Raw genomic sequence first — 57,511 nt, 5'->3', positions numbered from 1 at the left:
CGAGGTGCCAGCATCGGCACCGCGTTGTTGGCCGTCATCAGCCCGTAATCCTGCGCCCACCGGTATGCGAGTGATCGCTTGTGCACCGTGACCACCGTGCCCTCACGGTCTCTTTCGATCAGGTTCTCGCGGACCAGAAGGTCGAGAACTCGTGAGCTCGTCGCGGCACCGACCTGTGACCTTGACGCCAGTGTCCGCACCCCGATGGGGACATGGTCGTCGAGCAGGAACCGGACGACCCGCCCCGCGCCCGGGCCTCGCAGGGAGCGCAGCCGCCGGTCCTTCGCGCTGGTGTAGGGATTCCTGTCGGCCCCTCTCCGCTCCACGAAGAGAGCGGGCCGATCCAGCTGCACACGGAGGTTGCCGGTGGCGTCGTACCAGCCCGTGTGAGCGTCTGCGAGCAGATCCCTGGTCCGCGGCGACAGGTAGGGGGCAACCACCATCCGTCCCTGACCACCGCCTTCTCCCTTGCCGTCGACCTGCTCATACCGTTCGAGCTGGTGGAGGGTCGCCGGCACATCACGAGGTTCGATGTTCGCCTTGGCCTCGACAAGGATCCGGCCGCGGCTCCCGTCCGGCCCTCGGAGCTCCAGCACCAGATCAGCTCCTTGATCGCCAAGGGCTGCGGGTCCGCGCAACACCTCCAACTCCCACCCGTGCGGAAGAACTGAACGGAGCTCCTGCGCTACCGCATGCAGGAGCTCTGTTCCGCGTGGAGGCTCGTTCCGCAGCACGCGGAACAGCCTACTATGCGGAACGCCAGGCTCTCCGCCCTATCTGAGCATCGTCTCCGCTGCTCCATCTGCGAGAGCAGCCCAAGCGGCGCCGACACAGCACCCACCAGCTACTGAAGCCCAAGGGCCCGCTACGGTTCTTCGGCGAGAACCTCTGTCAGCAAGTCGAAGCGCAGGGCTTCCTGGGGAATTCGTCGCCCTGTGACGAGCAGTCTGATCGCCGTACCGCGCATCGAGTCCGGTAGCCATCCAGCCAGCCTGCACGCCTCGGGCTCGGTCATCTTCGGGCCGCTGCGCGAAGGCTGCTCGGCGAGCAGCTCCCACAGGCGAACGGCAGGTCCGGACGGCACACCGGTGCTTGCGGTGATATCGCAGGCGGCGACGGCGATGGCGAGGCCCGCGGGATCAAGGTCCCCGAGATAGTCGAGGCGGGTCACGGTGAAGGGAAGGTCTCTGATCGACTTCAACGGTGCGGTGTTGCGGCCCTGAACCCAGGCGACCGCGATCCAGCGTGGTGTCGTCTGGTGGCGCAGGACGCGCAGGAGTGAGCGGAAGGTCGCGTGGTTCTCCACGCACACCACAGGGCCGGGATCGCCGATGCTCGACACTGCTGGCTCCCAGGTGAGGGGCGTGGCCAGCCGTTCGCATCGGAGAAGTTCAAAGGTCAGCCTGCCCGGGCCCCAGAGCATGGCCCCGCCCCTTGGTGGAGAGGAGTCGAAGGCCTTCTCATCTCCGATGAGTTCGTAGGCCCGTTCGGCCGCGGCGACAATGGGCGTCTTTCCACCATCGGTGCGCCGCAGCCAGTCATTCACCGCGATGAGGAGCCGCCGTTGTACGGGGGACAGCTTCAACGTGGCCGCCCATGCAGCCAGTTCCGGGCGCAGCGGTACGCCGATGGTGGCGAGTCCGTTCGACCGGGCCACCTGCGGCAGCACGATCGCCTTCGGCAGGATCGTCGCTCCGTGCCGGACGGTGGTGCGCGTCACCGACCAGTGCCCCTGCTCGTCTCCACGCCGCAGGGTGTCTTTCACCAGTTCTGGAACCATCGCGGGGTCGGTGTTGGGAACGAGGTTCCTGATCGCCCTCGCCACTTCCTGCACACTGCGCCGCCCTCCTCGGCCATCGGGGTCGAGGGCCTTGACGAGCGCATTCAGGTCCACGGCGCTCATTCGCCGAGCACCGCGTTCACGTCGCGTTGGATGAGCGTCAGGTCGACCAGCTCGCGGGTTCCGCCGTCAACGATCATCACCTTCTCGCCGGACGAGGGGCGGGAGCGCCGGGAGAGGGTGATCGTGCGGTCGAACATCGACAGCGCCCCCTTGTCCTTGGGGGCGGCGGTGAACAACAGCTGGAGACCGAGCTGGTCGGCCACCCGCCGCATGGTGCGCACGAACTGGTCGGCCGACGCCTGCCCGAACGGGTTGTCCAGCCACAGCCATCCCGTCGAGGTGGCGTCGCCGTAGGCCCGGACCCGGGTCATCGTCGCATACAGCAGCACCCCTGCGGTGACCCGCTGCCCGCCGGAGAAGTTCTTCAGCTCGCTGACGTCGACCCGGTCGAGCGACAGGTCGGTGTGCGGCTTGAGGATCCGCACCCGGAAGGGCGCGTCCACAAGCGCTCGCGTCGCCGCGAACAGCAGCGCCTGCGCGTCCGTCCTCCCCGCCCCGGGAGTCAGCAGATCATGAACGACGCGGCTGACCCGGTCGACGGCCACCGAGTCGTCATCGGGCACGCGTTCATGGTCGATCACCACGAACCGCTGCCGGGACCAGTCGCCGAGCCCTTCGGGAAGGCGCGACTGGTTCTGATAGGCGCGCAGCCGTTGGATGGCCGTCGCCGCCTGCACGTGCAGCATCATCGCGCAGGTCCGTACATTCTCATCATGTCGCTCCAGGTCGTCGCGCAGCGAGAGCACACGCTGTTCGAGCTGCTCCGCGACGCCCTCCGCCTCGGCGGCGATGCGCTCGTCGGCACGGAGACGAAGGATCAGCTCGGCGAGATGGGCATCGGCCTTCTCCTCGACCCGCCGGGCATGCGCACCGTTGGCCTGCGCGCGGACCGCGCTCACCGAGCCCTGCAGCTCACGCTCCGCCTCGGTGAGATCGTCGCTCGCCTGCCGCAGGCGCCGCGTCACCTCACCCGCGCGTTCGACCAGGCCATTGACGTTCTCGGCAGGGCGCCCGGTGAGGTGGGCGTCGGCCAGGTGGCGCAGGGCTTGAACGGCTGCTTTCACCAGCCCCATGTCACCATCTGCTCGCCGGACGACATCCTGCGCCCTGTTGGCGAGCTCTTCCTCCCTGCGCTGGGTGATCAGCAGTCCTCCGGCGAGCTCGTCGAGCTCGTTCGCCGCTCGGAGGGCGTCGTCCGGTTCTACGACCTGACTCGCCGACGGGTATCCCTCCACGTCCGGGGATGATTTATCGGAGCTTCGATCGTCGGCTTCACGTTGGAAAGCTCTCGCTGCCGCGGCGGCCTCGGCCTGCGCCCTTGCGTACCTCTCTCGAGCTTCCGCCTCGGCTTCGGCAGCGGTCTGGATGGACTGGTTCAGCGCCACCGGGTGGCGAGCACCGTCGCTGTCGGCGAACTCCTCGGCAAGCGCCCGCGCATCGGGGTCGAAGTTGAGGTCGGCCTCCAGATCAGCCAGTCTGCTCCGCGTTCGCTCAACCTCCTTTCGGACGTCTGGGTCTGTGGCCGCATGAGCCAGCGCATCCTCGATACTGCGCAACTGTGCACGAATGACCCCCTCCTCGCTGTCCGGCACAGGCCCATCTCGTTCTGGAGAGAGCTTGGCCTTGCGCAGGGCCTCGGCGGCGTCAGCCTCTTTTCTCCGAAGATCCTTGGCAAGCTCGGTGAGCGTCCGGAGGAGTTCTTCCTTCTGTTGCTTGGCCTCGTCCAGCCGGGTCAACTCGATCTTGGCATCGGCAAGGGCCCTGCGCAGGTCGGGCAGTTCAGAATGGGCTGCGGCCAGCACTCTGGCCGCAGAGATGACAGGAGCGAGCAGCCGGCGCTTGTCGCTTACCGTGTCGAGGGTTTGCTGGGCGCTATCGCGCTCCTCTTCAAGCCCTGTCTTACGGAGGATCAGCCCGTCCAACCGCGTTGCGGCCTCCTCCTGGTCCTTCTCGGCTTCCCGGACCCGACGCCAAGCTCCCTCGATCGCTTGGTCGATCTCCTTGCGCGGGTCGTCGGGGAAGTCCGCCCAGAATTGGCGGAGTGTCGCCAGCATGTTCTGTGCGTCGGTGGCCTGGCCAGAGGCGGTGTCGAGCCGCTGCGTCGCCTCGGCCAGCACTGCTCTCGCCTGCTCCACCATCACAGCCGCCGCGTCCCGGTCGAAGGCGCCCGCAGGCGGCAGCAGGACTCTCGCGCGGGTTCCATCGCCCTCGCTGTTCGACGGGCCATCGGTGCGGGCGGCTTGTTCATCGACGACCGCCCCGATCCAGACCGCGACATCGGCGCCGGCATCTTCCATAGAGCTCATGGCCTGCTCTGCGGCCCGGTCGAGCATGTCCGGGTGGGCCACCACCACTCCGGAGGCGATGTCCGGTCGGGCCCGTGCGAACAACTCGGCGGCCTCCGCGGTCATCGTGTCCGCGAGCCAGCGCCAGCCGGACCAGGCGGGAACCTCTGCGTCCTGACACCGCCGGACGATCTGCTCGACCAGCGCCGACGGAGGCAGCAGCCCGTCGGCGCCCACGCTGTCCAAGGTGCGCCGCGCGGCGGCGATCGCCTCTCGTGCTTCGGCGGCCTCCGCGTTGGCCCGGGCGGCTCGGTCGACAAAGGCGTCGGTGATGTGCGGACGGACCGCCCATACGTCGGTGGCCGGGTCGCCGATGACGTCCAGGAATCGATCGTCCCTTACGATCGCGTCAACGCGCCGGGCCAGCTCGTTCCGCCGCCGCTCGGCCGCCCTGGCATCGACCAGCGCGTCTTTCGCTCGCCTGTCGGCTGACTCGATCACCTCGCGCTCGGCTGTGATCAGTTGCTCGACGTTCTTCAGTGTCGCTGTGATGGCGTCCCGGTCGGCACGCGTCCTCGCCATGCGCTCGGCGAGTGTGGCGTCGAAGACCGCCGGGTCGGCTCCCTCGGGGAGCACGTTCGCGGCGACGGCCCCGGCGATCGTCTGCTCGGAGTCCGCGATCTGCTCGTGGACTCGTTCTTGTTGCGTCAGCGCGGTGGCGCGTGCGGCAACAGTCTTCCGGATGCGTTGCTCGACACCGCTGAGTTCCTCATGCTCTTGAGAGAGTCTCCGCTCGAACTCGGCGGCTTTCTCAGCCGCCTGATCGCGTCGATGGGTGAGCAGCCTGGCGAGATCTCGGCGATGTCTGGCCTCGGCTTCTCGCAATTCGGCGGTCTCCATCTCAGCCGAGTGGATCAACTCATTGAGCCCGGCAAGGCGTGCGGCACACTCCCTGGCTCCGACCACTTTGGTGACGAGTTGCCAGGCGGCCAACCTGCGCACGGTCTCATCCCGCGCGCGTTTCCGCTCGTCTGCAACCGCGGCCGCCGCCTGGGCGCGCAGCTCTGCCGCGCGTACCTGCATGCGAAGACGATGCGCCTGGGCACGCCGTAGCGTCGCCGTCACATCGCGACGTCGCTTGTCATGCTCGGCATGATGCCGCCGGGCCTCCTCCTGCTCGGTGGTGAGCCTGGCGATGGTCGCGTCGGCCTCGGCGACAATGGCGGCCCCGTCTGCTCGGGCGGCTGCCAGGGTTCGATGGCGGCCTTCCACCTGCTCGTGCTGAACGGCCATGTTCAGCAGAGGCTCGAGGAGCCGTTCCCAGAAGGCGAGCTCCTCCGTCCAGCGCGGTCGTGCGGCCGCGTTGGCCCGCAGGGCCTCGATCCCGCGCGCGATCTGTTCGACGGTGGCCGCAGGTGTGATCGCGCCGACGAGCCAGCGCACGAAGTCGTCGGAGTCGGTGAACCGCATGACCCTGTCGACACCGCCTTCGGAGGCGTTCATCATCGCCTGAAAGCGCACCTGTCCGAGGTCGATGCCGGCGGCCGTCAGCCACTCCTGCCACCTGGTCTGATGATCGGAGGGCCCATACGAAGGCAGGACTCCGCCCTCGGGAAGCACCTCGCGCAGAGCCACGATGAATTGGGGGCTCGTCGCCCACCGGCCGACCGGGGTGCGGAACGGCAGGTGGTCGATCGTCGGGCCATTCCCATCGGTCACCCAGCCGTAGAAGTTCCGCTCCAGCTTCGAGGGATTGTCCAGGTCCTGAGTGCCGCCGTCCAGCCAGTGGGCCACCATTCCTGTGACGACACGCTGAAGCTCGCCGTTCACCCGGCGGGTCGCCTGTTCGACGACGTGACAGACGTCGCCGGAACCCACGAGCTTGGCCAACGAGCGATCAGAGTCTCCGCGGATGAAATCACGAGGATGCGGTTGATAGAGCGCGAACCGCAGTGCCGTGATCGTCGATTTACCCGTCCCGTTGTCCGCCCACAGAGCGGCGTGGCCGGTCGGCTCGAAAGGATCGGACCAGTCGATGGTCAGACCTTCCATGCGCGACTCCGGATAGCCGGCCCCCGCCAGGTACGTCCGTTCCAGCCGCCACCCGCTCTGCATCACATATCCTCCGTCCCCGCCGCATCTGCAGGAGGTCGATGACGCACGAGCGTCTGCCAGACGAGCGGGCCACCACTCGCCGCCACATGAGCGCGGAACCGATCGGTGGATCGCCAGACCTTCAGGTCAGGCCGTGGCGGCGGTACGGTCCTGTCCTCTACCAGCAGACCCGACTCCGCCAGCATGACCAGGACGTCCTCGCACATACGCACGGTGCAGTCGCGTTTGAGGACCCCCGTCGGGGTGGTCGCCACCTGCTTGCGGTTGTGCACGTACTCTCGCCATGCCTCACCCAGTCGCTCGTCAAGTTCGGTTTCTCCGGCTTCGACGGCGGTGCCGTGCTCGCGGATGAGCCGGTCCACATCGATCGCCGTGACACGGCGGGTGCCCGGTTCCCGGACGGCACGGGCGTTCGGGTAACACCACGCCGCCACTGCGCCGAGCGCGACCCCGTAGACCTGACGATCGGCGACGCCTCGGATGCGCAGCCACCGGCCAGTGTCGGAGACGGCCAGCGGCGAGTCGGCCTCCGCCGTCAGCACGAGCCCGCTGGAGCGGTCGGCGGTCAGCACCCGGACGCCCAGCCCTTCGGCGAAGGCGTCGAAGGCGGACCGCAGATCCGGATCGGTGTGGTAGCGGTCGATCAGCATCCGATACGTGTCATGGCGGATCGGCGACGCCGAAGAGTCCAGCGCGTACCGCAACAGGAAGCCCACGTCGCGCGCGTCATCGCGGAAGGTCATGGCGATCACCTCTCCGGTGCACGAGCAGGTCGGGCAGATCCAGGTCGGGCAGGGACCTGCGGGTTCCGTCGTCCACCGCCCACCAGTCGTCACCGTCCCGGGGCCTGCCGTCGGGCCGCCACAGCATCATCGCTTCCAAGGCGAGCAGCAGCCTCAGCCGCAGCCGTGCGACCTCGGGCGAACCGGCCAGCGCCGCCAAGCCGCCGACCAGTTCAGAATCGGGGTGTGAGAACAAGGCGTCCACGTCGGCCATCAGCTCCGACAGCCGAGCCTTGGTCCCAGGGGTGACTTTTCGAGACCTGATCACATAGGCGGTGTCATGGAAACGCTCGGGGAATTGCTCATACAGCCCGTCCACTCCCGCGAGCGGCTCATCGCATATCGGCGCTCCCAGTTCCTCCACCACCGGCCTGCGCGGCGCAACGAACCGATCGGCCAAGCCAGCAACATCGAGCAACCGGCCCGCCAGTGGTGGTGACAAGTCGGCGCCCGGCGGCAGGGGAGCATCGCTGAGCACCGCAGACAGCACATCCCGAGTCGGGTCGACCGCACTGATCGGAAGGGCGGTGAACGCCTGGGCCGCCTGGGCGTTCCGCCAGCGTGGAGCCGCACCGATCACATCCGTCTGAAGCTCGGCCAGGGTCCTGACAGCCTCCCCCAGCCGAGACGTCGCCATGCTGAGCTGCCGCACGGCCGCTGGATCCTGCTCCTCGGAGGCGTCCGCCCGCAGCATCTCCAGATGACGCAGGAAGGAGCCGTCGATGCGTATCCGGCGCTCCAGATGAGCGGTCGCGGCCGCCAATTCAGGACGCAGGACGCTGACGTAGTCGACCCTGGTCACATCCCGCTCGGCCTCGCCCAGCATGCGCCGTACGTTCGCCGCGTAGGTGCGCGACAAGGTCACCGCGTCCTCCGCCGACTGGATCGCCGCGTCGAGACGCCCGCTCTCCGCCTGGGCGCGCATGACGGCGATCACCGCCTCATGCTCGTCCTCCAACGACCGGTTGGTGGCGATGAGCAGCAGCGCCACCGCGGTGTTGTCGACGTTGACCTGCAGCGACTCCCCATCCGCGGCGAGCGTTTCATACAGCACACGAACCTGCTGGGTGCGGGTCTTCCAGCCGTCGGCGGGATCGGCGTACTCGACGGCGAAGTACGGTGACGACTCATCGTGACGCAGCAGGTGATCCAGAACGTGCGCGGCGACGTGCCGGTGCTCTTCAACGGGGCGGTCCGGCGCCATGGCCCCCGCCGCCCGTGTCATCTCGGCCAGGACCACCGTGCGCGGTGTCCCGAGATTGCCGTCCAACCCCGACGAAACAGCGACCGCGTCCACAGTCAACTGGACCAGCGCGATCAGGTCGTAGGCCGCCCAGTCGACCCCGGACGGATTCCGAGCCCGGTACAGATGAAGATCGAAGATGGGGGACAGGTGAGCAAGCGCACGACGCCGCCTGGTGGCGGTGCGCATCAGCGACGGCGCACCCGTCCCGTCGCTCACCGCGCCGCCCCCGGCAAGGGAGGCCTGTGATCACACTTCACCACAAGTCAGACGGTACGCCGCCCCTCCGACATTTCGCTGTGAATTGCACAATCTTATAACGCTCAGGACAAGCCCATGGTCGTGACCAACCAGGTTGAACGCGCAGGGTCCGGCGGATCGTGATCTTGTTGGCTGCTGTCGTATGGGCGGATAGGTGATGTCGGCCCACACCTGCCGAGCTGACACCCGAGCCGTCCCAGATGTCGGGACTGCGTCAGATTCGGCGGACGGGTGACAACCTGATCTTGATGGTGCCGCCGCACCCATGCGCAGGCAGTTACACGAATCCCGGCGCCGCTGCCCGGCCTGCGGCCTTGGATGGGCGTGGTGTCTTTCCGCCGTATCCGGCCGCATCCCCGGTGGGGTCCACAATGATCGGCATGTGCGTTGCCGGTTGGAGGGTGCGGCCCAGAGCTTGGATCAGGGCAGCGGATCGTAGTTCAGGGAGAAGCTGCGTCTGATCCACGCTTGGACTGCCTCACGGTCGCTCCGGTCGGGCCGCTCGGGGCCCTCCGCCGCCTCCCGCCGCCGGGCGGCCCACGCCGAACGGTCATGGGCCTCGGTCAGGCGGCCCCCACGAAGATCAACTCATGCAGGTCGGCGTACTTCCAACCCGCTTGGAAACCCATATGGACGTAGAACCCGCTGTCGAAGTCACGTCCGATCAGCAGCCCGCCGGTGAACGGGACGGGGACGTCCAACCCGCTGTACTTCGGATTCGGATCAACGTAATCCGCGGACCCCGCGGATCCGTCGGGGAGGAGGTCGTGGACTTCCTCGGGATCCTCGGGCTCGTCGGGGAGGACGCCGAAGACCTCCGGCCGTTCGTCGTCCAGGCCCAGCCGCAGCCCGGTCAGTTTCAGTGCGCCGTCCACGATCGCGTATTCGGCCAGATACCCGCGCCAGCAAGCCGTCGAGATGGGCCGGACCCGGAGCCCGAGGGCGGTGGGATCGAAGAGGCCCGTGCCGTTGGCGCCGGCCAGAGCGTATGACTTGCCCTGGTAGGTCACTTCGTCGGGGATCTGCCCGGTCACGTCCTCAGCCTAACCAGGTTGAACGCGCCGGGCCTGGTCGTCACCAGGGTTCGATGGTCAGGCCGGTCTCGGTCAGGCAGCCGCCGCCCGCCTCCGTCCGTTCATGCCCCACCACCCTCACCACAAAACTGCATCTTTGAATGGAAAGGCCAATCCCGGTCATAACTGCCAACACAGGGTTACTGGAAGCACACAGGCTCTCCCGTCTGATGCCGAGCTGGCAGCCGTCCCTGGCTTCGACTCACACTGCGCTGGGTACAGGGATGGGGACGGCTCGTGTAACCTGGTGGTGAACACAATCCGCTTATCGGCTTCTCGCTCGTGGGTGAGCTGGGTCTTCGCAGGTCAGCACAGCGCTCAGGCGGTGTGACCTGAAAAGCGGAAGGTCGGCGGTTCGACCCCGCCCCTGCCCACCCCAATCCATCAGCTTGAAAACAGCGTCCGACCTGCGTGTATGCGGTCGGGCGCTGTCGTTGTGCTGTCCGGCTGTCACCGGGACGCGGCGGCTGGCCGTGCGGAATACGTGCTGAAGTCCGTCGATGCCAGTAGCGCAGGCCGAGCAGTTCGCCCCGCCGCAGAGCGAGGCAGAGCGCCAGAACGTAGGGAACGTGCAGCCGTTCGCACAGACAGCAGGTCCCGCCCTTGAGCGCACAGCAACGCGGGGCCTCATGGGAGGCGTCCCGGCCGTACCGGCGGCACTGGCGCCTCTCCCGTATACGGGTGATGGCCAGCCGCACGTCACGAGCGGTGAGCCTGCCGAGATGCTTCTTGCCCGGTTCCGGGATTAGATGGCGGCGAACCGCGCCTTGGCTGCGCTGCCACTATGATTGCGCGATGCTGCTCGCAGTGCGCTGGACTCGGCTGCTGATGGTGGTATCGGCGGCCGGCTTTACATGCGCGGCCTACGCAATCCGCGCCACGATGGACGGGCCCATCGAACAGTACTCGGGCGCCGCCTTGTCCGCGGCCATCGTCTACACGATAGTGATCTTCATATGGCCGCCGATCTCCCCACTGCCCGCCGGCAGCGCCGCGATCACATACTGCTGGTTCATCGAGTTCGCGCAGCTCACCCCCATACCCTCGGCACTCTCCCAACGCAGCTGGCTCGCGCGCCAGTTGCTGGGCGCCCAGTTCGACCTCATTGATGTCGCCTGGTACCCCGTCGGCGTCATCCCATTAGTCGCCGCGCACTGGTTCCTCCGCGCCCGCGCACGTTCCCGAACAGAACCGACGCCCGCCCTCACGCCATGATCCTGGAACAGCCCTGGGGGTACCCCCGTGCCGGTGGGTGCGTCCGGGGCGTGCTGAACGGTGCGGTCTGATCAGCGTGGGCCGGTGACCAGAAGGCGCCGTGCCGAATATTGGCCGAACCTCAGGCTTTACGTGTCGAAGCAGCAGGTCACAGGGGCGCTTAGCCCTTGGATCGTCGAACCGTTGGGCCGTATCGACCCGCGCGGTCGTCGGCTGAGGCCAAGATGCTGACGCGCCCCTTCCGGTGCTCGGTTTAACAGCCTGATCCGTTCGGCGGCCGTGAACGCTCCATGGCGAGTATCGCGAGCTGCTGGAATTCGCGGGATTCATCCTCACCGGCAGCCATGCGCGAGCTCGTCGGGGAAGTGTCCCGGTCGGATCCTCGAGGCGGTCGGGTTCACGGCGTCGGCGGCCGTGCGATCGTCCACGGTCACTGCAGAGGACGGCACCTCACCTGGCCGAGTGGGGCCGGGCGAGATGAGCGGGCTCAGCCTTGCTGCTGCGGGGCGGTCTGGCTGGGCCCTGCCCCCTGGGGCCTGGCCGGACGGCTGCCGCTGGGCGGCAGCGCGCTCAGCGCCCCCGGTCTCCCGGCAGGCCTGGGCGCATATGCGGCAGTGTTCGTGCATTTCGGCGTGCTCGGCGCAGGAGTCGCCGCAGGTCTTGGTGGCCTGGGCGGAGGTCTGCACCATCGCGTGGTGAGCGGGACGTCATAGCCGGTGTGCCGCGACAGTACGTCGCCTGCTTGTCAGGGGGTGACGATGGGGAAGGCGGGGTCGGGGTTGTCCAGGACTCCCATCAGGCGGTGCAGGGCCGACGTGTCGCCCTCGGTGGTGACGTCCTGGGTGCCCTTGCCGGTGAGCATCCCGAGCAGTTGCGGCTGGGTGAGGGTCACGGTCAGGTTCGCGCCGGTTCCATCGCCGGGGGCTTTGCGGTGGGTGAGGGCGCCGTGGGTGAGCGTGGTGCGGTAGCGGTCACCGGTGTCGGTGAAGGACCAGTCGATGGTGAGGTGCTCGTTCCATGCTTTGGGTCCGTTGACGCGGATCGCCAGGGAGTCGAAGAGCTGTTCCGTGGTGAGGCCGGCGGTCATGCCCTCGGAGATACCGAACGGGGTGGCGGTGACGCCCTGGCGTAGTTCCATCGCGCCGGTGAGGTAGAAGTTGCGCCAGGTGCCGCATTCGGCGCCCTCGCCGAGGCGCTGGTAGACCTCGGCCAGGGAGGTCTTGGCGTCGGCGTTGTCGGGGTCGGCGAAGACGACGTGGTTGAGCAGCGTGGCGGCGAACCGCAGGTCGCCCTGGGCGGTGTAGTCGCGGGCCAGGGCCAGGACCTTGGACGCGCCGCCCATGCAGTCGAGGTAGCGGCGGGACTCCTCGACCGGCGGGTGCCGCCACAGGTGGGCGGGGTTGCCGTCGAACCAGCCCATGTACCGCTGGTAGACGGCCTTGACGTTGTGGGAGACCGACCCGTAGTAGCCGCGCGCGTGCCAGGCCCGTTCCAGCGCGGGCGGCAGTTCGATCTGCTCGGCGATCTCGATGCCGGTCATCCCCTGGTTGAGCATGCGGAGCGTCTGGTCGTGCAGGTAGGCGTACAGATCGCGCTGCTCGGCCAGGAACCCGACGATGGCCTCGCGCCCCCAGGTCGGCCAGTGGTGGGAGGCGAACGCCACATCCGTGTCGTCGGCGAACAGTGCGATCGCCTCATCGAGGTAGCGGGACCACACGCGGGCGTCGCGGACCAGGGCGCCGCGCAGGGTGAGGAGGTTGTGCAGGTTGTGGGTGGCGTTCTCGGCCAGGCACAGCGCCCGGTGGCCGGGGAAGTGGAAGTTCATCTCCGCCGGCGCCTCGGTGCCGGGGGTGATCTGGAAGACGATCCGCACCCCGTCGATGACCTCCTCCTGCCCGGTGCGGGTGATGTCGCGGGTGGGCGGGATCAGGGAGACGGTCCCGGTCGAGGCGGTCTGGCCGAGTCCGGTGCCGACCATTCCCTGCGGGTTCCTGGGGAGGGTGGCGCCGGTGTGGTAGACCCCGCGCCGTGCCATCGCGGTCCCGGCGTAGACGTTCTCGGCGACGGCGTGCTCGGTGAACCCCTCCGGCGCCAGGATCGGGATGCCGTCGGGACCGCCCTCCGGCAGGACGCCCTCGGCTCCGCCGAAGTGGTCGATGTGGGAATGGGTGTAGATCAGGCCGGTGACGGGGCGGTCGCCGCGGTGCTCGCGGTACAGGGCGAGCGCGGCGGCGGCCGTCTCGTTCGACACCAGCGGGTCGATCACGATGACCCCGCGCTCACCTTCGACCAGCGTCATGTTCGACAGATCGAGCCCGCGGACCTGGTAGACGCCCTCGGTCACCTCGTACAGCCCCTGCTTGGCGCACAGCTGTGACTGCCGCCACAGCGACGGGTGCACCGACGCAGGGCATTCGCCGTCCAGGAAGGAGAAGACGTCGCCGTCCCAGACAACCTGCCCCTGGGCGTTCGTGACGATCCCGGGGGTGCGGGAGGCGATGCGACCACGGTCGGCGTTCTCAAAATCGGTCCGGTCACCGAAGGGCAGATCAGTCATCTCCGGGCGATTGCCGCGTCCAGGGCAGGAGAAAAGCGGGCGCTGGTCAAATCCTCACCCCGATCCGGCGCCGCCGACCCGCCCGGCGTCGATGCGCCGCCCGTTGGTCGTCTCGACCACGATGGGGACGCCGTCGGGGACCTGACCGTCAAGACGATCGAGCAGGCGCTCGACCGGCGGGGGGTTCCCCGGAACGCGGACGTGGATGTACATCGTCCTGGACGCGGTGTCCACATTCGTGACATAGGCGCCCTGGACGCCGGCAAGCCACTGCCCGGCCGCGTCCTTGGCCCGGCCGGTCCAGGTGTCCAGCAGCAGCGTGAGCGCGGTGTTGGCCGCCAGCGGCACGAACACGACGGTGAACAGCAGAGCCATGGCGAGGTATGTCCTGCGGACGGGCCGGCCGGCCGTTCCGGCGGCCTCCGCGCCGTAGCCGAGGGCGGCGAAGACCACCATGCCCCCGAAGACCAGCGCGAACAGATTGGACAGGAACAGCACCAGCGCGCCCAGCGCCAGCCACCCCGCCCCATCTCCCAGGCACACCCCGGCCACCACCAGGGGCGGCACCAGGGAGATGGCGATCGCCACCCCGGGCAGCACGGCGGCGACGTCCCGGCGGGCCTGCGCCACGGCCCCGGCCAGACCCGTGGCGACGGCGGCGACCAGATCCAGCAGGCCCGGCGACGTCCGCCCCGCGATCTGGCCGTTGGACAGCAGGTCGTAGTCGCCGGGGAGCACCGCCGAGAACACCATCCCGACCGCGACCACCAGCAGGCAGGCCAGGACCACGACCCCGACCGCCCCGGTCCGGCGGTGCCGTACCGAACCCAACGCGATGCCCATGATCGGCGTGGACAACGGCGCGATGATCATCGCGCCGATCACCGTGGCCGTCGAGTCCGTGAGCACCCCGCAGGCCACGATGACCGACGACAGGACCAGCATCGTCCAGAACGCCGACCGCTTGGCCCGCACGTCCCCATGCGACGGATCCAGATCCCGCGCCAGCTCCTCCACCGAGCGACGCTGCGCCGCCGGCAGAACACGATCACGAACCCCGCTGAACATGCCCCGACCGTCACGGCCGGCGCAGACCCGGCAGGACGGGACACGGCGCACACGGTCAAGTCCTGCCCGAACCACCCCCGGCCGTTGACCGGTGCCCCGCCGGGCCGGCCGCCCTCGGCGGCCAACGCCGTCGACCCGCTCCGAGAGGCAGGCCCGTGGAACGCCCTGGGCCGGTGGGTCAGGGGGTGTTGCCCGGCAGGGGGTCCAGGAGGGTGTGGACCAGGAAGTCGACGGAGCGGCGGAGGCGGGTGGGGAGGTCGGCCACGGTTGCGCGGCCCAGGCCGACGCGGACCAGGTCCATGTACATGGTGGAGTAGATGGCGTGGGCGGCCTCGGCCAGGTCGACGTCGGGGCGTACGGGATGGGTCTCGGCGTACCTGGTGAGGATCTGCAGGATGGCCTCTTCGAGGTCCGCCACGTAGGCGGCGGCGAGCTCGCGGTGGGGGCCCGTTCCGAAGAGCGTTTCACGCTGGTAGACGATGGCGTTCTCCGGGTGGCCCAGGCTGGCCTGTGCCAGCGGCGCCAGCAGGGCGAGGATGGCGTCGGTGGGGGTGGCGCCGCCGTCGGCGAGTTCCATCCCCCGGGCGGCGCCCAGGCGCAGGCGCTCGTTGATCACCATCACGAGCAGTTCGGCCTTCGAGTCGGCGTAGCGGAACAGCGTGCCCGCCCCGATGTCGGCGGCCTCGGCGATCTCGGAGGTGGTGACGGCCTGGTAGCCGCGCTCGGCGAACAGCGCCGTGGCCGCCTCGATGATGCGGCGGCGGGTGTCCTCCTTCTTGCGCTCCCGGCGGCCCGGCGGCCTGCCGCCCGTGGCGGATTCCGCCTGCCCCGTCCGTTTCGTCGCCGATGCCGATGACATGTGACCTCCTCCGGCGGGCCGGCTCCACGGTGAGCAGGCTCTCACTCCCGACCCGTTCCCATAAAAGCGGACTGCGCTCATTATTGAGTCTAGTCCGCAGAAGTGAGGCCGCGGACGGCCGCCGGGCGTTCGGCGCACCGGCGGGGCGCCGGCGTGCCGAGAGCGGGGATCCGGATGTCCGTGGCCAGTTCACCGAGCCTGGGCGAGGAGAGCGTGCACAACAGCGACGAGGACCCACCCACGGAACCCGAGGCCGAAGAGCCGCCCCCGGAAGAGGCCGCGGCCGAGGAGGACCTCCCGCCGCGCGGGGCCGGGGTGGAGGCGCGGGGGCTCTCGTTGCGCGGGCCCAGGGGCTGGGTGTACCGCGACGTGACGTTCGAGGTGCCGCCGGGCGAGGTGGCGGCACTGGTCGGCGACGCCGGATCCGGGCGCACCTCGCTGCTGCTCACCCTGGGCGGCCGCATGCGGCCGACCGGGGGGACCGCCGTGGTCGGCGGTCGGCGGCTGCCCGGGGAGCTGCGCGCGGTGCAGCGGATCGCCGCGCTCGGACTGGTGGCCGGGGTGACCGAACCGGATCCCGCCCTCACCGTCGCCGAGCACGTCAGCGAGGCCATCGACCTGCGCGAAGGACTGCTGGGCAGGCTGCGGGGCCGAAGGCGGCGGATCGCGGCGGCGCTGGACCGGGTCGGGCTGGAGGTCGATCCGCGGATGCGGGCACAGGACCTGCTGCCCGACGAGGCCCGGTTGCTGGGGGTCGCGCTGGCGCTGATCGGCGACCCGGGCCTGGTGCTGCTGGACGACCTGGACGACGGGCTGCCCGTCGACGCGCAGCAGGCGCTCTGGCGGCGGTTGCGGGAGATCGCGGACACCGGGATCACGATCGTGGCCGCCTGTCACGACGCCACCGCCGCGCAGGGACTCGCCGAGATCGTACGCATCGAGCACCCCCGGACCATGGAAGGAGCGCGCACGTGAGGGTTCCGGCCGTCTCGGTGGCCGCCCTGGAGCTGCGCCGGTTGCGGCGCGCACGGCTGACCAGGATCGCCGTCATCGCGCTGGTGCTGCTGCCGCTGCTGTACGCGGGGCTGTACCTGTGGTCGTTCTGGGATCCGTACGGCCGGCTCAGGCATGTGCCGGTGGCGCTGGTCATGGAGGACGAGCCCGCCAAGGCCGGCGGGCGGACCGTCCACGCCGGCGCCGACCTGGCCGACGAGCTCAAGCGACGCCGGGTCTTCGACTGGCACACCGTCGATGCGGCGCAGGCCCGCAGGGGCGTCCGGGACGGGCGCTACTACATGGCCCTGATCATCCCGCGCGACTTCAGCGCCCGGATCGCGGCGCCGTCGGACGCGCACGCCCGGCTCGACCCGGCGGTGCTGCGCCTGCAGCTCGACGACGCCAACAACTACGTGGTCGGCACGCTGGCCGAGGCCGCGTTCGAGGAGATCAGCGCGGCGGCCGGGGAGCAGGCGATCGGCCGTTACCTCGACCAGATCTTCATCTCGTTCGGGCGGATCCACGGCGAGCTGGAGGAGGCGGCCGGCGGGGCGGGCAGGCTGCGCGGCGGCCTCGGCGAGGCCCACTCGGGCGCCCGCCGGCTCACCACCGGGCTGGACACCCTGCACGACGGCACCCGGCGGCTCGCCGCGGGCAGCCGGCAGGCCGCGGCGGGCATGCAGCGGCTCACCACGGCGGTGGACCAGGCCGCCGACCGGTACGTTCCGCTGCTGCGGGAGAACGCGCCGCGACTGCGTTCGGCGGCGCTGCTGGTGGCCGAGGGCGCCGACGCGGTGGCCCGGGGCGCCGACGAGCTGCCGCGCACGGCCCGCCAGGCGCTGCGGGAGGCGGAGGCCGCCGAAGCGGAGCTGAAACGTCACCTCGACGCCCACCCGGAGATCCCGCCGTCCGTGCGGCAGGAGCTTCTGGGGGCGGCTCACCAGGTGGTGCAGGCCGCCCGGCAACTGAACGACTACGTGCAGGCGCACGCCGCCGACCTGCGCGAGATCGCCGCCGACGCCCGTACGGTGGCCGCGCTCGCCCGCGAGGTCGCCGACGCGGTACCCGGGCTGACCGACCGGATCGACCAGGCCCGCCGGGACATCGACCGGCTCAACGCCGGGGTCGGGCAGCTCGCCACCGGAGCCGCCCGGATCGACCAGGGCACCGGGCAGGCGCTGTCGGGGGCGTCCCGGCTGACCGAGGGCGTGGGCACCCTCACCGGCGGCGCCGGGAGGCTGGCCGAGGGGCTGCGGGAGGGGGCCGGTCAGGTCCCCTCCTACGGTGAACGCGAGCGGGCCGACCGCAGCGACATGATGAGCGATCCGGTGCGGCTGGCCGCCACGAAGCACAACGCCGTGCCCAACTACGGGACCGGGTTCGCGCCCTTCTTCGTCCCGCTGTCGCTGTGGGTGGGCGCGATGGTGATCTACATGGTGCTGCGGCCGCTGAACCCGCGGGCGCTGGCGAGCACCGCGTCGGCCCGGCGGGTGGCGCTGGCGGGCTGGCTGCCCGCGGCGCTGCTGGCGATGGCGCAGGCGGGCGCGGTGATCGCGGTGCTGCGGCTGTCGCTGGGGCTCCAGGCGGCGAACCGGGCCGGTCTGCTGGCCTTCCTCGCGCTGACCGCGGCCGTCTTCGTCGCGGTGGTGCAGTGGGTGAACGCCCGGTTCGGGCCGGTGGGGCGGGTCGTCGCGCTGGCGCTGCTGATGCTCCAGCTCACGTCGGCCGCGGGCACCTACCCGATCGAGACCAGCCCCCGGTTCTTCCAGGTGATCCAGCCGTTGCTGCCGATGTCGTGGGCGGTGCGGGCGCTGCGCCACCTGATCAGCGGGGGGAGCATGACGCCGGTCTGGGAGGCGTCCGCGGTGCTGGCGGCGTTCGGTGTCGGCGCGCTGGTGCTCACCGCGCTGGCCGCCCGGGGCAACCGCGTGTGGACGATCAAACGCCTGCACCCCGTCCTGAAGCTGTGACCTGGCAAGGCCCCGCCATCGGGGCGGGACCGCCGGTGAGGCGGCGATCTTCTGGAGGTCCCGGTGCCGGCCCGGACCCCGGGCCGGTGAGCTCATCGGCCGTGCGCCGACCACGATATGTACGGACGTACATAGCATATGTACACTTGTACGCATGATGCCCGACTCGGACGGTCGCTCGATGCGCGAGCGGATGCTCGCCGGTGACCCGTACATCGCCGACGACCCGGAGCTGGCCGAGCTCGGCCTGCGGGCCATGGACCTGATGGAGGCGTTCAACGCGACGCCGGCCCGTGATCCGCGGGAACGGCGCCGGCTGCTCACCGAGTTGCTCGGAGCGATCGGCGAGGGCACGGAGATCCGCCCGCCGCTGCGGGTGGACTACGGCGGCCACCTCCGCATCGGCGCCCGGTCGTTCGCCAACTTCGGTCTCGTCGCCCTGGACGTCGCGCCGATCACCATCGGCGACGACGTGCAGATCGGCCCGAACGTCCAGCTGCTCACCCCGACGCACCCGGTGGACCCGGAGCCCCGCCGGGCGAAGTGGGAGGCCGCCGAACCGATCACCATCGGCGACAACGTCTGGCTGGGCGGCGGGGCGATCGTCCTGGCCGGGGTCACGATCGGGGAGAACACCGTCGTCGGCGCCGGCGCGGTGGTCACCCGCGATCTGCCGGCGAACGTCGTCGCGGTGGGCAGTCCCGCCCGGGTGATCCGCACGATCGAGCCGGGCGGGGCGGGCACGGCGTGAGCGGCCCCGCCACTCCGCGGCCGCCCGTCCCGCGGCGGCCTCGCCGGCACGACCCCCGGCGGCGGGACCGGCTGATCGACGCCGCGCTCACCGTCATCGCCGAACGCGGCGTGGCCGGGACGACGCACCGGGAGATCGCCCGCGTCGCGGACGTGCCGCTGGGCTCGATGACCTACCACTTCTCCTCCCTGGAGGAGGTCCTCATCGAGGCGTTCACCCGGCACGCCGACTCGGTGGCCCGCATCTTCGACGAACGGCTGGAGGCCGCCCGGGACCGGGAGGCGGCGATCGAGGCCGTCATCACGCTGGTGTCGGACGACCTGCTCGGCTCGCGGCACGACCTCGTCCTGACCGTGGAGCTGTACGTGGCCGCGGCGCGCAACCCGGCCCTGCGGGCCGTCACACAGGCCTGGATGCAGCGCAGCCGCCGGGCGCTGGAACGCCACTTCGACGCCACCACCGCCCGGGAACTCGACGCGCTCATCGAAGGGCTCGTGCTGCACAGCGCCCTGTCGACCGACCCGATGACGCCCGGGCAGATCCGCCACGCCATCCACCGGTACCTGCGCTGACACCCCCTGCCCGTCACCACGCGATCGGAATCGCCGATGTCCGCCGCCACCGTGCCCGCCATGCCCGCCGTGCCCGCCGCGCCCACGCGGCAGGCGCGCATGGCCCGCGCCGCCGTCGCCGCGCTGTTCCTCACCAACGGCGCCGTGTTCTTCAACGTCGTACCGCGCTACCCGCAGATCAAGGCCGACCTCGGCCTGAGCAACGCCGTCCTCGGCACCGCACTGGCCGGGTATCCGATCGGTGCGCTGCTGGCCGGGCTGCTGGCCGGCGCCGCCATCCGCCGGTTCCGCTCCGCGCGCGTGGCGGCGTTCGGGATCGTCGTGACCACCGTCGCGACGCTGGTCATCCCGGTCGCGCCGAACTGGGTCGCGTTGGGCGGCGCGCTGTTCGTCGTGGGCGCTCTCGACTCGGTCGTCGACGTCGCGCAGAACGCCCACGGCCTGCGGGTGCAGCGTCTCTACGGACGCTCCATCGTCAATTCGCTGCACGGCGTGTGGAGCATCGGCGCGGTCCTGGGCGGTCTGATGGGCTCGGCCGCCGTCGGCCTCCGCCTCCCCCTCTCGGTCCACCTGAGCATCTCCGCGGTGCTGTTCAGCGGCATCGCCCTCGTCGCCTACCGGTTCCTGCTGCCCGGGCCCGAGGACGCCGAACGTCTCGCCGAAGCCCAGGATCTCGCCGCCGCCGACGGCCACCCGGCCGCCCCGCCGGCCCGTCACGGCGGGCGGCGCTCGTTCACCGGCCCCGCCGTGCGGATGCTCGCCGTGCCGTCGATCGCGACCGCGCTGGCCGGCTTCGCCCTCGCCGGGCTCGGCGTCGCCACCCTCGTCCCCGCCGCCATGCACACCGCCGACGAACTGCCCGGGCTTCCCGACGGCACCGGCCTGACCATCGTCAGCTGGCTCCTGCGCGGAGGACTCCTGCTGTCCCCGCCCCTCGTCGGATTCGTCGCCGACCTCACCAGCCTGCGCGTCGGCCTGCTCTCCGTCGTCCTGGCCGGCGCCATCACCGTCGTCCTCGCCCGCGTCCTGGTCAACCGCGCCCCCACCTGAGCCGTTCGTAGGCTGGGCGGGTGGTGGATGTCGATCATGTTCGGTTGGGTCGGGTCGCCGGCAAGCTGGCGGCGGTGCGTGCCATGCCGGTGCCGCCGGAGGCGTTCGGCGTGGAGGGGCATGGGTTCGAGCTGGGGCCGCCGTTGCCGGAGGCGGTGGTGGCCGAGTTCGAGGAGCGGCATGAGGTGGTGCTTCCGGCGGCGTATCGGTTGTTCGTCACCGAGCTGGGTGATGGTGGTGCCGGGCCGGGTTATGGGTTGTGCCGCCTGGACACCGCGTGCTGTGCGGGTCGCCGGTCGGGGCATCTGGCTTTGCCGAGCCCGTATGTGCCCGGGCCGCGGTATCTGGGTGACTGGGAGCTGCGGTATGAGGATCCGCCGGGGCCGGATCGGGTCTTCCTGCGGGGGACGTTGGAGGTCGCCGGTCACGGGTGTTCCCTGGTCACCCGGTTGGTGGTGACGGGGCCGGCGCGAGGGCGGTTGTTCAACCTGGACTATGAGGGGCCGGTCGGCCCGTACGTGGTCGAGGACGCCGATTTTCTGGCCTGGTATGAGCGGTGGCTGGATGAGGTGCTCGCCGGGTACGACGTCGGCTGGTTCGGTGAGCGCCTTCCCTTGGAGGAGCCCGAGCTGATCGCCGTGCTCGCCGGTGACCCGTCGCCGCAGCGGCGGGCCCGTGCCGGGGAGTCGCTGCTGCGGCTGCCGGTCCTGAGTGATGACGCCTGGGCTGCACTGGTCGGCGCGATGGCCACCGACGTGGACCCCACCGTGCGCGCGGTGGTGTGGGATCTGCTGAGGTGGCAACGACACCGGCACCGGGACCGGCGCCGGCCGGCCGACGCCGAGACGATCGCCGGCGACATCGCCCAGCACGCCAGGTCGTGCACCCCACCAGATCTCGAGGCCCTCAGCATCCTGCGCGATCTGACTTTTGCCGACGTGCTGGCGGAACTGGCGTGCCACGATCTGGAACGGCGCCGCCGGGCGGCCTACCGGCTGGCCTGGGAATCCTGGGCGTTCCGGCGGGAGGACCTTCAGCCGGGCCTGCTCGGCGATGTGGCCGCCGGCCTGTTGGGTGATGCGGACCCGCTGCTTCGTTCGCACGGCGTCGCCGTGGTCCGCTGGTTCGACCTCACCCACCTGCATCCCCTGCTGCGCCGACTGCAGAAAACCGAGACCGACCCCTGGGTCCAGCACCACCTCCACTGGTGCCTCGACTGGCGACCGACCCGCACCCGGGACGACTCACCGACCACAGCAGAGGGATACAGCGAACACCCCCCGTTCTGACGCCCACCCCCCGGACGCCGGACCGGCGAGCAGACAGGCGACGCGCACGACCCACACCCGGACCTGCCGCCATCCGGTTAGCGGCGCAATGCGCATCGACCGGGGCCTGAGGGCAACCCGTCACCGGCCACACCGACTGCGACCAGGCTGTAATCAGCGACCCCGAAACCACGGCCGAAGCAGACTCAATGGTCGTCCGTTGAGCTATGGGACTGGAAGCCGGGTAGATGCTGACCAAAGCTGTCTCATCCGAACCTCTGACCTTGATCTCATTCTTGGTCCTGGATAACTGGACATGCGCAGGCAGGGTGGAGAGAAAAGACATCACGGTGGGAGAACTTCCTGGTCTTATCCAGGTGGTCATGAGCAGCCTTGGGAGGCTTCTCCTTCCCACAGCCGAGCGGACGGGCCACGGGCAGCCGGCCAAGTGACGGCGACCGGCCACCACCACGAGTGCACGTCGGGCACCGCCCGACCTTGGTCAACGGGGCGGCCACAGAGTCGTTGTCACTTCTGAAAGCGGACGGTCGGTGGTTCGAACCCGTCCCTGCCCACCCTTCACGAGCAGCTGAAACGCCCCGAACCGAATGGATCGGGGCGTTTTGACGGTAATCGGTGGCTGAGGCCGGGTCTGCCGTGGGTCAGCGGGCAGGCGGCCTGTACGGTGTTCGGGCTTCGCCGGATTCGGCTCTTTGGAATGAAGGTCGTTCTTACGGGGTGTCCACGGGCCGATGCCGCTAGTCCGTGATCACCTCTCGCATCTCGTCAGGGCCGTATGCCGACGCCCATGTGATGCGCAGGTTCCCCAACGACTCCAGCGAGAGCATGAACGCCGCAAGGGTCTTGTCCTCCGGCGCTTCCGCGACGCTGACGATGTCGTAGGGGCCGCCGGGAGTCCAGAAGATCTCCTTGATCTCCACGCCGCGCTGGTCGGCGAGCTTCTTCGTCTGCTCGTACCGATCCAGCGTCTCCCGGTAGTTCCGCACTCCCTGGTCCGTCCACTTCATGAACGCGACACCCGTAGACATGGGAACCTCCCTCGGACGCGCCGCGCTCCCCCGCGCGCGGCTGTCCCTACCAGCCTAGGCAGAGCCCCCAGCAGGCGAGACCCCGGCCACCGGGTGAACCCGCCCCTGCACACCGCTCGGTGGCCGAGCCTCACCGGTCCAACGCGAACGCCGGGCCGGTTGAACGCGAGAGCGCTCACCGGCCCGCTCGGCGACCTGGGGTGCCGGGCCTGCTCCGTTCTGGAACGGTCCGCCGTAAGGGGGTGGCGGGCCGTTCCCGGGCGGCCCCTGGGGGTGTGTTTGGAAGAGCGCCGGATACGCGGGGCCTGCGGGCGCCTCCCAACGCCCGCGGGCCTGCCGGGGCTTTCGTGGTGTCGGGGCGGCGTGTCAGCCTGGAGCATGATCAATGTGCGGCGGGTGTGGCTGATCCGGCACGGGCAGAGCGAGTCGAACGCGGGGCTGCCGACGAACGGGCCGGGTGCGGCCCCGCTCACGGCGCTCGGGCGGGAGCAGGCGGCGCGGATGGCCGCGACCTTCACCGCGCCGCCCGATCTGATCGTCAGCTCGCCGTTCGTCCGCGCGCGGCAGACCGCCGAGGCGACCGCCGAACGGTTTCCCCGGGTGCCCTACGAGGAGTGGCCCGTCGAGGAGTTCACCTACCTGGGCAGGCTGCACGGGCCGCAGACCACCGGGGAGCAGCGGCGGCCCTTCGCCGAGGCATACTGGGCACGCGCCGACCCCGGCTATGTCAACGGCGGCGACGGCGAGTCCTTCAAGGCGCTCATCACCCGCGTGCGCGCCTTCCTGGACCGGCTCGCCGACCGTCCCGAGGAGGGCCTGATCGCGGTGTTCACGCACGGCATCTTCATGAAGGCCGTGATCTGGTCGCTGTTCACCGGGGTCACCGACCCCGATGCCGCGGCGATGCGCGGCTTCCGCCGGTTCAACGGCGCGTGCGACATCCCCAACTGCGCCGTCACCGAACTATGGCGCCCGAACGGACCGTACGGCTTCCGCGTCGTCGGCGGCGGAACGACGCACCTGGCGGAAGTCTCCACCACCCAGGGAACGGCCTCATCGGCGGCCCTGGACTAGAAGGCAGGCCATCGGTGTCCGTCGACCCGCGTCAGGAGGGCGTGGGCGGTCACATCTTCGCGTCGCGTTCCGTCAGAGCTGTGAACGACACGATCGGCCGGCGCGGTGAGCGCCGGCGACCTCGCGGAGGAAACGTGACCATGCAAGCGCGGATGAAGAACCCCGCCTACGTGCTGCCGAACGGGATGAAGGGGATCGGCGGCCTCTTCAAGGCGGTCGGCGAGGGCGGCCTGTCCCCCGTGATGCAGGAGATCGTCGGGCTGCGGGCCAGCCAGATCAACGGGTGCGGCGCCTGCGTGCACGCCCATGTGCAGAACCTGCGGAAGGCCGGGGAGTCCGACGAGCGGGTGGCGACGGTGGCGGCGTGGCGGGAGGCGCCGTTCTTCACCGACGCCGAACGAGCGGCGCTGGAGTTGACCGAGGCGGTCACGCGGCTGGCCGACCGGTCCGGGGACGCGGTGCCCGACGCGCTGTGGGACGACGTCGCCGACCACTTCGACGAAAGGCAGATCGCGGCGCTCCTCCTGCTGATCGGCGTGACCAACCTGTTCAACCGGATCAACGCCGCCATCAAGGAACCCGCGGGCACCTCCTGGAGCTGAGTCCCCTCGCCGAGCCCGAGGAGCCATCCCATGGCCGTCGCCCGCCGGGGACCGGCGCACGCACGCCAGGGTCGGTGCCGGACCCCCGACGACACCGGCCGGGAGTCCGGCCCGGCGGTCATCACCGCCATCGCCCACGACGTGCTCGTCACATCGGCCGGCTCTGGTCCGTCAGGGCCATGACGGATCCGACGAGGAGATGTGACCGACGATGAACGAGCGCGAGTTCCTGGCCGACCGGTTCGAGGCGCACCGCGGCCACCTGAAGGCGGTGGCGTACCGGATGCTCGGCTCGCTGGCCGAGGCCGACGACGCGGTGCAGGAGGCGTGGCTGCGGCTCAACCGCTCCGACGTCGGCGGCGTGGAGAACCTGGGCGGCTGGCTGACCACGGTCGTCGGCCGGGTGTGCCTGGACATGCTCCGCTCCCGCACCGCCCGGCGCGAGGAGCCCCTGGACGGCCGCCTGCCCGATCCCGTCCTCGGCCCCGCCCACGGGACCGACCCGGAAGGGCAGGCGCTGGTGGCCGACTCCGTCGGGCTGGCCCTCCTGGTGGTCCTCCAGTCGCTCGGGCCCGCCGAACGGCTCGCGTTCGTGCTGCACGACATGTTCGCGGTCCCGTTCGAGCAGATCGCCCCGATCATCGACCGCTCCCCCACGGCCGCCCGGCAACTGGCCAGCCGCGCCCGCCGCCGGGTCCGCGGCACGGCCCCGGTCCCCGACCCGGACCTGGCCCGCCAGCGCCGGGTCGTCGACGCGTTCCTCGCCGCGGCGCGCGACGGCGACTTCGACGCGCTGGTCGCCGTGCTCCACCCGGACGTGGTGCTGCGCGCCGACCGCGGCGCCCCGGCCGAGGGCGGGCTGACCGAGTTCCGCGGCCGGGACGCCGTCGCCGGGCAGGCGGCGACCTTCCACCGGTTCGCCACCGCGTACTCGGTGCGGCCGGCGCTGGTGAACGGGGCCGCCGGCCTGGTGAGCGTCGCCGGCGGGCGGCCGATGTCGGTCCTGAGCTTCACCGTCGCCGGCGGCAGGATCGCCGCGATCGACATCCTCGCCGACCCCGACCGCCTCCGCCGCCTCGACCTGACCGTCCTGGACGGCTAGCCGACCCGTTCCAGGCCCCGTCCTCGATCGGCGCGTGCTCCCCGGCCGACGCGGCGAACCCCGCCCGGACCGGACAGCCGTCCCGGATACGCCTTGGCCCGTCCGGGAGACGCCCGGGGATGTGGCCGCCGCGATCACCTTCCTCGCCGAGACGGTGGGGCGGGGGCGTCGGCGGTGGCCGACGGTCCCCGCCCGTCTCCGTGGGGTCGGGACGAAGCCCGGCTCACATGCCGACGGCGTGGTTGACGAGCCGGTAGTTGCGAGGACAGGACAGCATGCTGCTGGTGCCGGTGAAGCTCCTGGTGACCTCGACGGTGACCCTGCTGCGCCGGTCCCGGCACCTGAGCCAGTGCTCGTAGTCGCGGGACTCGCGGCAGCGGGCCAGTGACGCGGCCTCGTTCTGCATGGTGCGCAGGGTGCAGTGGATCGGCGTCTGCCGGACGGGGACCGGGGCGGTGGTGGCCTCGGCCGCGGGAACGGTGACGAGTCCGGCCGCCAGCAGCGCCGGAACGGTCATCAGGGAGGCGATGCGGTGTCGCATGGGAACTCCAATCACTAATCGGAAATGTTCCGTCACGATGAGTTACCACGAGGGCACTTCGTCAACACCCCGGAACAGGATCGAGATGGTCAAGCCGATCAGCGGGCGCGGTCGGCGGCCGAGGTGGCCAGGTCGGTGAGGGCCCGGCGGGCGGGGGCGGGGACGGGCGCGGTGGACAGGGCCGCCAGGGCCTGGTCGACGCGTTCCTTGATCATGGCCTCGACCGCGGTGAGGGTCCCGGTGTCCAGCAGAACGCCGCGGAGTTCGGCGGCGCCCCGCTCGTCGAGGTCCGGGTCACCGTGCAGCCTGCCGATCAGGTCGCGCTGGGCGGGCGTGGCGCGCTCGAGGGCGTGGGCGATCAGGACGGTGGGCTTGCCGTCGCGGAAGTCGTCCAGGTCGGACTTGCCGGTCACCTCCGGGTCGCCGAACGCGCCGAGGACGTCGTCGCGGAGCTGGAACGCCTCGCCCACCGCCACCCCGAACGCCGAGTACGCCGCCATCAGCGCCGGGGACGCCCCGGCCAGCGCGCCGCCCACCTGGAGGGGGCGTTCGACGGTGTACTTGGCCGACTTGTAGCGCACCACCCGCATCGACCGTTCGGCCGTGGTGGGGCCGTGGGCCTGTTCGAGGATGTCCAGGTGCTGGCCGTAGCAGACCTCCGAGCGCATCCGGTGGTAGTAGGGGCGCGCCGCCACCAGGCTCCGGGCGGGCAGGCCGCTGACGAACAGCATCTCGTCGGCCCAGGTCATGCACAGGTCGCCGAGCAGGATGGCGGTGGCGACGCCGAACCGCCGGGGGTCCCCCCGCCAGCGCTCGGCGGCATGCCGTTCGGCCAGGGCGCGGTGCAGGGTGGGGCGGCCGCGGCGCAGCGCGCTGTCGTCCATGATGTCGTCGTGGATCAGGCAGAAGGCGTGGAAGAGCTCCAGCGCCGACGCCGCCCGGACGATCTCGGGGCGGTCCGCGCCCCCGGCGCCGCGCCAGCCCCAGTAGCACAGCAGCGGCCGCAGCCGTTTGCCGCCCCGCACCACGAACTCGCGCACCAGGCGGAACATCGGGGCCGTGGCCTCGTCGTCCAGGCCGCGCAGCCGGTCGTCGAGGAAGGCCGCCAGCTCCGCGTCGATGCGGGCGCGCAGGCGTTCGGTCTCCATGAACGTCTCCTCAGCGGTGTCGGGGGCGGTGCCGGGACCACCACAGCAGCGCGGCGGCGATCGCGGCGGTCTGCAGCGCGGTCCTCGTGCGGGGCGCACGCGCGTCGCGCAGCCGGCCCGTGCGGACGGTGAACTCGCGGTTGGCCATGTCGCGGACCAGCCCGCGCAGCTGCTCGGGGGCCAGCGTGTTGCCGATCATCAGGTCGAGCGCGGTCCGGGCGGCCTGGATCTCCGACAGCGACTCCGCGGCCAGGTGGATCAGGATGTCGCGCAGCTCCTCGGTGAAGACCTCGGTCAGCGCCAGCTCCGGGGCCAGATGCCGGACCGAGCCCTCGATGTTGGAGAACGACTTGCCCAGCAGCGACACGACCGGGCTGGTCTGGATGCCGCGCCGGGTGGAGTACTTCAGCACCGAGGTCAGGGTGACGCCGAAGTCCAGGTCCTCCAGCGACGCGGTGGCGATCCTGGGCACCAGCAGGGCCATGTCGCCGGCGAACCCGGGGACGTCCGCCCACGGGGTGGCCCGGCCCAGCTCCACCCAGGCGCGGGCCAGGCCGGGGCCGTCGTTGTGGGCCAGGCTGAGCAGCACCGTCACCAGCGTCATGCTCATCCGCCGGTCGATGCGCCCGACCATGCCCCAGTCGATCAGGTGGGCCGGGTGGCCGGGGGCGACGAAGATGTTGCCCGGGTGCGGGTCGGCGTGGAAGAACCGGTCCACGAAGTACCCGCGGTACATGAACGCCAGCAGGTCGCGGCCGATCCCCAGGCGTTCCTTCTCGGTGAGGGAGCCGGTGTCCACCTCGCGGATGGACCGGCCGGGCGCGGTGCTCTGCACGATCACCCGCGGGGTCGCCCAGACCACCTCGGGCACGTCCAGGTACTCGAACTCCCCGACCAGCTCGCGGGCGCGGTCCATGTTGGCGGCCTCGACGGTCAGGTCGAGCTCGGCCTCCATCGCCTCGAAGATCACGTTCAGCGAGGACTCGACGTCGATCACGGCGTTGAAGTCGGGGAACGCCCGCGCCACCAGCCGCGCGGCCCGGCGCATCATCGCCATGTCGTCCAGCACCAGGGACCGGATGTCGGGCCGCTGGATCTTCAGCACCACGGACTCCCCGCCGCGCAGCACCGCCCGGTAGGCCTGGGCCAGGGACGCCGAGCCCAGCGGCTCCGACCGGTCGATGTGCTCGAAGCGGCGTTCCCAGTCCTCCCCCAGCTCCTGTGCCAGCACCGGCTCGAACATCGCGAACGGCGCGGCGGACACCCGGTCGTGCAGCAGCGCCAGTTCGGCCATGGTCCGCGGCGACACCAGGTCCGGGCGGGTCGACAGCATCTGCCCGACCTTCACGTAGAACGGGCCCAGGCGTTCCAGCGCGAGCCGGACGGCGCGGGCCCGGCCGTCGTCCGGCTCCTCCGGCCGTACCGCCCGGGTCAGCTCGGCGCCGAGGAGCCCGGCCAGGACCCTGGTCACGGTGAGCAGCCGTCCGGCGGTCAAGGCCGCCTCCGCTGCCGTTCGTCCGGTGCGGGCGCCGTCATGCGCAGCAGGTCCGCCAGGCCGGCCTGGCGGGACAGCTCGTTCCGCAGCACCTCGGCCAGCACCTCGTTGGTGCACTCCTCGCCCGTGCCCTGCCGGTGGGCGCGGAACGGGCGGCCCGCCCGGACGTCGTCGCCCAGTTCCGCCGGGTCCACGAACCGGCGCCGGTCGAGGTCGAACAGGCGCCCGTCGGTCTCGCGCCGCAGGCGCCTGGGGCGGCGCGGCCGGGATCCCCGGAATCGACCGTTCACTCGTCTCCCCTCCACGGTCGTGTTCCGTCGCTCCCGCGCGCCGCCCCAGGCTCATTCCGGCCCGCCGGTGGGCCGCCGCGGGCCGGTCAGGCGGATGGTCTCAGTGCTGTTCGGCGTCGCCGGGCCGGTCCGGGCCGACCCTGCGCGCCAGTTCCTCCACGCGCCGGTTCAGCCGGGCGAGCTGACCGGTGAGGCGGCGGCCGTCGTCGGGCGCCCGCCTGGCGTCCCGCTCCCGGCTCGGCGGACGGCGCCCGTCCCACGGACCGCGCCGCCCCCGCCGGCAGCGCCGCAGCCGGCGGGCGAGGTCCCACAGGTCCTCGAGGATCTCCTCGATGTCCGTCCAGTCGCAGTCGTCCCAGTCCCAGTCGTCGTCCCACCAGTCGTCGTCCCAGTCCCAGTCGTCGTCGTCCCAGTCCCGGTTCTCGACGGCCTTGCGGGCGGCCCGGCGCAGGTCGCGTTCGACGTCGCCGGCCCGGTCGAGGGTCTCGTCGATGAGCTCGCCGATGTGGCGGGTGGTGCCTCTGCGGCGCCGCCTGGTCATGTACGGCCTCCTTGTGCGGGGTTCGTCAGGGTGAGCTGGCCCGGCCGGTCCGCGTCGTCCGTCACACGTCCCACCACCAGGCGATGGACGGGATGGGGATGGGCTCGGCGGTGTCCTCCATGGGGTGCTCGGCCCAGGTGATCTCGTGGTCGGCGGCGGTCCGGTCGCCGAGGTAGCGGGGGACGCGCAGGCCCCATTCGGCGTTGCCGCGGATCCCGTACGCCAGGCCGTCGACGTAGACGCGGCCCGCCGTGCTGAGCCGGGGCGCCACCCGTTCCCGCAGCCGCATGAAGCGCAGCAGCACCCGGTCGCGCAGGCTCGTGGCGGTCCGCACCGCCGCGGCGAGCGAGCCCCCGTTGCGGTGCAGCAGCACGCCGTAGACGTTCTGGTCCGCGTGGGCCTCGCCGAGTTCCCTGGCCAGCGAGTGCCGGTCGTTGTCCAGCGAGGCCACCGCGATCGCCATCTCGGTGAGCGCCCGCACGGCCAGCGACTCCATCTCGGCGGCGGGCACCTCGGGCCCGTTGGCGATCTCCAGCATCGCGAACGTGGGCTCGCCGCCGGCCGAGTGCAGCCGCATCGTCAGGTAGTCCTCCAGGTCCGGCATCCGCCGCCGGGCCTGGTTGGCGACCTGCCAGGCGACCCCGGCCAGCCAGCCGCGGTGCGCGGCCACGAACCGCTGGAACTGCACCGGCGTGCCGATCTGGCGGAACCGCATCCCGATGTCGTGCACGGCCGCGGCGTACCGGTCGTCGCCGGCCGCGGGGTGGGGGCGTTCCAGCGCGCGCTGGACGCGGGAGGCCATGGGGACGAACTCGGCGGGGCGGGCGCTGTAGTGCCCGGCGTCGCAGCGGGCGTCGTCGAAGGCGAACCCCCAGTACACCCACAGCACCGCCGGCAGGAGCCGGTCCTCGTCGGCGTGGGGGGCGAACCTCGAGTAGAAGTCCGCGCTGCGCGTGGCGATCACCTTGGCCCGTTCCCGGGCGTCGGCGCACAGCCCAACCTCGTCGATCCAGGCGATGGCCCGCCGCTCGACCCGCAGGCACGCCGGGTTGGTCGCCGCCTCCAGGGGACAGAAGATCGGCGGTAACTCCAGCCCCGCAGTGAGCTCTTCGTCCAACAGCCGCTGCTGGGCCATGCGCCGCTCCTCCCTGCCGGGCCGGATCACCCCCGGCCCCGCCGAGCCGTCACTCTCCGCAATCAATGCTCACTCTAAGCGTTCACCCGGTGACGGTCAACGGTCCGTCGCCCCTTCGTCAAGACCGCGCCGGACGCCCGGCCGCCGCCACGGCCGAGTAGGGCGGGCGTCCACGGGTAGGACGGGCCCCACATCGAACCGCGTCCGGGCAAGGGGGAGGTCATGACGCGCAAAAAGACGGAGGGCGACGAGCCGTCCTCAAGGCGCCACCGCGGCTGAGGCCGCACAAGAGCGCCGCGGTGCGCCATGCGCCGCGGCCGTTCCATGCGCCGCCGCATCCCGTCCGCGGGCTCGTGCCATGCGAACCCGTGCCGCAGGAACTCGTACGCAGGAAGGAGCGCAGATGGATCAGACCCGGGCGCCCGTGCTGGAGGCGCTGGTGAAGTTCCGTGAACGGGGCGACGTGGTGTTCGGCCCTCCCGGGCACAAGCAGGGACGCGGGGTGGATCCGCGGGTGCTGGACGTGCTCGGCGAGGGCCTGTTCGCCTCGGACGTGCTGGTGCTGAACGGGCTGGACGACCGGCGCGAGTCACAGGGCGTGCTGGAGCAGGCGCAGGACCTGATGGCCGAGGCGGTCGGCGCGGACACCTCGTTCTTCTCCACCTGCGGCAGCTCGCTGTCGGTCAAGACCGCGATGCTGGCGGTGGCCGGTCCCGGCGAGAAGCTGCTGATCTCCCGGAACGCCCACAAGTCGGTGATCTCCGCGGTGATCATCAACGGCACCCAGCCGGTGTGGGTGCATCCGCACTTCGACTCCGACCTGCATCTGGCGCATCCGCCGGAGCCCGCCGACGTGGAACGGGCGCTGGCGGCCGAGCCCGGCGCCAAGGGCATGCTGCTGATCACGCCGACCGACTGGGGCACCTGCGCCGACATCGCCGGGGTCGCCCGGGTCTGCCACGACCACGACATCCCGCTGATCGTGGACGAGGCGTGGGGCGCGCACCTGCCGTTCCACGCCGATCTGCCGGCCTGGGGCATGGCCGCGGACGCGGACCTGGTGGTGACCAGCGTGCACAAGATGGGCGGCGCGATCGAGCAGAGCTCGGTGTTCCACCTGCAGGGTTCGCGGGTGGACCCCGACGTGCTCAAGCAGCGCGAGGACCTGCTCGGGACGACCAGCGCGTCCACGCTGGTGTACGCGTCGCTGGACGGCTGGCGGCGGCAGATGGTCGAGCACGGCCACCGGCTGCTGGACGCCGCCCTGGCCCGCGCCGAACGGATCCGCGCCGCCGTCGCCGACCTGCCGGGGCTGAACCCGATGGGCCGTGAGGTGATCCGTCCCCAGGGCGCGGCCGACCTCGACCCGCTGGCCATCACCATCGACGTGCGCGAGCTGGGCGTCAGCGGCATGCAGGCGGCCGAATGGCTGCGCGCGGCCTGCCACGTCGACGTGGGCTCGGCCGACCAGTGCCGGATCAACGCCCGGATCACCCACGCCGACGACGACGCCACCGAGGCCAGGCTCCTCGACGCCCTGCGCCGCCTGGCCGCCGAGCACGAACGCATCGATCCCCGGCCCCAGGTCCGCCTCCCCGACCCCGGCACCCTGGAACTGGACACCGTGATGCTCCCCCGCGACGCCTTCTTCGGCCCGACCGAGCAGGTCCCCGTCTCCCGGGCGGCGGGCCGGGTGGCGGCCGAGCTGGTCACCCCGTACCCGCCCGGCGTCCCCGTCCTGGCCCCCGGCGAGCTGATCACCAAGGAGATCCTGGACTACCTCACCAGCGGCCCGCCGGCGGGCATGCTCGTCCCCGACGCCGCCGACCCCTCCCTGGAGACCCTCCGCGTGGTCGCCGACTAGCCTCCGCCGCCGTACGGGAACCGGACCGGCGGCCCGGAGGCGCCGCGCGGCTGGCCGGGCCGTCACGGCCGGTCAGAGCGCGGCCGTAGGACGGTGCCGGGTCAGGAACAGGGCTCCGAGTGCCGCGGCGAGGGCGGCCGCCGCCAGCGCCCAGCCGGTCCCGTACTCGGCGTGCCGGGTCGAGCCCGCGTCCCGGGCCAGGGTGAGGAACAGGGTGCCGACGGTCGCCATCCCGATGACCTGGCCGAGCTGCATCACCGTCAGCAGCAGGCCGCTGGCGTCGGGGGCGTCCTCGACCGGCACGTGCCGCAGGGCGACGGTCATGAGGACCGGCATCACCCCCAGGCCCAGCCCGATCAGCGCGGTCAGCAGCTCGTAGGGCAGGCCGCCGCCGGCCAGCGGCCCCACGCACAGGTAGGCCGCGGCGGCCAGCGCGAGCCCCGCCGGGACCAGCCGGGGGTGCCAGCGCGCCGGCAGCCGCTGCCAGTTCAGGCCGACCAGCCCGAACGCGGCGACGCACGGGACGAACGCCAGCCCGGACTCCAGGGGGCTCATCCCCAGGTCCCCCTGCAGGTGCAGGGTCGTGGTGAACAGGAACGCGGCCCACGAGCCCGCCCCGATCAGCAGCGCGACGGCCGCGGGCAGCAACCCGGGCGCGCGCAGCACCCGTCCCGAGATCAGCGGGCGTCCCCCACGGCCGGCGACACGGCGTTCCACCACGACGAAGACGCCCGCCAGGATCGTGGCGGCGGCCAGGGACACCGCGGTCCATGCCGGCCAGCCGGTCTCGGGCCCCAGGATCAGCGGCAGCACCAGCAGCAGCACCGCCGCGCTGATCACCAGCAGGCCCGGCAGGTCCAGGCCCGCGCCCCGGCGCCCCTCGTCCCGCGGCAGGACGCGCCGCCCGGCGACCAGGAGCGCCGCGCCGATCGGCACGTTCACCAGGAAGACCGTCCGCCATCCGGTGCCGAACAGGTCCATGCCGACCAGCAGCCCGCCCGCGGCCTGGCCGGCCACGACCCCGGCCGCGAGCACCGCCGAGTACAGGCCCAGCGCGCGGGCCCGGGCGGCGCCCGTGAAGTTCCGCTGCAGCATGCTCATCACCTGCGGGGTCAGCAGCGCGGCGGCGGCGCCCTGCAGGAACCGGAAGGCGATCAGCGTCCGGGTGTCCGGCGCCAGCCCGCACCCCAGCGACGCCAGGGTGAACGCGGCGAGCCCGGCGTGGAACGCGCGGCGGTGCCCGACGATGCCGCCCAGCCGGGCCCCGGTGATCAGCAGCACCGCGTAGGACAGCACGTATCCGGCGACCACCAGTTGCAGCCCGGCGCCGGAGGTGTCCAGGTCAGCCCGCAGGGTGGGCAGGGCGACGTTGACGATGCTGACGTCCAGGATGGCCATGAACTGGCCGAGGAGGATGACGGCGAGCAGCAGGCCGCCGGACTCCCTGGAGGGGGCGGCCCGGCTCGCCGGGGGGATCTGTGTCGCTTGGCTCATGACCGTCAGCGTGCGGGCGGGCCGGTACCGGTAACGAGAGCCTGCTGATACTGGTACTGACAGGCACCTGGCAGGCGCGGCGCCCACCGGGCAGGCTGGAGGCCATGACGGTGACCCCCCTCCCGGGCGGGGCGCGTACCCGGCGGCGCCGCCCCGAGCTGGCCTCGTTCCTGCGCAGCCGGCGCGAGCGCATCACCCCCGAGGAGGTGGGCATGCCGCCCGGCGGCCCCCGCCGCCGCACCCCGGGACTGCGCCGCGAGGAGGTCGCCCAGCTCGCCGGGGTCGGCGTGACCTGGTACACCTGGCTGGAGCAGGGCCGGCCGATCAACGTCAGCGCCCAGGTCCTGGACGCGGTGGCCCGGACGCTGCGGCTGGACGCGGCCGAGCGCGAGCACCTGTACCGCCTGGCCGACGTGCCGCCGCCGCCCGCCGCCGACGACGAGGCGCGCACCGTGCCCCGCGACATGCGCACGATCCTCGACGGCCTGGACCCGCTCCCCGCCACCCTGGTCAACGCGCGTTCCGACGTGCTGGGCTGGAACGAGACCTACGCCGCGCTGTTCCCCACCGTGGTGGACGCCCCGGACGGCGAGCGCAACACCCTGTGGTTCGCCTACACCACGCCGCCCTGCTGCAACCCGATCCTGAACCTGCAGGAGCAGGCGCCCGAGCACGTCGCCGTCTTCCGGTACCGCTACAGCCGGCACCTCAACGAGCCGGGCTGGCGGGAGCTCGTCCAGCGGCTGTGCGCGGCCAGCCCCGAGTTCGCCCGCCTGTGGGCCACCCACGACGTCGCCCCGCCCCGCCCGTGCGACAAGATCTTCCACTACCCGGCGGTCGGCACGGTGGCGACCCGGACCACCAGCCTGGACGTGACCGCTCTGCCCGGCACCCGGCTGGTCGTCTACACCCCGGTCGACGACGAGAGCCGCGACCGCATCGCCTGGCTGCGCGCCCACCCCGAGGCCGCGGCTCCCCCGCACCGTCACTGACCACCGGCCGCCCGCCGCTCGTGGCGACGAGGGCGGGCCAAGGCGGCCCGCGCGAGGCGGCGTCAGCCGGGCTGGTGGGTGCGGTACTCGGGCCCCAGGTCGGAGGGGACCTCGTGGACCAGGCCGGGCTCACCGAGCATCGGACGCAGTGCCTCCCACACCCGGTCGTCGTCCATGCCGGCCCGGCGCGCGATCTCGTTCACGTACCCCGGCCTGCCCTCGGCCTCCAGCTCGGTCACAGCGGTGTAGATCGCCTGCTGCTCGGGTGTCAGTTCCTCGATACGCATGTTCGTGGGGCTTCCCCTCAAGCGGGGCATGACACGGCCCGATCCAGGGCCGCTACCGCTCGAAGGCGGGGTCCGTCGAGGCCACTTTCCGGCTCAGCGAGAGGTGGCTGCCCAGATAACCGCCCGCCGTCAGAGCGACGGCCCCGCCGAGACTCAAGGTCACGCCCAGGGAACGCCGGTCACTGCGGCGGGCCGCCAGCGAGGCGCCGTAGAACCCGGCCGCGACGGCGTTCATCACGGCGTGCACGACCCCGACCCGCCGTTCCCGGCCCGAGGTGGCGGCCCACTCGGCGATCCCGGTCAGCACGGTCGGAACGGCGGCGGCCAGCCCGAAGGCCAGCAGCCCGTCGGCGGCGGGACGGGCGCGCGGACCGCCGAACGCGTCCAGCAGGGCGCTGGACGTCCACGCCCCGATGGGAAAATCGGTGAGCAGCGGATGCAGCGCATGCCCCAGCCACCGCCCACGCAACACGTCGGCCGTCCTCGACGACGCCAGCAGGGGTCGCGCCACGGGCTCGAGCCGTTCGGCGGCCCCGTCCAGCGCCTGCACCTCCTCAAGCCGCTCCATCAGGGGCACGAGAGGCGAACTGCTGGTCCGCTGCCCATCATGTCGACTGACGGTGCTCATCAAGCCCCTCCCGTAGCTCGCCCGTACACCGGACCCCGTACGGTCTGCCCACCAAACCCCCACCGAACCAGCAGAGCCCGCCCCCATGAACGTCCTCATCTCCCGTCGCCGAGCGTGGACCGGGCGTTCCTCCGCATCGCCCAGAGAGTCAGCAGGTGGGCGGTGCGGGTGGGCGTGAGGTGGGGTGGGTGAATTCCAGGCGGAGGGCAGGGGTGCGGGGCAGGAGGAACGCGGTGCCGTTCCGGCGGGTCCAGTCCTTGGGGAGGAAGAGGTACTGGTCGCCGGAGCGGAGGATCAGTTTGAGGCCCTCGTAGCGGAAGCGGTAGGCGGCGTCCTTGCGGGTGCAGGGGATCTCCCGGACGCCCGGGCCGGTGAGGTTGAGGCCGCGTTCGCTGTAGAGGACGGCGTCGGGGAGGGTGTCCAGGCGCGCGGCGTACCAGCGGGCGCGGCTGACGGCGACGGCGGCGGCGTAGTCGGTGACCGCCCAGAAGAGGGTCATGCCCAGCAGGACGAAGACCGTCGCCCACTCGGCGATCGCGGCGGCGGGCGGCACGGGGGTGGGGCGCAGGCGGCGGCGCAGGTGGTGGGCGTACGTGAGGAGCAGGACGCCGGCCGCGAGGGTGAGCGGGGCGGCGGCCAGACGATGGCTCAGCGGGGTCACGGCGAAGACGCTCACCGTTCCGGCGGCGGCCAGGAGCAGGCCGGTCACGGCGGCGAACGGCAGCAGCCCGCGGATCATCCGGGGCGTCAGGCCCTCCGCGAACCGGATCCTGACCTCGGCGTGGATCCACAGGGCGGCCAGGCCCGCCAGGGCGATCACCGTGATCGGGATGAACAGGGGGTCCACGATCCGGCGCATGTAGTCGGCCGTGGTCAGGCCCAGGGTCGAGGAGTCGACCCCGAAGTGGCCGAAGAAGAAGTGGGCGTAGTTGTGGCCGAAGTAGTACAGCAGGCCGGTGACCAGGGTCGTGGGGGCCACGATCGAGCCGAACAGCGTTCCCAGCCGTTGCATCCCGGAGGGTGGGGGCTCTGCCTCGCCCGGCCGGGTGCCGGCCGGTTCCCGCGCCGGGCGTTCATCGGCCCGGCCGTCCTCGGCTTCGCCGGTCGTGGAACGGCGGTCCGGCGGCGAGGGCTCTGCGCGGTCCGTGCGCCGGGGGCGAGCGGGGTCCGGTCCCGGGGCCGGGTCGGTGGTCGCGCTCAAGGAACGACCGGGCCGTCGGTCGGGGCCGTCGAGCCGCCCCCGGTCGGCGGCTGCGGGACCGGTGGTTCGGGGGTCTCCGTCGTGGGCGGCGACTCCTCCTCGCGCGGGTCCCGCTGACACGTGGCGACGTCCTCGGCGGTCCTCCTGGAGTAGGTCACCAGGACGACCGTCGCGCCCGGACGAACCGACGCCGTCTCCCTGCTCGACGCGAGGACCGTGCCGTCCTCCAGGCGGAGATGCTGGAACCTACAGTACGCCTCTTCGGGCGAGCCGCTGTGCTCGATCCGGGTGTGCACGCACAGTCGGCGGCCGGGGCACTGGGCCCTGATCCCGTCCTGGACGAGCGGCAGCACGTTCTCGACCCGCTTGCCGTTCTGGTCCGTGCCGGGGATCCTGATCGGCGCGATGGGCGGTTGGCCGCCGCCGTCGCCGCCGCCCGGGCCGCCCCCGCTCCCCGGAGGCGGCCCGCCGGGAGCGTCGACGGGGGCGCCGGAGTCGCCTCCCGAGCCGCCGTCGCCACAGGCCGATGCCGCGGACAGGCACAGGAGCAGCACGAGCGCCAGCCGGGCTGACGGCGACCGCATCGCCATGACGGCCTCCCGGGAAAGGGGCTGTTTGCGGCATCATCCGTCATCCGGGCCGCGTGCAAGCGGCCACATGCCACGATCGGCATGGAACGCCGGATCCGGCTCCGTGGTCGCCCCACCGGCGAACGGGGCGTCAGGGTTGGAGGAGGCCCTTTTCGTAGGCTCGGGCCAGGCGGCGGGGGACGTGGATCTCGCGGCCGTTCACGGTGATGGGATCAGGTCGGGGGGTTGGGCCTTCCACTGGGAGCGGCGGTGGCGGGTGTTGGAGCGGGACTTCTTGCGTTTGGGAACGGCCATGTGCGGGGTCCTTGTCAGCTCGGCTTGGAGTCGCTGGGGAGGCGGGTTCCGTAGCGCTGGTTGAAGCGTTCCACGCGGCCGGTGGTGTCCAGGGTGTGGGCGCGGCCGGTGTAGAAGGGGTGGCTCGCCGCGGACACGTCGACGTCGACCACCGGGTAGACGTGGCCGTCCTCCCACTCGACGGTCTTGTCGCCGGTGACGGTGGAACGGGTCAGGAAGGCGAAGCCGGCGCTCGGGTCGCGGAAGACCACCGGGCGGTAGTCGGGGTGGATGCCCTTCTTCATGGGGATCGGCGTTCCTCTCGGTAGAGCACGTGACGGCGGACGATCGGGTCGTACTTGCGCAGGGTCAGCCGGTCGGGGTCGTTGCGGCGGTTCTTGCGGGTCACGTAGGTGTGGCCGGTCCCGGCGGTGGACCGCAGCCCGACCACCGTCCGGGGGCCGTTGGCGCGTGCCATGCGGGTCTCCCTTCGACACATGGCATGATAGCGATAACCGTTTTCATTCTCGCAAACACGGGAGGCCCCATGTCTGTTCCCGTCGTGCTGGTGGCCGGGCTGCACGGGCCCGCCCGCACCGCCGTGGCCGACCGGCTGCTGCGCGAGCACCCCGGCTCCCTGGCCGTGCACCACGAGCTGCGCCGGATCACCGAGGGGCTGGTCACCCGGGTCGTCCGGGACGCCGGCGGGGTGCTGGAACGCGCCGAGGTCCGCCTCGAACACGGCTGCACCACCTGCACCGTCCGCGAGGACCTCGTCCCGGTGCTGCTCCGGAACGCCCCGCGGGCACGGCTCCTGGTGGTCGAGCTGTGGGACTCGGTGGAGCCCCGTTCCGTGGCCGAGATCCTCGACCGCCCCGACCTGCACGGCGACCTGCGGCCGACCGCCGTGCTGACCGCGCTGGACGCCGAGCTGACCCCCACCGACATCTGCCGGGGCGAGACGCTGGCCGAGGCGGGCAGGCCGGGAGCCGCCGGAGACAAGCGTCACCTCGCCGAGGTGCTGGCCCGGCAGATCGAGTACGCCACCGCGCTGGTGCTGCCCGAGGTGCTGCCCGCCCCGCTGCCCCAGGCCGACGAGGACGCCCTCGATCTGTGCCGGGAGATCCTCGGCCACCTCGCCCCGACGACCCCCGTCCACTCCCCCCGCGACCCGCTCCCGAACGTCACCGGCCCCGCCCTGTGCACCCGGGAACTGGCCGCGCGGGTCGATCCGGCCACCGCCCGGCTGCCCTGCGAGCTGAGCACCGACGCCGTCGACACCGTGGTGTGGCGCCGCGCCCGCCCGCTGCACCCGGCCCGGTTCTTCGACGCCGCGGACGCCCTGGCGGCCGAGACGGTGCGCAGCCGCGGCCGGTTCTGGCTGGCCAACCGTCCCGACCGGATGATCGCCTGGGACGCGGTCGCCGGGATCGTCACCGTCGAGGACGCCGGCCCCTGGCTGGCCTCCCTCCCCATGGCCGCCTGGGACCTGCTGCCGCCCGCCCGCCGGATCGCTGCCGCTCTCGACTGGTCCCCCGGCCACGGCGACCGGGTCCAGCACCTGGTCTTCACCGGTCCCGGCCTGGACCGGGCCCGCATCCACGCCCTGCTCGACGCCTGCCTGCTCGCCCCCGGCGAACCGGCCGACGGCGACGACCCGTTCGTACCGTTCCTCGACCTCCCGGACGCACCCCACGCAGACCCGACACCACCGCGCTGACCACCCGGCGCCTCCCGCCCCGCAAGGAGAACGGGTGCGCAGGCAGCCTCTCCTGAATGGCCGGTGACGGCCGGACCTTCTTCGGGCATAGGCGTTTCGTTCACGTGGCGGGACGATGGAACGTTCGATTCCTCATCGACGTCCGAGAAAGCACACGGATTATCGGCGGGCGGCGCCGCCGCCGAGCCCGTACGTCCTGGTGAAGCGCGGGGTGTCGCCGGAATCGGCATGCGTGACGCTGCGGCGTTCCGGTGGAAGACGAAATTTGTCATCCCGCGACAGCGGCTTCGTCAAATATGGCTTGGCCGGGAGCGGCGGAGATGTCATTTGCTCACAGCATGTCCGTTTCCTTCTGGACGTTCCGACCCGGTCGTGTGACCATCCCAGGCGAGTGGCCGGCCGTGACAGGTCATTACGGGATGTGACGACACCTCGGTGCGGTACGTCGTTCCCGGGACGGTTCCGTGGCAGGAGGTTCCGGTCATGCGGGCTGGGGATCCGGCGCTGGTGGAACGCGACGGGGACCTGGCGGCGCTGGTCGCGGCGCTCGCCCGGCCGCCGGCCGTGGTGGCCGTCGAGGGCGAGCCGGGCGCCGGGAAGTCGCGGCTGGTGCGCGAGGCGCTGGCCGATCCGCGGCTCGCCGGGCGGGTCCGGCTGTTCGGGCGGGCCGGTCCCACCCTGACGGGCTGCCCGCTGGGACCGGTGATCGAGGCACTGGCCGGAGTGGACCGGCCGCCGGTGCGACCGCTCGGCCCGCTGACCGGGGTGCTGCGGCCGGTGCTGCCGGACCTGGCCGCGTTCCTGCCGCCGCCTCCGCCCCCGCTGGGCGATCCGGGGATGCTCCGCCACCGGCTGGTACGGGCGATGGCGGAGCTGCTGGGCGGGCTGGGCCCGGCGATCCTGGTGCTGGAGGATCTGCAGTGGGCCGACGAGGACACCGTCGAGCTGCTGCGGATGATCGACGCCCGGCGGCCCGCCGAGTTGGCGGTGGTGGTCACCTGCGACTCCGCCGGGAGCGTTCCGGGGACCGCGCGCGTACGGCTGTCGCCGCTGTCCCCCGAGGGCGCCCGCCGGCTGGCCGAGGAATGCCTCGGCGCGGACACGACGGTGCCCCGGCGGCTCGCCGACCTGCTGTACCGCCGCCACGGCGGGGTGCCGCGGGTGCTCTGCGAGGACCTGCGGCTGCTGCGCGAACGCGGCCTGCTCCGGCCGGTGGACGGCCGCTGGGTCCTCGCGGACGGCGCGGACCCGGCCGCGGTGGTCCCGCCGGCGGTCGGCGAGGAGATCGTGGCGCGGGCGCACCGCCTGGGAACGGACGTGATCGCCGTGCTGGAGTCCGCCGCCGTGCTGGCCGAGTCCGCCGAACCCGAACTGGTCGCCGGGACCGCCGGGATGGATCCCGGGCTGGCCGACACCGCGCTCGGGGAGGCGGCCCGCCGCGGGCTGCTGCGGGAGCACGCCCCGGGCGGCGTCGTCGCGTTCCGCCACGAACTGGCCCGGCTCGCCGTCTACCACGCGATGCCCGGTCCCCGGCGGCGTCGGCTGCACGCGCTGGCCGCCCGCGAGCTGACCCGTACCGGCCGCGAGGCCCTGCTGGTCCGGGCGGTGGAGCACCACCGGCGGGCGGGCGACGCCCGGGGATGGGCGGCGAGCGCCGAGGTCGCCGCCCGGATCTCCGCCCGTGCGGGAGCCTTCGACGCCGCCCACGCCCACCTGCTCGCCGTTCTCCGGGCGGGTGCGGCCACCCGGCACCGCCGCGTCGAGCTGGCGATCAAGCTGGGCTGGGCGGCGCTGAACGGCGGCGGCGCGGACCCGGAGACCCTCGCGCTGCTGGCCGAGGCCCGCGACCGCGCCACGCCCGCCCAGCGGGCCGAGCTGTCCCTGCTCCGCGCCTGGGCGTTGCTGGAGTCCGCCGGGCCGGAACGCGAGACGGGCGACGCCGTGGCCGACCTGCGCGCCGCCCTGCCGTACCTGACCCGCCGCCCCGGCCTGCACGCCATGGCCCTGACCGCCCTCGCCACGCCGAACCGGCTGCCGGATCTCGACCTCCCGACGCAGCGGGCTTACCTGGAGCAGGCCCGGATGGCGCTCGGCGAGTCCACCGACCCGCTGGCCCGCGCGGTCGTCCTGGCCGGTGCCGCCCGCCTGATGCTGGCCTGCGGCGACCCCGAGGGCTGGGCGGCCGCCGCCGCACTTGTCGTCACCGGGGAACGTCCCGAGGTCGACCGGCACGTCACCCGCGCCCTGCTCGCCCTGGCCGACGCCGCCCTCCACCTGGGCCACTACGCACGCGCCCTGGAACTGGCCGAACGCGCCGGAGACCCCGGGCTGCGCATCCGCCGGGCGATGGGCGAGGCCCGCCCCGACGACGAACCCGCTCCCACCGAACGGGACCGCCGGGAGGGCGCGTCTCGTACGCCGCGTCCGATGGCCGGGCCGCCGATTCGCCGGGCGGGAGGCGTCGAGGGCGACCGGCTGGGCCTCCGGTTGCTGGCGGCGCAGGTGGCCGCGGAGCGGGGGCGGCTGGAGGAGGCGCGCCGGGGGCTGCGTTCGGTGGCCGAGGAGGCGTGCGGGGTCGGGGATCTGGCCGTCGCCGCGCAGGCCGCCGCGGAGTTCAACCGGATCGCGCTGAACGGGGTGCATCGGGACGCGGGGCGGGTGCTCGCCGGGAGGGTGCTGGAGGCGGTGGCCCGCAAGCAGGTCTGGGCGTGGGCGGCCCCGCTCATGGCGTTCGCCCCGTTCGAGCTGGTGGACGCGGTGCTGCCCCGCTATCGCGGTGCCGTGACCGGGCGGGACGCGCCGCTGGCCTTGGCCGCGCTGTGCTTCGCCGAGGCCCGGCGCTGGGAGCGGTCGGGCGACGCCGAACGGGCGGCGGACGCCTATCGCCGTGCCCGGCACCGGTACGCGGCCCTGCCGGACCCGCGGATGGCGGCCCACGCGTGCGCCGCCGAGGCCCGGTGCCGGGCGGCGGCGGGGCAGGTCCCGGACGCCGAGCCGCTGCGGCAGGCGTGGCGCACGTTCACCGGTCTCGGCGCCACCTGGGACGCCGACCGGATGAAGCAGCTCATGCGGGCGGCGGGCCTGCCGGTCCCCCACCGGCGCGGCCGGCCCGGCTACGGCAACCGGCTGTCGCCCCGGGAGCGGGAGATCGCCGACCTGGCCGCCGCGGGCCGCACCAACACCGACATCGCCGCCGACCTGTGCCTGTCGGACCGGACGGTGAAGTTCCACCTCGCCAACGCCATGCGCAAGCTCGGGGTGAGCAGCAGGCGCCAGCTCGGCGACGCCCTCGAACCGGACGGCCGGGGCGGGGCGCACGTCTGCCGGTGCGTCCGGTGCGGGCGGCGGATGGGCGAATAAAACCGTCCCGGCCGGACGGGTCGCCCGCCGGGGATCCGACCGATCATGAGACAGATTCACGTTCGATGCGGTGCCGTGATCCTCGCGAGGGCCCGGCGAGGACCGCCCCACGGCCCGCGCCGGACGGCGGCCGAAGGACCGCCGCACCACCGAGGAGGAACACCCCCATGAGATCCGCCATCCTGCTCGCCGGAATCTCCCTCGCCGCCCTGACCGCCACCGCCGCCCCCGCCCACGCCGCCACCGGCCTGGTCGACGGCTCCGTCACCGCCAGCGGCACCACCTGCTCCTGGACCAACGCGACCACCAGCGACGTGCCGCCGAACACGCTGACCGTCGACCACACCACGGTCCGCCCCACCTGCGACGGCAGCGTCACCGTCACCCTCTCCGCCAGCCCCACGGTCACGTTCAACGACGCGGCCGGAACGGCCTCGTCCCCGCGGATCGACGTCAGCGCCACCGCCCCGATCGTGGGGACCTGCACGTACCGGGTGACGAACGCGACGGTGACCCGCCAGGGCACGGGACGCACCTACACCGGCAGCGGCCTGACCGCCACCGAGACCTCCAACCGGTTCCTGTGCCCCGACACCCAGACCATCGACTCGGTCAGCTTCACCTTCCACTGATCCCCTTCACCCCGTGGCCCCTGGGGTCGCACGGCCTCAGGGCCACGCGCCCCCGTGAACGAACGCTTCGCTCACGGAACGCCTTGCGGGGTCTCCGGGTCTGCGGCCCGGAGGCCCCGCCTCCCTCTCAGGAGTGAGCCGGGTCCTTGCGGGTGCGCGGACGGCCACGCGTTCGGGCCGGTGCTGCTGGGGCTGCGGCGGCTGCAGGGCTCCAGGGCCGCCGATGTCGCCGCCGTCGTGGGGCTCGCCGGTCTGGTCCCGTTCGTCCGGGTGGCGGTCGTGGACCTGATCGTGGGCGTCCGGGCGGCCGACCGCGCCGAGATGGACGCGCTGTCCGAGCAGTACGACGACATCCCCGGCGCGCTCTACTGGGAGGCCGGGCCGCTGCTGTTCCAGATCGGGCTGTTCGCGCTGCTGGTCCTGCTCGCCGTGGGCCGGCGGGTCCCGGCGTGGAGCCCGGTGGCGCTGGTCCTCGGCTTCGCGGCCCTCATGGCCGACCTGGACCTGCTGCCGCTGGGGGCTCTGCTGTTCGGCGTCGCGCTCGGCCCGGTCGTCAGGACGCCTCGTCGGGTGTCAGCCGCCAGTACCCGTACGGGTTGAAGAAGAAGTCGTCCTCGTCGTACCGCCGGCACTCGCGGCGGCGCAGGATCCAGCGGGGGGCATCGGGGGCGAGCCGGAAGCCCTCGCCGTCCCGCATCTCCTGGGCGCGCCGTTCCGTCATCAGGTAGATCGCGAGGGCGTCCATCAGCTCCACCTGGTCGGGCCCGACCGCGTCGGGGTCGTCGATCTCCAACTCCACGTCGGGGTGGCCCAGCAGGTGCATGCCGCAGCTGTAGAGGTGGCCTCCGTCGAGGATCGGCCGCTTGACCCAGGCATGGGCGAGCACGACGGCCTGCTCCTCGTCGCCGGGCTCGGCCGCAGACCGGCGGGCCAGGTCCAGCCACTGGGCGCGGCCGTGCGCCAGCCCGTTGCTCTCGTTCTTGGCGGCCGTGGCCCCGGCCTCCAGCAGCGCGGCCGTCACCTGCAGCGTCATCCGCGACACTGCGGCCGAGGTGCCCGCCGTCATCGGCGGGGACAGCACGTACGCGACGGTGTCGTGCTCCTCCACCGCCCGCCAGTCCTGCTCGGTGAACGTCGCGGCGGCCATGCACGCCTCGAACGCCCGGGGCATCCGCGGGTCGGGCTCGTTGGCCGAGTACTCCCGGTCCATCGTGAAGCCGGACCCGGTCTCACGGACGACGTCCTCGACCACGTCCAGATCCAGGCCCTTCCCGAGCACACAGACGACATGACGGGGCCGCACCTCACTGATCATCCGAGCACCCTACAGCGGCAGCCCCCGTCCGGGTCCCTTCCCTGGACCGCAGAGGGCGCACGAGGAGCCGCAGAGTGCGTTCGTACAGCGGATGTCGTGTCGCTTGATCGCCGCATGGGGCGGCTCCCCGGTAGCCGGGGTAGGAGGACAGGTCCGCCAAGAATTCGGACCGTGTGCCGGAGCGGGATCGACATCGCTCTCCGCCGGCCAGCATCGTCGTGGACATGGAGACCTCATCCTCCGGTGCCGTGCGGACCGGCGCGTTCGACCTGCGGGCCGTTCTGCGCCGCTGGCCGAGCCTGCTCGGGCTGACGGCCGCGGTCCTGTCGCTGGCGACCGGCGTGAACCGTGAATCGGTCGCGATCGTGGTCTGCGTGGCCGCCCTGTGCTACCTGGGCGCCGCCGCGTCGCGCAGGCCGTGGGTCGCGTGGGCGGGGATCGTCGGCGGCAGCCTGGTGGTGGTCGTCAGCGAGCTGGCGGGACTGGTGTGGTGGGCGGGTGTCGGTGTCGCCGCACTCGCCCTGGTCGTCGGCGGTCTCCTCGGCCGGGTGCCCCGGCTCGCCCTCACGGCCCAGACCGCCGCGCTGGCCGGGTTCGGCGGCCTGGCGGTGGCCGCGCTGTTCCCGGCTCCGCGCGTCGGCCTGGCGTTGGTGGGCGTCGTGCTGGTGAGCCATGCCGGGTGGGATCTGGTCCACTACCGGCGCGACCAGGTGGTGCCCCGGTCCCTGGCGGAGTTCTGCATGCTGCTGGACGTGCCGCTGGGCGTCGGAGCCGTGATCCTCGCGGTCACCGGCTGACCGCGGCATCACCAGGCGCCGGACGCGCCGAGCCGGGAGGCCTGTAGGGGAGCAGAGCTGGGCGTGGAGGGTCTGCTCGGCCCAGCGACGCCAGCGGTCGGGAGACCAGCGGCGCTCGCGGACGAACGCCGGTCCTCATCGCCGTCAGGTGGGGAGGGCGGCCACGGCGGTGGCGTAGAGGCGGATCGGGTCGTCGGGAGGCGCGGTCAGACCCGGGAGGGGGCGGAGGTCGCGGGCGTATGGGAGGAGGGCGGCGAAGACCTCGGCGGCGTTCACGGGGCGGGCGGCGGGGTTTTTGGCCAGCAGGGTCACTACGAGGTCCTGGAGAGGGGCGGGGATGCCGGGGCGGTGGCGTCCGGGTGAGACGGGGGATTCGGTCTGGTGGCGGCCGATTTCCTTGAAGGGGGAGGGGTCCTGGAAGACGCGGCGGCCGGTGAGCAGCTCGTACAACAGGCAGCCGACCGCGTACAGGTCGCTGCGTACGTCGGCCTTGGTGTGACCGTCGAGTTCTGGGGCCATGTAGAAGAGCGAGCCCGGTACCTCGCCGGGCTGGGTGATGGCGGAGAACTCCGACACGTCGACGGCCGTCGCGACGCCGAAGTCCAGGATCTTCACGGTCCCGTTGGGCGCGAGCACCACGTTGGCCGGAGTGAGGTCCCGATGGATCAGCCCCGCTTGGTGGGCGGCCGCCAGCGCAGCGCACAGTTGCGCGCCGATCACCGCCGCCCAGGGCACGGGCAGCAGGTCATCACCGCGCTCGGCGATGAGATCGCGCAGCCCCATGGCGCCCTCGACCAGTTCCATGACGATGAACAGGTCGTCGCCGTGCGGGCCGAAGTCGTACAGGGCGGGTATGCCGGGATGCCGCAGCCGCGCCAGGATCCGGGCCTCCCGGTAGAAGCGGCGCCGCCCCGCCTGCACATCGGCGCCCGGCACCTGGCGGATCAGCTTGATCGCGACGGTCCGGTTGAGCCGGGTGTCGGCGCCCTCCCAGATCTCCCCCATGCCGCCGATGCCGAGCGGGGTCCGCTGCACATACCGGTCCGCGATCTTCACCCGTGCCCTCCCCACACCACCGAGACGCTCCAGTGTCCCGTGTCCGGCCTGGACGCCGAAATCCCGACGGGCGGGCGGTCAGCGGGCCGGCAGGAACGGGCTGGGGGCGCCGGTCCAGGTGATCAGGAGGGTGTCGCGGGCCCGGGTGGCGGCCACGAAGATCAGGGAGCGGGCCCGCTGGAGTTCACGGCGGTGGCGGGCCGGGTCGGTGTGCTCGTACTGGCGTACGTAGGCCGGAGGGATGTGGTCCGCATCGACCCCGGCGATGATCATGTGCTGGTATTCCAGGCCCTTGAAGCGGTGCATGGTGCCGACGTGGACGACGTCGTCGAGCCTGGGGCCGTCCGAACCGATGGCGGCGGCGGGGATGCCGGCGCGGGCGAGACGGCCCTCCACGGCCGGGACCATGTGACGTTCGGGGACGCAGACGGCGATGGAGGGGGCGGGACCGTCGATCAGGGCGGCGACGTGCTCGGCAATGTGGTCGAGTTCCTCCTCCCAGGTGCCGAAGCCGCGGAAGACGGGGCGCGGGCCGCGCAGCAGGGAGCGGTAGCCGTTCAGGTCGTCGGTGCCGTCGTCGAGGTCGTCCCAGGACTCCTCGCCGAGCAGTCCGAGGGCGTGGCCGAGGATCTCGTGGGTGGTGCGGTAGCTGAGGGTGAGCCGGGCCGAACGGCCGCGGATGTTGATGCCGAGGCTGCCCAGCGACACCACGTTGTCGTAGATCCGCTGGTGGGTGTCGCCGACGATGAACAGGTCGTCGGGACCTTCGGGGACCATGGCGCGCAGCATCTTCCAGTGGGCGGCCGACAGGTCCTGCGCCTCGTCGACGACGGCGTGGCGGTAACGGTGGCGCATGAGGGCGGCGGAGGTGTCGGCCATGTGGATGTTGCCCGCGGACTCCTGGTACGCCCTGATCTTGGCGAGGCGGGCGATCTCCAAGCGGGCGGCGCGTTCGGCGACCTGGCGGTAGGTCCACAGGTTCTTCTCGTCGAGCCGCAGGACGAACTTCTCCACCAGCCGCCAGATCTCCGCCCGCTGGGCGCGGCCGATGGTGCGGCCCCGGCCGGCGCGGCGGACGCGGAAGTAGTCGGTGCGCGAGTTGATGGCGTGGCCGAGGATGATGTGGGTCCATTCGGCGTGCAGGAACTCGGCGTCCCAGCGGGTCTCGCCGAGTTCGGTGAGCATGGCCCGCCATTCGTCGAGCGCCTTGGCGTCGTCGATCCAGCGCCGCCGCCCGCCCGGCTCCGACTCGGTGACGATCTTGGTGGCGAGCTTGTCGATGTTGACGATGTCGACCCGGGCGACCGTCTCTGGACCGCCCAGGTCCAGCAGCCGCTTGCGCAGGTCGGCGGCGAGGTTGACGTTGAAGGTGGTGAGCAGGACGGGCTTGTCGTCACCGGGCGGCAGCCGGTCCACCAGGTGCTTGACGCGGTGCAGCGCCACGATGGTCTTGCCGGTGCCGGGACCGCCGCTGACCCGGGCGGGGCCGTTGTAGGAGCGTTCGACGAGCCTGCGCTGGGTGGGGTGCAGGAACACCTTCCATTTGGCGAACTCGCCCTCGATGACCTGCTGCAGGTCGGTGTCCTCGGTGGTGACGCGGGTGGCGGGCCGGGCCAACGCGGCGGTGTAGTCCTCGGTGTCGATCTCCTCGTCCGGGCTGACCGGCCGGGTGATCTCCTCCAGCACCTCCTCGTAGGAACAACCCTCGTACAGCGCCAGCAGCACCTCGGTGGTGTGCGCGGGCGCGTACTCGCACAGCCCGAGCAGTTCCTCCTCGGTAGTGATCTTCCGGATCAGCGGCAGCAGCGGCGCGGCCACGCCGAGGTCGAGCAGTTGCCCGTCGGTGAACGCGGCGAACAACGGCTCGGGGGCGGCGGGGGCCCGGATCGGCTCGGGGGGCGGCGGCGGGGGCGAGGCCAGGCTCTGCTCGGCCGTCACCAGGTCCACGAACTCGATCGCGCCGGTGACCTCGTTGATCTGGTACCGGTAGCGCTCGAGGTTGTCGTAGACGTCCCTGCGGTGCCGGACGGCGACGAGCACGTAGTCCCGGTCGCCGACGTGCAGCAGCAGTGCCCGGTAGTCGGAGGTGACGCGGGCCGAGAACAGCCGCGAGTCGCCCTGGAGCCGCTTGAGCTGCAGCCCGGGCGCGTCGGGATTCTTGCGGAACTTGTGCTGGAACTCGTAGATGGCGCCCTTGACGATCCTGGGGAGCTTCTGGATCTCCTTGTCGGCCTGGTAGAGCAGCCGCAGCGTCGCCTCGCCCTGCATCACGCACTCCCCGTCATGATCCGTTCGGCCAGTTCGTCGGGCCGCCACAGCCGCGCCGCCCGGATCTCCCAGCCGGCCTGGGCGTAGGCGCGGTACCGGTCGGTGGCCTCCTGGTCGTTGCCGGACAGCACCACGGCGACCTTGGCGTCCGGCCAGGCCATCTCCGCCTGCCACCCCTGCTCGCCCAGCTCGTGGCCCACCTCGGGAACGGGGACGCCGCGTTCCATCAGCTCCCACGCCAGGGCGGCCAGGCCGGGTTCGTCGGGGTCGAGCAGGTCGAGCGCCTCGGCCCATCCAGGATCGGCGGCATCGCCCGCCGGAGCCGGTCCGGGCGGGGGCTCGGGTGCGTCCACGACGGTGAGCGCCGCGTCCGGCGGTTCCTCCTCATCGGCCTCGGAAGACTCGGCGGGCTCGGAGGGCGCGTCGAGGACCGGTTCCTCACCGAGTTCCTCCGGGTCAAGCCGCTGCATGCCCAGCGAGCTGAGCAGCCCGGCGCCGCCGATGACGGCCAGCGCCGAGGGGTCGAACGCGTCCAGCGCGGTGTGGGCGAGCTGCCCACCGTCGCCGTCCCCGTGAGTGAGGAACTGCAGCAGGTTCCCCCAGTACAGCCAGGCCTTCCACCGGCGCTTGTGCGCCTCGGCCTCGGCCTCGATGACCGAGGTGCGGTCGTCGATGACGGCGAAGCCGCTCCACGCCTGGGTCCGCAGGTCGGCCAGGACGACCAGCGGGCACCCGGACCGGTCGGTCGTCCGCACCAGGATCAGGTCGCCGGCCGTCGGTCCCGGCAGCGGCTCGCCGCGCAGCGCGGCCGTCATCCGTTCGCCGAGGCCGTCGGCCCCGCAGCGCAGTTGCTCGGCACCGGGTGCGACCAGCCCGGCGACGGCCGCCTCGGTCCGGCGCCGCCACCGCTGCGCGTCCGGGTCGCTCAGGAACGCCAGCAAGGTCCGCACCGGGCTGGTCCAGATCAGCCCGGCCAGCTCGGCGGGGTCGCCGCCGTACTGCCGGTAGATGTCCCGGGCCTGCTGCTGCCCATTGCCCAGGTACGGCTCCCAGACGGGCTGCTCGGGCGCCATACCGGTCTCCCACTCCCGGATGTCGTCCCAGGTGAGCTGGAAGACCACGATCCCGTGCGCGCGAAGCCGGTCCCGTTTGGCGGCATCGCCGGCGAGCCGGTTGGTCGAGGGCGCGGCATGGTACTCGTAGCCGTCCAGGTAGACCGCGATCTCCAGCGGGGCGGCGTCCAGCCGCCGGAACCGCACGTCCGGCCGGGTGCCCTGCACCGGCTTCTGCAGGATGACCTGCCAGTGCACCACCGACCCGTCGGGCCCGGTGATCCGCAGGTCGGCGGTGCGGCGGTCGTCGACCAGCCCGCCGGGCCCGAGTGCCCGCCCGGCCCCGGGTTCGGCGGCCCAGCGGGCCAGCCCGGCCAGGAAGCGGGCCTCCAGTTCGCTCTCCACCTGATCCCACAGGGAGATGTCGTCGGTGCTGGCGATCGGCGCGGTGCGCCAGCCGTCGAGGAGTTCGCGCAGCATCTCGACGGCCAGGCCACGGTCGGCGTGGGCGAACTCCTCGTCGGAGGCGTGCGCGAGCAGGCAGCGGTGGCAGGCGGGCCGGTCCTGCTCCTCGGCGCACGGGCAGTTCTCGACCACCGCCAGGGCGTGCTCCAGCACCTCCCGGAAGCCGGCCTCGGTGGACATGCGGTGCAGGTAGCCGGTTCCGCCGGGCAGCGTGTCGTACAACACCAGGAACCGCCGGCGGTGCCCGCTGTGGTGCAGGTGGTCGGGCATGGTGGCGGTGACGACGTCCAGGTGCGCCGGGTCGCCGCCGTACTTGCGCGCCACGCCGGCCATCAGCGCGGTCTTCAGCGAGGTGAGGCGTTCGGGGATGCGGGTGGTGGCGACCGGCACCAGGATCCGCAGCGCCTCGGTCTCCAGTTCGTGGGCCAGGATCAGCTCGACGTGCTCGACCTCCCCCCCGCGCCGCTGCGGGCACCACGGCCGGTGGTGGCTGTGGGAGCCGTCGTAGGAGGACGTGCCTGTCAGGCGGCGCTGCTGGTCGCCGGGCGGCCCGTCGGCGGTGGCCCCGCCGCAGCCGGTGCACACCGCGAACGGGGAGATCCGCACGGTCTCCCCGGCGAACTCCCGGTCGGCAGGCCGCTCCATGGTCAGCGGGCCGAGGTTGAAATGCCGGATCAGGGCGCGGCGGGTGAAGTCCACCCCGAAGGTCCGCCCGGCGTGCCGCCACGACCCCGGTGCGATGTGCTCGGCCGGAACGTCCACCGCCACGGCCACCTGGTAGTGGCGGCGCTGCCGTTCGTCGTGGTCGTCGCGGATGCGGGCGTCGTCGCGCCGGTCGTGCGCGGTGACCTTGGTGGGCACCAGCACCGTGTGCAGGGCGCCGCGGTCTCCGATCATGTGGTTGCGGCAGCGCGGGCAGGGGCTGTGGTCCTCGAGCGCCGCGGTGGTACGGACGTGGCCGCATTCCTGGCAGATGCGCCACTGCTCGTAGGCGGGCCGCTGCGGGGTGCCGATGTCCAGGCCGCTGATGGTGTGCCGATAGCCGCGGATATAGAAGCTGTTGCCGGGCGCCAGTTCGGTGAGGGCCAGACGGGCCGAGCGCTCGTACTCGCGCAGTTCGCTGTGGTAGCGCCGGTCCTCGCCGTCGTCGGCGCGGTCCTCCCAGGTGAGGGTGGCTTCCAGGGCAGTGGGCGTGTCGATCAGCGAGTAGTTGGGCAGCAGGGACAGCTCCACCAGGGTGCCGTGCGCGTCGCGGCGGCCGATCTCGCCGATCCGCCGCTGCACGGCGCGCAGTTCGGCGGTCAGTTCGCGGCGGCGGGCGCGCTGCTGCGGGTCGGACTCGACCAGCGCGTCGATCGCGGTCCGGATGACGCCGATCCGGGCGCGCAGGTCGTCGAGCCGTTCGGTCCACCGGCGCTCAGCGCGGTCGGCAGCCGTGCGCAGCCCGGCGGTGGCGAAGTGCCGGAGCCGGTCGGCGGCCTCGGCGGTCACGCCGCGTTCGGCGTCGCCGGAGACCGGTCCGAACAGCGCCAGGAAGCGCTCGGCCAGTTCCGCACCCCGGGCGACGGCCGCCTCGGTGAACGTCCGCAACCAGCCCGACTCCCCGAACAGCGCGGAGGTCAGGCGGGGCAGCGGCAGGACACCAGGGATCGCGTCGCGCGCCGCCAGGTCCACCAGGTGCGCGACGTACTGGCGCTGCAGGATCTCCACCGCCGACAGGTGGCAGCCGGGCGGCACGATCTCCCCGGCGATCATCTCGCGGGGTTCGGCGAGGTAGTAGCGGTCGCGGGCGCGGCGGCCGACGAACGTCAGCAGCAGGGCGTTGCCGGTGGCCCGCCCGGCGCGTCCGGCCCGCTGCACGTAGTTGGCCGGGCCGTGCGGCAGCGAGGCCAGGATGACGGCGGACAGGTCGCCGATGTCGATGCCCAGTTCCAGCGTCGGCGTGCAGGCCAGCACGTTCGGGTCGCTGTAGCGGATGCCGTCACGGAACTCGCGCTCGACCTTCTCCCGCTGCGGCCGGGTCAGCGCCCCGGTGTGCTCGGCGGTGATCACGCGGAACGGCTCGGCGCCGCGGTACAGGCTCCGGTAGTAGTCGCCGGTGAACCGGTCGTCGGCGTTGACCTCCAGCCGCCCGGTGCAGCGGTAGCGGGGGCACGGCGCGTGCAGCCATTCCCGCATCCGGGCGGGGTGGACGGTCTGCTTCCAGTTGCAGACGGTGCAGTGCACCCCTGCTTCCGGCACCTGCTCGTCACCCAGCCGCCATACCTGAACATGACCGGGCAGCAGCCCGTACACCCTGGTGGTGCCGTCCCCGGCGGTGCGGCGGGCCAGAACGCCCTCATCCACGAGCACGTCCAGCAGCCGGCCGAGGTAGCGGGTGGCGTCGCCGGCGTCGAGGCCCAGGCAGCGGGCGGTCCAGTCCTGGTACCAGTTGCCGCGCCCGGCGAGGGAGTCGAACTCGCTGCGTTCCTTGCGACCGCCGAGCAGGAACCGCGGCGCGGGCAGGCCGTCGGGAAACGCGGGCATGCCGTCGGGCCGCCTGCCCCAGATGGTCGTGTACCGCCGGGTCCCGGCGGCGGTGATCCAGGGGTCCAGCCAGCGGTGCTTGATGCCGCCGCGCATGCGCAGGCGTTCCAGCAGGCCCCGCACGTACGTGACGTAGGCGCCCTCGTCGGGCAGCGGCCCGAGCCGGGCGGCGGTGGCCTGGTGCAGGTCGCGGGCGATCAGGGCGATGCGCTCGGGCTCGTCGAGGATCACCTCGGCGGCGGCGGTGCGGGTGAGCTCCAAGGTGCGGCCCTGCCGGGAGCGCAGCCCGAACTCCAGGACCGCCCCGAACGCCAGCCGCTCCCCGATCAGGTCCCAGGTGCGGGCCGAGCCCTCAGACTCCCCGGCCAGCAGTGCGTCCACGTCCTGGCGGTCGTGCAGGTCCGGCGGGACCACCGCGGGCAGGTACCGGGGGTCGCCGGCGGTCTTGACCGCTTCGGAGATCAGCTCGTTGAGCGGCACGGGCCGGTCGTCGTCGAGCGCGGAGGCCAGCAGCAGCCGCAGCGAGAATCCGTAGGACCGGTTGGCGACGAACCCGGCTCGATGCGCGGCGTCCTGTACCGAGTCGTTGAAGACCAGGGTCTTGCGCCGCTCGGGTTCGAGTTGTCCGCCGGTGAACAGCTCGGTGATCGCGACGGAGGCGAGCGCGGCCAGGCCGGAGCCCAGGAAGCGGGTGCCTTCGTCCATCCCGCAGGCGGGGCAGCGTTCCTTCTCGGCGGCGCGGTGGCCCTCGGCGTCGTGTCTGATGTCGGTGAGGACGAACACGTCGCGGGTGTCCGGTCCGCCGTCCCGTTCGGGGTCCAGCGGGCGCAGCCGCGCCCCGTTCGCCTCCAGGACGAGCACGTCGGGGCCGGGCCGCCCGGCGATCCGGTCGGCGACCTCGTCGGGCGTCGCGGTGATCATCGGGCGGACGAACCGCCGGTCGGTGATCCCGTACCGGTAGATGCGGTCGGGGTCGGTGACCAGTTCCTCGGGGGTCCGCATCGGGGAGATCGCGGCCCAGCCGGAGCGTCCGCAGTGCCGGCAGTAGACGGCGGGCAGCATGGTCCGGCCCGCCGCCCCGGCGGTGGTGGTGTCGGCGTCCGCGGGCGGAGGCTCCCCGAACCAGCCGAACGACGGCCTGGGGCCGACCGCCCGCAGCAGCCGCGACACCGACCGCACCCACAGGTGGGTCTCGACGTGCACGAGCGGGGCTCTGCCGGCCGGGTCGAGAGGGTGGCGGGCGATCGACAGCAGTGCCACGAACCGGGCCAGCGCGGTGGCGGCCTGCCGGGGCGACAGCCGGATCGCGGTGCCCCAGTTGTAGGCGCCCCTGCGGGGCAGCAGTTCGAGGATCTCCTCGTAGGTGTGGGGGCGGCCGTCGAGGACCTCCAGGACGGCGACGGTGAGGATGTGCCGCCGCAGCAGCCTGCCGAGTTCCGCGGGGGTCAGGTCGTCGCGTCCGGTGACCGCCGCCATGATGCGGCCCATGGCGGCCGGGTCGTCGTGCGGGTCGGGGACCGCGGCCAGTTCCTGCGGGTCCGGCAGCGGCAGGGTGTAGTCGATGGCCTCGATGAACTCCTCGACGGTCTGGCGTTCCTCGCCGATCACCGAGTCGGCGGGGAAGGGCGTTCCGAACACGGTCTCGGCGACCGCCCGGATCTGCTCGCCGTCCCCGCCCGCGCCGAGGGTCGCGCTGGTGGCGACGGGGCAGATCCGCCCGAGGGGACGGCCGGGCTCGGCGTGCCCGGTGGCCGCCGCGAGCCGCCGCAGCAGCATCGCCACGTCAGTGCCCTGCGCCCCGTCGTAGGTGTGGAACTCGTCCACCACCACGTACGCCAGGTCGGCGCCCTCCCACAGCGGGAGGTCGTCGGCCCGCTGGAGCAGCAGGTCGAGCATCTTGTAGTTGGTGATGAGGATGTCGGGCCGGGCCCGGCGGATCTCGGTTCGCCGCGTCATCACCCGCGGGTGCTCGGTGTCGGGGGTGTCGCCGATGTAGAGCCCGGCGGTCACCTCCCCCATCCCGTCGAGGCCGAGGAGGCCGTCGATCCTCTGGGCCTGGTCGGTGGCGAGCGCGTTCATCGGATAGAGCAGAACGGCCTTGACGCCGGTCTTTCCGCGCCGCCGTTCGCGCCGGCAGTGGTCGAGGACGGGCAACAGGAAGGACTCGGTCTTGCCCGACCCGGTGCCGGTCGTGATCAGCGTCGGCTCTGCCGGGCCGTGCAGGGTGCCGAGCCGCCGGAACGCGCGGGCCTGGTGCCGGTAAGGCCGGAACCCCTCCGGCGCCCACTCCAGCCATCGCCGCCAGTCGCCGTCCTCGGTGCGGAACGGGGTGCGGATCCGCAGGTACGGCCCCCGGAAGATGCCCTGCTCGGGGTCGTTGAGGAATCTCTCCAGCCCGTCGCGCACCTGGTCGTCGGCCAGCGCGAACGTGGTGGTCAGGTACTGCGTCAGGTTCCGCCGGATCTCCTCGGCGGCAAGAGTCGGCCTCACCTACCGCCCCCCTCCGTCCCGGCATCCTATAGATCCCGTCAAGGAGTCATCAGGAACGCGGCACACCGTGGCCGCCATCGGCCACGGCGATCATGCCGGTGCTGTGCGCCGATGCGGCGCCACGGCAGGCGGCGGCCCCCGATCAATTACCGTTCATCGTGGTGCCCCAAAATGTGCGACGATCCACGCGACTCGCCCGATGGTTTCGGGCAGACTACGGACACGGCTCGCCCACGTCCTAAGGAGAACCGTCCTCATGCCCCGTGCCGATGCGCCACCGGGAGACGACTGCATTCTCTGCCGGAGAGATGATCCGAGATTCAACCGGATCATGTGCGAGAATACGACGTTCTTCGTCAGGCACGACAACTATCCCTCGGCTCCGGGTCATGTGGAGCTGGTGCCCAAAAGGCACATCGAGTCCTTCTTCGATCTGACCGACCAGGAACTCACCGACTTCTACGCGCTGCTGCTGCAGGCGCGGAAGATCCTGGTCGAGGAGTACGACCCGCCGCACGGCTACACGATCGGCGTGAACGAGGGCCGTGCCGCCGGACGCAGCATCGACCACCTGCACGTCCACCTGATCCCGCGTTACTTCGGCGACGTCGACGATCCGCGCGGCGGCATCCGCCAGGCCACACCGAACTGGGATCCCGACAGCTGGCGGTAGCCGGCCTCACTTGCGGCCCAGCGCCACGAACCAGTCCCGCCGTCCGGCGTCGTGGACGCGCACCCGCCGAAAGCCCGCCTGTGCCATCCGGTCGGCGAAGCCGTCCGGAGTGACCAGCGTGAACCAGCGGCGCCCCGCCAGGGTGCCGCCCTCCCGCCAGTCCTCGCCGGTTCCCGCACGCATGCTGATGGCGGCCATCCCGCCGGGCGCCAGCGTCCGCCGGATCTCCTCCAGGGCCACCGGGATCTTCGCCGACGGCAGGTGCAGCAGGCTGCCGGAGGCCCAGGTGCCGGCGAACCGGTCGTCGGCGAACGGCAGGTCGAGGATGTTCAGCCGGACGAAGCCCAGCCTGCCGTCCCGGCCGGCCGAACGCGAGCGCGCGCAGCGCAGCATCGAGGGGGCGTAGTCCCCGGCGACGACCCGCCGGCCGAGATCGGCCAGCATGCGGCTGTCCCGGCCGCCGCCGCAGCCCAGATCGAGCACCGGCAGTCCGGGGGGCAGCGCCTTCTCGAACGCCACCACCTCGTCCCGCAGCCCCGGGAATTTCGCGTAGTCCTCGGTGGCGTCGGCGTATTCCTCCGCCATGGCGTCATAGGTGCCGCATGTCACGGTGGTGACGTCCGGCATATCGCGTGCGGGGTCGGCGCGCCGGCGCGTCTCATACATTGTCGAACCCGTCCTGGCCGATGATCGTGCAGAGCATGTTGAGCTCGTGCCACATCCGGTGACAGTCGAGGTCATCGTAGCCGCGCTCGGCATCGAAACTGACGCATCCGATGAAGCCGCCGCGGGTATTGCGGATCGGGCTGGCGAACACCGCGCCGCGATGTCGATAACGGGTGAAATCGGCCCAGGAGAAGCCCATGACGGCGTCCGGGCCGTT

The 57,511-nt window shown here is 72.1% G+C and carries 49 protein-coding genes (2 of these 49 only partly in view); 18 read left to right on the top strand and 31 right to left on the bottom strand.

Features of this window, described 5'->3' with window-relative positions; translation table 11 throughout:
• The 6 genes from HNR21_RS08150 to HNR21_RS08125 form a co-directional block, all read right to left on the bottom strand.
• Positions 1-596, bottom strand: the 5' portion of a protein-coding gene (locus HNR21_RS08150) for a hypothetical protein (RefSeq protein WP_182704697.1). The gene continues 379 nt to the left of window position 1, outside the view; 596 of the gene's 975 nt are visible here — the first part of the coding sequence; the start codon lies at positions 594-596; its stop codon lies beyond the left edge, outside the window.
• Positions 597-865: 269 nt separating this feature from the next.
• Positions 866-1,903 (bottom strand): hypothetical protein, encoded by a 1,038-nt coding sequence (locus tag HNR21_RS08145; RefSeq protein ID WP_182704696.1) that lies wholly within the window; start codon positions 1,901-1,903, stop codon positions 866-868.
• Positions 1,900-6,303, bottom strand: coding sequence for a hypothetical protein (locus HNR21_RS08140; protein WP_182704695.1), 4,404 nt, complete (start codon positions 6,301-6,303; stop codon positions 1,900-1,902). Before HNR21_RS08140 ends, HNR21_RS08145 begins: the two co-directional genes overlap by 4 nt.
• A complete protein-coding gene (locus tag HNR21_RS08135) occupies positions 6,303-7,046 on the bottom strand; it encodes a hypothetical protein (protein ID WP_182704694.1) in 744 nt (247 codons plus the stop codon). Before HNR21_RS08135 ends, HNR21_RS08140 begins: the two co-directional genes overlap by 1 nt.
• Positions 7,030-8,547, bottom strand: a complete 1,518-nt coding sequence (locus HNR21_RS08130) for a hypothetical protein (RefSeq protein WP_182704693.1) — start codon at positions 8,545-8,547, stop codon at positions 7,030-7,032. The genes HNR21_RS08135 and HNR21_RS08130 overlap by 17 nt, the downstream gene beginning before the upstream one ends.
• Before the next feature lie 605 nt (positions 8,548-9,152).
• Positions 9,153-9,623 (bottom strand): hypothetical protein, encoded by a 471-nt coding sequence (locus HNR21_RS08125; RefSeq protein ID WP_182704692.1) that lies wholly within the window; start codon positions 9,621-9,623, stop codon positions 9,153-9,155.
• 834 nt (positions 9,624-10,457) lie between these two features.
• Between HNR21_RS08125 and HNR21_RS08120 the strand changes: the two genes are divergently transcribed.
• Entirely contained in the window at positions 10,458-10,877 is a 420-nt protein-coding gene (locus HNR21_RS08120) for a ribosomal maturation YjgA family protein (RefSeq protein ID WP_182704691.1), read from the top strand.
• A gap of 332 nt (positions 10,878-11,209) precedes the next feature.
• Here HNR21_RS08120 and HNR21_RS36790 read toward each other — a convergent pair whose 3' ends face one another.
• The 4 genes from HNR21_RS36790 to HNR21_RS08105 all read right to left on the bottom strand — a co-directional run bounded on the left by HNR21_RS36790 (position 11,210) and on the right by HNR21_RS08105 (position 15,361).
• Positions 11,210-11,566 carry a four-helix bundle copper-binding protein gene (locus HNR21_RS36790; RefSeq protein WP_512700785.1) on the bottom strand — a complete coding sequence of 119 codons (357 nt, stop codon included), beginning with the start codon at positions 11,564-11,566 and terminating at the stop codon, positions 11,210-11,212.
• 56 nt (positions 11,567-11,622) lie between these two features.
• Positions 11,623-13,434: an alkyl/aryl-sulfatase gene (locus HNR21_RS08115; RefSeq protein ID WP_182704690.1), complete on the bottom strand. Its 1,812-nt coding sequence runs from the start codon at positions 13,432-13,434 to the stop codon at positions 11,623-11,625.
• 54 nt (positions 13,435-13,488) lie between these two features.
• Positions 13,489-14,451, bottom strand: coding sequence for a DUF389 domain-containing protein (locus HNR21_RS08110; RefSeq protein ID WP_312880911.1), 963 nt, complete (start codon positions 14,449-14,451; stop codon positions 13,489-13,491).
• A gap of 229 nt (positions 14,452-14,680) precedes the next feature.
• Positions 14,681-15,361, bottom strand: coding sequence for a TetR/AcrR family transcriptional regulator (locus tag HNR21_RS08105; protein WP_182704688.1), 681 nt, complete (start codon positions 15,359-15,361; stop codon positions 14,681-14,683).
• 180 nt (positions 15,362-15,541) lie between these two features.
• Here HNR21_RS08105 and HNR21_RS08100 point away from each other — a divergent pair, with 180 nt between their 5' ends.
• From HNR21_RS08100 to HNR21_RS08075, 6 genes are all read left to right on the top strand, one after another.
• Positions 15,542-16,336, top strand: coding sequence for an ATP-binding cassette domain-containing protein (locus tag HNR21_RS08100; RefSeq protein WP_312880909.1), 795 nt, complete (start codon positions 15,542-15,544; stop codon positions 16,334-16,336).
• On the top strand, positions 16,333-18,327 hold the full coding sequence (locus HNR21_RS08095; RefSeq protein ID WP_182704686.1) for a YhgE/Pip domain-containing protein: 1,995 nt from the start codon (positions 16,333-16,335) through the stop codon (positions 18,325-18,327). Before HNR21_RS08100 ends, HNR21_RS08095 begins: the two co-directional genes overlap by 4 nt.
• A gap of 157 nt (positions 18,328-18,484) precedes the next feature.
• Positions 18,485-19,078 carry a sugar O-acetyltransferase gene (locus HNR21_RS08090; protein WP_182708532.1) on the top strand — a complete coding sequence of 198 codons (594 nt, stop codon included), beginning with the start codon at positions 18,485-18,487 and terminating at the stop codon, positions 19,076-19,078.
• Positions 19,075-19,650 (top strand): TetR/AcrR family transcriptional regulator, encoded by a 576-nt coding sequence (locus HNR21_RS08085; RefSeq protein WP_182704685.1) that lies wholly within the window; start codon positions 19,075-19,077, stop codon positions 19,648-19,650. The genes HNR21_RS08090 and HNR21_RS08085 overlap by 4 nt, the downstream gene beginning before the upstream one ends.
• Positions 19,651-19,686: 36 nt before the next feature.
• Positions 19,687-20,700 carry an MFS transporter gene (locus tag HNR21_RS08080; protein ID WP_220500075.1) on the top strand — a complete coding sequence of 338 codons (1,014 nt, stop codon included), beginning with the start codon at positions 19,687-19,689 and terminating at the stop codon, positions 20,698-20,700.
• Positions 20,701-20,858: 158 nt separating this feature from the next.
• A complete protein-coding gene (locus HNR21_RS08075) occupies positions 20,859-21,989 on the top strand; it encodes a hypothetical protein (protein WP_220500074.1) in 1,131 nt (376 codons plus the stop codon).
• A 737-nt stretch (positions 21,990-22,726) separates the two neighbouring features.
• Here HNR21_RS08075 and HNR21_RS08070 read toward each other — a convergent pair.
• Entirely contained in the window at positions 22,727-23,017 is a 291-nt protein-coding gene (locus HNR21_RS08070; RefSeq protein WP_119726754.1) for a GYD domain-containing protein, read from the bottom strand.
• Between the two features lie 378 nt (positions 23,018-23,395).
• On the opposite strand from HNR21_RS08070, the gene HNR21_RS08065 reads away from it, so the two are divergent.
• The 3 genes from HNR21_RS08065 to sigJ all read left to right on the top strand — a co-directional run bounded on the left by HNR21_RS08065 (position 23,396) and on the right by sigJ (position 25,795).
• Positions 23,396-24,091 (top strand): histidine phosphatase family protein, encoded by a 696-nt coding sequence (locus HNR21_RS08065; RefSeq protein WP_220500073.1) that lies wholly within the window; start codon positions 23,396-23,398, stop codon positions 24,089-24,091.
• 140 nt (positions 24,092-24,231) lie between these two features.
• Complete coding sequence (locus tag HNR21_RS08060; protein WP_182708529.1) at positions 24,232-24,693, top strand: carboxymuconolactone decarboxylase family protein; 462 nt, start codon at positions 24,232-24,234, stop codon at positions 24,691-24,693.
• 211 nt (positions 24,694-24,904) lie between these two features.
• On the top strand, positions 24,905-25,795 hold the full coding sequence (sigJ, locus tag HNR21_RS08055) for an RNA polymerase sigma factor SigJ (RefSeq protein ID WP_182704683.1): 891 nt from the start codon (positions 24,905-24,907) through the stop codon (positions 25,793-25,795).
• Positions 25,796-26,018: 223 nt separating this feature from the next.
• On the opposite strand, the gene HNR21_RS08050 is transcribed toward sigJ, so the two are convergent.
• From HNR21_RS08050 to HNR21_RS08025, 6 genes are all read right to left on the bottom strand, one after another.
• A complete protein-coding gene (locus HNR21_RS08050; protein WP_119726750.1) occupies positions 26,019-26,336 on the bottom strand; it encodes a hypothetical protein in 318 nt (105 codons plus the stop codon).
• A gap of 98 nt (positions 26,337-26,434) precedes the next feature.
• Complete coding sequence (locus HNR21_RS08045; protein ID WP_182704682.1) at positions 26,435-27,484, bottom strand: polyprenyl synthetase family protein; 1,050 nt, start codon at positions 27,482-27,484, stop codon at positions 26,435-26,437.
• Between the two features lie 10 nt (positions 27,485-27,494).
• A complete protein-coding gene (locus HNR21_RS08040; RefSeq protein ID WP_198679330.1) occupies positions 27,495-28,979 on the bottom strand; it encodes an ABC1 kinase family protein in 1,485 nt (494 codons plus the stop codon).
• On the bottom strand, positions 28,976-29,269 hold the full coding sequence (locus HNR21_RS08035) for a hypothetical protein (RefSeq protein WP_182704681.1): 294 nt from the start codon (positions 29,267-29,269) through the stop codon (positions 28,976-28,978). Before HNR21_RS08035 ends, HNR21_RS08040 begins: the two co-directional genes overlap by 4 nt.
• Before the next feature lie 100 nt (positions 29,270-29,369).
• Entirely contained in the window at positions 29,370-29,810 is a 441-nt protein-coding gene (locus HNR21_RS08030; RefSeq protein WP_157995708.1) for a hypothetical protein, read from the bottom strand.
• Positions 29,811-29,871: 61 nt separating this feature from the next.
• Complete coding sequence (locus HNR21_RS08025) at positions 29,872-30,945, bottom strand: terpene synthase family protein (RefSeq protein ID WP_182704680.1); 1,074 nt, start codon at positions 30,943-30,945, stop codon at positions 29,872-29,874.
• Between the two features lie 403 nt (positions 30,946-31,348).
• Between HNR21_RS08025 and HNR21_RS08020 the strand changes: the two genes are divergently transcribed.
• The gene (locus HNR21_RS08020) at positions 31,349-32,809 is read left to right on the top strand and encodes an aminotransferase class I/II-fold pyridoxal phosphate-dependent enzyme (RefSeq protein WP_182704679.1); all 1,461 of its coding nucleotides are present in this window, start codon (positions 31,349-31,351) and stop codon (positions 32,807-32,809) included.
• A 72-nt stretch (positions 32,810-32,881) separates the two neighbouring features.
• On the opposite strand, the gene HNR21_RS08015 is transcribed toward HNR21_RS08020, so the two are convergent.
• Positions 32,882-34,303: an MFS transporter gene (locus HNR21_RS08015; RefSeq protein WP_182704678.1), complete on the bottom strand. Its 1,422-nt coding sequence runs from the start codon at positions 34,301-34,303 to the stop codon at positions 32,882-32,884.
• A gap of 104 nt (positions 34,304-34,407) precedes the next feature.
• On the opposite strand from HNR21_RS08015, the gene HNR21_RS08010 reads away from it, so the two are divergent.
• Positions 34,408-35,295, top strand: coding sequence for a helix-turn-helix transcriptional regulator (locus HNR21_RS08010; RefSeq protein ID WP_182704677.1), 888 nt, complete (start codon positions 34,408-34,410; stop codon positions 35,293-35,295).
• Between the two features lie 62 nt (positions 35,296-35,357).
• Here HNR21_RS08010 and HNR21_RS08005 read toward each other — a convergent pair whose 3' ends face one another.
• The 7 genes from HNR21_RS08005 to rpmG form a co-directional block, all read right to left on the bottom strand.
• Positions 35,358-35,582, bottom strand: a complete 225-nt coding sequence (locus HNR21_RS08005; RefSeq protein ID WP_182704676.1) for a hypothetical protein — start codon at positions 35,580-35,582, stop codon at positions 35,358-35,360.
• 52 nt (positions 35,583-35,634) lie between these two features.
• Positions 35,635-36,150: a DUF2231 domain-containing protein gene (locus tag HNR21_RS08000; protein WP_119731570.1), complete on the bottom strand. Its 516-nt coding sequence runs from the start codon at positions 36,148-36,150 to the stop codon at positions 35,635-35,637.
• 208 nt (positions 36,151-36,358) lie between these two features.
• Positions 36,359-37,222: a hypothetical protein gene (locus HNR21_RS07995; protein WP_182704675.1), complete on the bottom strand. Its 864-nt coding sequence runs from the start codon at positions 37,220-37,222 to the stop codon at positions 36,359-36,361.
• Between the two features lie 185 nt (positions 37,223-37,407).
• Positions 37,408-38,001 (bottom strand): hypothetical protein, encoded by a 594-nt coding sequence (locus HNR21_RS07990; protein ID WP_182704674.1) that lies wholly within the window; start codon positions 37,999-38,001, stop codon positions 37,408-37,410.
• 198 nt (positions 38,002-38,199) lie between these two features.
• Positions 38,200-38,295: a 50S ribosomal protein L32 gene (rpmF, locus tag HNR21_RS36300; protein ID WP_220500072.1), complete on the bottom strand. Its 96-nt coding sequence runs from the start codon at positions 38,293-38,295 to the stop codon at positions 38,200-38,202.
• Positions 38,296-38,309: 14 nt separating this feature from the next.
• Positions 38,310-38,579, bottom strand: a complete 270-nt coding sequence (locus HNR21_RS07980) for a type B 50S ribosomal protein L31 (protein ID WP_119726740.1) — start codon at positions 38,577-38,579, stop codon at positions 38,310-38,312.
• A complete protein-coding gene (rpmG, locus tag HNR21_RS07975; RefSeq protein WP_182704673.1) occupies positions 38,576-38,752 on the bottom strand; it encodes a 50S ribosomal protein L33 in 177 nt (58 codons plus the stop codon). The genes HNR21_RS07980 and rpmG overlap by 4 nt, the downstream gene beginning before the upstream one ends.
• A gap of 69 nt (positions 38,753-38,821) precedes the next feature.
• Here rpmG and HNR21_RS07970 point away from each other — a divergent pair, with 69 nt between their 5' ends.
• From HNR21_RS07970 to HNR21_RS07955, 4 genes are all read left to right on the top strand, one after another.
• Entirely contained in the window at positions 38,822-39,994 is a 1,173-nt protein-coding gene (locus HNR21_RS07970) for a CobW family GTP-binding protein (protein ID WP_182704672.1), read from the top strand.
• A 483-nt stretch (positions 39,995-40,477) separates the two neighbouring features.
• Positions 40,478-43,354, top strand: coding sequence for an ATP-binding protein (locus HNR21_RS07965; protein ID WP_182704671.1), 2,877 nt, complete (start codon positions 40,478-40,480; stop codon positions 43,352-43,354).
• A gap of 167 nt (positions 43,355-43,521) precedes the next feature.
• A complete protein-coding gene (locus tag HNR21_RS07960) occupies positions 43,522-43,986 on the top strand; it encodes a hypothetical protein (protein WP_182704670.1) in 465 nt (154 codons plus the stop codon).
• A gap of 180 nt (positions 43,987-44,166) precedes the next feature.
• Complete coding sequence (locus HNR21_RS07955) at positions 44,167-44,586, top strand: hypothetical protein (RefSeq protein ID WP_182704669.1); 420 nt, start codon at positions 44,167-44,169, stop codon at positions 44,584-44,586.
• Here HNR21_RS07955 and HNR21_RS07950 read toward each other — a convergent pair.
• On the bottom strand, positions 44,540-45,301 hold the full coding sequence (locus HNR21_RS07950; RefSeq protein ID WP_182704668.1) for a hypothetical protein: 762 nt from the start codon (positions 45,299-45,301) through the stop codon (positions 44,540-44,542). The two genes, HNR21_RS07955 and HNR21_RS07950, sit on opposite strands and share 47 nt — an antisense overlap.
• Before the next feature lie 224 nt (positions 45,302-45,525).
• Between HNR21_RS07950 and HNR21_RS07945 the strand changes: the two genes are divergently transcribed.
• Positions 45,526-46,098 carry a hypothetical protein gene (locus HNR21_RS07945; RefSeq protein WP_182704667.1) on the top strand — a complete coding sequence of 191 codons (573 nt, stop codon included), beginning with the start codon at positions 45,526-45,528 and terminating at the stop codon, positions 46,096-46,098.
• A 144-nt stretch (positions 46,099-46,242) separates the two neighbouring features.
• Here the strand turns inward: HNR21_RS07945 and HNR21_RS07940 are convergent, their stop codons facing one another.
• The 3 genes from HNR21_RS07940 to HNR21_RS07930 form a co-directional block, all read right to left on the bottom strand.
• Positions 46,243-47,154, bottom strand: coding sequence for a serine/threonine-protein kinase (locus HNR21_RS07940; protein WP_182704666.1), 912 nt, complete (start codon positions 47,152-47,154; stop codon positions 46,243-46,245).
• Positions 47,155-47,232: 78 nt separating this feature from the next.
• A complete protein-coding gene (locus HNR21_RS07935; protein WP_182704665.1) occupies positions 47,233-49,422 on the bottom strand; it encodes a UvrD-helicase domain-containing protein in 2,190 nt (729 codons plus the stop codon).
• Positions 49,422-55,955 (bottom strand): DEAD/DEAH box helicase, encoded by a 6,534-nt coding sequence (locus HNR21_RS07930; RefSeq protein WP_182704664.1) that lies wholly within the window; start codon positions 55,953-55,955, stop codon positions 49,422-49,424. The genes HNR21_RS07935 and HNR21_RS07930 overlap by 1 nt, the downstream gene beginning before the upstream one ends.
• Positions 55,956-56,154: 199 nt before the next feature.
• On the opposite strand from HNR21_RS07930, the gene HNR21_RS07925 reads away from it, so the two are divergent.
• Positions 56,155-56,628, top strand: coding sequence for an HIT family protein (locus HNR21_RS07925; RefSeq protein ID WP_312881550.1), 474 nt, complete (start codon positions 56,155-56,157; stop codon positions 56,626-56,628).
• Positions 56,629-56,634: 6 nt separating this feature from the next.
• Here HNR21_RS07925 and HNR21_RS07920 read toward each other — a convergent pair whose 3' ends face one another.
• Positions 56,635-57,294 carry a class I SAM-dependent methyltransferase gene (locus HNR21_RS07920; protein WP_182704662.1) on the bottom strand — a complete coding sequence of 220 codons (660 nt, stop codon included), beginning with the start codon at positions 57,292-57,294 and terminating at the stop codon, positions 56,635-56,637.
• Positions 57,287-57,511, bottom strand: partial view of a hypothetical protein gene (locus HNR21_RS07915; RefSeq protein ID WP_182704661.1) — the 3' end only. Its footprint extends 537 nt past the window's final position; only the last 225 of its 762 coding nucleotides appear in the window; its start codon lies beyond the right edge, outside the window — the gene reads right to left on this strand; it ends in the stop codon at positions 57,287-57,289. Before HNR21_RS07915 ends, HNR21_RS07920 begins: the two co-directional genes overlap by 8 nt.

This window comes from Thermomonospora cellulosilytica (genome assembly GCF_014138835.1).
Taxonomy (GTDB): domain Bacteria; phylum Actinomycetota; class Actinomycetes; order Streptosporangiales; family Streptosporangiaceae; genus Thermomonospora; species Thermomonospora amylolytica.
This window is presented reverse-complemented; position numbering and strand designations above follow the sequence as displayed.

Coding starts and splice junctions, on each gene's coding strand:
- HNR21_RS08065 (WP_220500073.1), top strand. CDS start 23,396: ATGATCAATGTGCGGCGGGTGTGGCTGATCCGGCACGGGCAGAGCGAG.
- HNR21_RS07995 (WP_182704675.1), bottom strand. CDS start 37,222: ATGCAACGGCTGGGAACGCTGTTCGGCTCGATCGTGGCCCCCACGACC.
- HNR21_RS07970 (WP_182704672.1), top strand. CDS start 38,822: ATGTCTGTTCCCGTCGTGCTGGTGGCCGGGCTGCACGGGCCCGCCCGC.
- HNR21_RS08145 (WP_182704696.1), bottom strand. CDS start 1,903: ATGAGCGCCGTGGACCTGAATGCGCTCGTCAAGGCCCTCGACCCCGAT.
- HNR21_RS08005 (WP_182704676.1), bottom strand. CDS start 35,582: ATGCGTATCGAGGAACTGACACCCGAGCAGCAGGCGATCTACACCGCT.
- HNR21_RS08105 (WP_182704688.1), bottom strand. CDS start 15,361: ATGTCATCGGCATCGGCGACGAAACGGACGGGGCAGGCGGAATCCGCC.
- HNR21_RS08015 (WP_182704678.1), bottom strand. CDS start 34,303: ATGAGCCAAGCGACACAGATCCCCCCGGCGAGCCGGGCCGCCCCCTCC.
- sigJ (WP_182704683.1), top strand. CDS start 24,905: ATGAACGAGCGCGAGTTCCTGGCCGACCGGTTCGAGGCGCACCGCGGC.
- rpmG (WP_182704673.1), bottom strand. CDS start 38,752: ATGGCACGCGCCAACGGCCCCCGGACGGTGGTCGGGCTGCGGTCCACC.
- HNR21_RS07920 (WP_182704662.1), bottom strand. CDS start 57,294: ATGTATGAGACGCGCCGGCGCGCCGACCCCGCACGCGATATGCCGGAC.
- HNR21_RS08025 (WP_182704680.1), bottom strand. CDS start 30,945: ATGGCCCAGCAGCGGCTGTTGGACGAAGAGCTCACTGCGGGGCTGGAG.
- HNR21_RS08135 (WP_182704694.1), bottom strand. CDS start 7,046: ATGACCTTCCGCGATGACGCGCGCGACGTGGGCTTCCTGTTGCGGTAC.
- HNR21_RS08070 (WP_119726754.1), bottom strand. CDS start 23,017: ATGTCTACGGGTGTCGCGTTCATGAAGTGGACGGACCAGGGAGTGCGG.
- HNR21_RS08115 (WP_182704690.1), bottom strand. CDS start 13,434: ATGACTGATCTGCCCTTCGGTGACCGGACCGATTTTGAGAACGCCGAC.
- HNR21_RS08045 (WP_182704682.1), bottom strand. CDS start 27,484: ATGGAGACCGAACGCCTGCGCGCCCGCATCGACGCGGAGCTGGCGGCC.
- HNR21_RS08090 (WP_182708532.1), top strand. CDS start 18,485: ATGCCCGACTCGGACGGTCGCTCGATGCGCGAGCGGATGCTCGCCGGT.
- HNR21_RS07960 (WP_182704670.1), top strand. CDS start 43,522: ATGAGATCCGCCATCCTGCTCGCCGGAATCTCCCTCGCCGCCCTGACC.
- HNR21_RS07965 (WP_182704671.1), top strand. CDS start 40,478: ATGCGGGCTGGGGATCCGGCGCTGGTGGAACGCGACGGGGACCTGGCG.
- HNR21_RS08060 (WP_182708529.1), top strand. CDS start 24,232: ATGCAAGCGCGGATGAAGAACCCCGCCTACGTGCTGCCGAACGGGATG.
- HNR21_RS07950 (WP_182704668.1), bottom strand. CDS start 45,301: ATGATCAGTGAGGTGCGGCCCCGTCATGTCGTCTGTGTGCTCGGGAAG.
- HNR21_RS07925 (WP_312881550.1), top strand. CDS start 56,155: ATGGTTTCGGGCAGACTACGGACACGGCTCGCCCACGTCCTAAGGAGA.
- HNR21_RS08030 (WP_157995708.1), bottom strand. CDS start 29,810: ATGACCAGGCGGCGCCGCAGAGGCACCACCCGCCACATCGGCGAGCTC.
- HNR21_RS08080 (WP_220500075.1), top strand. CDS start 19,687: ATGTCCGCCGCCACCGTGCCCGCCATGCCCGCCGTGCCCGCCGCGCCC.
- HNR21_RS08010 (WP_182704677.1), top strand. CDS start 34,408: ATGACGGTGACCCCCCTCCCGGGCGGGGCGCGTACCCGGCGGCGCCGC.
- HNR21_RS07945 (WP_182704667.1), top strand. CDS start 45,526: ATGGAGACCTCATCCTCCGGTGCCGTGCGGACCGGCGCGTTCGACCTG.
- HNR21_RS08120 (WP_182704691.1), top strand. CDS start 10,458: ATGCTGCTCGCAGTGCGCTGGACTCGGCTGCTGATGGTGGTATCGGCG.
- HNR21_RS08140 (WP_182704695.1), bottom strand. CDS start 6,303: ATGCAGAGCGGGTGGCGGCTGGAACGGACGTACCTGGCGGGGGCCGGC.
- HNR21_RS36790 (WP_512700785.1), bottom strand. CDS start 11,566: ATGGTGCAGACCTCCGCCCAGGCCACCAAGACCTGCGGCGACTCCTGC.
- rpmF (WP_220500072.1), bottom strand. CDS start 38,295: ATGGCCGTTCCCAAACGCAAGAAGTCCCGCTCCAACACCCGCCACCGC.
- HNR21_RS08000 (WP_119731570.1), bottom strand. CDS start 36,150: ATGGAGCGGCTTGAGGAGGTGCAGGCGCTGGACGGGGCCGCCGAACGG.
- HNR21_RS07990 (WP_182704674.1), bottom strand. CDS start 38,001: ATGGCGATGCGGTCGCCGTCAGCCCGGCTGGCGCTCGTGCTGCTCCTG.
- HNR21_RS07980 (WP_119726740.1), bottom strand. CDS start 38,579: ATGAAGAAGGGCATCCACCCCGACTACCGCCCGGTGGTCTTCCGCGAC.
- HNR21_RS07935 (WP_182704665.1), bottom strand. CDS start 49,422: ATGCAGGGCGAGGCGACGCTGCGGCTGCTCTACCAGGCCGACAAGGAG.
- HNR21_RS08020 (WP_182704679.1), top strand. CDS start 31,349: ATGGATCAGACCCGGGCGCCCGTGCTGGAGGCGCTGGTGAAGTTCCGT.
- HNR21_RS08050 (WP_119726750.1), bottom strand. CDS start 26,336: ATGCGACACCGCATCGCCTCCCTGATGACCGTTCCGGCGCTGCTGGCG.